Genomic DNA, 57671 nt, shown 5'->3' with positions numbered 1-57671 from the left:
TGGATGGTATCATCACCCTGGCGCCAGACAGCAACACGAACTGTCTGGACATCTATGCCCCCGGCCAGTCTCTGGAGCGGATTTCCATCACGGGACAGGGAATCATTGACGGAAACCGGTCCGGCCAGCAGGGGGGACAGACCGCCGTAAGTGGCGGCATATGCGCCAACACGCTGAGCCATACAGCCAATACGCCTGATATGCCTTCATTTCCAACACGGATCGACAATCTGCTGATTTCCGGAATCACGATCCGCAACACCTTCAACTGGCCGCTTTCTCTGGGGTTCATCAGCAACAGCCTCATTACCAACGTCACGCTGCTGGATGGCGGCAACAGCCCCCAGTTCATCTGGTCGGCTGACAACTGCTGGTTCACGGACAGCCTATCAACCGGTCACACCGATGGCGGTTTCGTCTTCTACATGGGCTGCCGCCGCTGCGGGGCCACAGGTAATACGGTCTCCGGCAACCATGACGGGATCGGCGTCTATGCCGACAGTTCCGACCAGCCCGCCAACGAGAACATCCTGATCGCCAACAATCATGTTCACGACAATGCCGACGGGGGCATTGGCATCACGACGACAGACCAGAAAAGTGCAGACGGGCTGATCCAGCGGAACATCCTCATTACGGGAAACATCCTCTCCAACAACAATACGCACGGACGCAACGGGGGTGGATCCATCGGCATCGTGGCGGCTCATGGCGTACAGGTCCGCAACAACCTTGTATCCCGTGATGGATCAACCGCCAGAACGGGCAACCCGGTCTATGCCGCCTATGTCTCGGACAGCTGCCAGTTTGTCGAAATTGAAGGCAATCATTTTGAGGATATCGGCTCCACTGCCAATCCGGGAACGGCCATCTATCTCAACAGGCCCACTGGCGCCATCATCCGCAACAACATATTTGCCAACACGGCCGGTACCTCCGGCCCGCTCCGTACAGGCCTTGGCGGAACGGTCGGTGCTGCTGGCCTCATCAGCGGCAATGTAGCGGCCGGACCGATGGCCGGCCCCCTGCTGGCTCTGGCATGGCAGACTGATACAGCTTTCATCAGCCAGCCAGATGGCATGGGCGGACTGCTGGATACCCTCCCCCGAAGCAGCAACATCGTGGCATCAGGCCATTATGACTATGATGGCCGTACACTGAGCAGGCAGATCGGTGCCACGACCGATGATACGGGCCTCTTCCTCCAGACAGCACGGAACCAGACCACGGGAGCCGTTTCCGGCGATATTGTCCTGAACAAAGGCAACATCTTCCGGGTCTTTTCCCTCTCGCTGAACGGGGCCATCACCACACCGAACGGCCACGTCCTGCTGAACATACGCAGCCCATCCGGCGCACCGCTCATGATGCAGGTTTTCACCATAAAGGCAGCCCATGGAGACAGGGTCACCTTTCCGCAATCCTTCACCAGCGACACCGTGTCGGTAATGGTTCCGCCATTCCATAACGGAACCAACATGATTGTTGGTGGCCCCTCAACCCTCTCCCCACCGGACCGCACCGGCTTCACGGTTGGAAAATTCTGGGTCGGACTGGGAGGTGCCAATATTGATCCAGCCGATGACATTACTGTCATGGCCATTGGAGAGCTTTCGTCATGACCCAGAACATGGCCTATTTCGCCATAATTGATGAAGGAGCCGCCATGGAGCCTGTCCCCATCCGTGGCTGGACCATCATTCCCCTCACGCAGGACAGGAAACAGGCCGATGGCACCATAACCGCCCACAGCCTGACGGAAGAAGAGCTGCTCCAGCAGGTCACACCGCACATGCCTGCGGGAAGCCGGGCCATCCGCCTGCATGTCACGGATGAAGACTGGAACGCCCGCCCTGTTGTAAATCCAGTTCTCTCCAAGGGGGGCATCACACAGGGAAAAACACCCTCCACCACCCTGCGGGACCAGGCCGCCGCCATGATGCTGCAGGTTCAGCAACAGGCAGCCATGACTGCCGCCATGGGCGAAACCTTCGGCCCCAAAATGCGGGCCTGTGTCAGCACACTGAGAGCCATCCTGGATGGTTCTGACACACCAACGTCCCTCCCCACGTTACCCGCCAGACCAACAGATTGAGAGCCCCCATGAATCCCTATTTTGCAGGCTGTTTTCTCCTCACCATGCTGGCCTTTCTGGGAGGGCTGATTGCCTATGCCAACAGGGCTGGACGCAACAGCGCACGGGTCCGGTCCAGCCAGCAGGACGCGACAACAGCCCAGGCCACAAGCAAGGCCGCCCGCACCATGCTCGAAGCCCGTACCAACGGCCTGCGGACCCGCACCCAGCTGCTGGACACACTGGAAAAGGGACAATTCTGATGGCCCCCGCTCCACCGCCTGCGGGACTACTGGCAGGGCTGGCCTTGTGCCTGCTGGCAGGCTGCAACCAGCCTCCCTTTCGTCCCCTCTGCCCGGCGCTTGTCCATTATTCGCCAGAAGAAGAGCGGGCTGTCGCCAGAGAGCTCCATCTCCATCCTGACCTGAAGGAAACGCCCCTCTTCCTTCTGGATTATGGAAATGAACGCCATGAAATTCAAAAAATCTGTAGCTGACCACCACGCTCTCATCCCACATTGACCGCCCGCCAAGGCGGTTTTTTTTATGGAACTGCTCCCATGATGCCCACACACCTTCCTGACAGGATCACCCCTCTCAACGAGCGGATTGCCGCCCTGGAGGCAGTACAGGCCCGTCATGATGAAGACCTCACAAAACTCAGCAACAAGATCGATAATCTGGCGCTGGAACTTCATGCTGGCATTGCCTCCCTGAGCGAACAGATACGGGAGAGCAATTCATTACGGTCACGCACTGTTACAGCCGCCATCACAGGCGGCGGTGCGGTTGGCGGAGCAGTCGCCGTGGGGCTCTATCAACTCATCCACACGCTCTACCCCCATTTCTTCGGAGGCTGATGACCATGCCCCAGACACCCACCCGGCCACCCCGTGGCATCCGCAACAACAATCCGGGCAACCTCAACTTCGCCCATCAGCCCGGCGCAATGCTGGAGCCTGCGGAGCCAGGCATCACGCCCCGCTTTGCCCACTTCTCCACATCAGAAGCTGGCCTGATGGCCTTGCGGGACCAGCTCTACCGTTACATGGTACGGGACAGGCTGGATACCGTCGCCTGCATCATCAGCCAATGGGCCCCCCCGGCCGAGAACGATACCCGACGCTACATTGATACTGTTGCGCAGGCCCTTGGCGTGACGCCGGATACAGTCCTCGGCCCGCCTACGGCCACCCTGCTTGCCAGCCTGATGGAGGCCATCATCCACTACGAAAATGGCCAGAACCCTTATGGACGGCTGGTGGCCCAGGTCGCAGCAGCCCTCCCTGCCCTCCGGCAGACCCCAGCGACCTGACTGACGCTTCCATCTCATCATACATCAATCCCATGACCGCCTCTCTGCGGCCTTATCATCACGGAGATACCGCCAATGGATATCAGCTCCTTTTTCACCACCCTGCCCGATGGTCTCCAGAACTACGTGGCACTGGTCATCATCCTCTGCAATCTGATGACCGTGTTCATCCGCCCGCCAGCGGCCGGCTCCCGCTGGATACTGCCATACCGATGCATATCCACGCTGGCACTGAATGTCGGTTGGGCCAGAAATCACCTCCAGCCAGGGCACCCAGCGAAAGAAGCCTCACATAATTCCTGAGCCCCAGGCAGAGACCGTCTCTCTCCGCCCTCGCCTGTGAGCTGTCTCACCTGCTACAGAACAGACAGCGTCATCACGTCAGGACCATCGGCCATGTCACATGCTCTCATTGCCTGCCTGCTCTACGGCCTGGCGGCCTTCGCTGAAATTGCAGGCTGTTTCTCTGTCTGGGCCTGGCTGCGGCTGGGGCGGTCCCCGCTCTGGCTCCTGCCCGGCGGGCTGTGCCTCGGCCTGTTCGCTATCCTGCTGACATTCAGCCCGGCTGACCATGCCGGGCGGGCCTATGCCCTGTATGGCGGCCTCTATATCGTCACCAGCCTTTTTTGGGGCTGGGCCGTGGAGGGTCTGGCACCGGATGCATGGGACATGGCAGGGGCTGCCCTCTGCCTGGTGGGAGCCCTGCTCATTCTTCTGGCCCCCCATGGCCGGACCTGACCACCTGCCTCAGGACCGATAACTGAAGCGTGGCAGTGTCCAGTTGTAACGGATGGAGAGCAGACGGAAACTGATGCCGAAAATCATGGAGATCAGCAGCTCGATGTTCCTGTTGTCCACAATATGGGAGCAGCAGAGAAACACGACCCCCGTACTGACAGACACCGTGCCATACAGTTCGGACCGGAACAGCAGCGGAATGTCATTGCAGAGTATATCCCGCAGCACGCCGCCCATACATCCCGTGATCATGCCAGAAATGATGACACAGACCACAGAAAGATGTTCCGTCATCGCTACCTGGCAGCCCATAACGGTAAAGACGACAAGGCCAATTGCATCCAGAAACAGGAACAGTTTGCGCAACCTGTGCATGTGCTGGGCCACCATGATGGTGGCCAGGGCGGCAAACCCGGTAATGAGCGGGTAACTGGGGTGCCGCACCCAGGACAATGGATAATGGTTGAGCAGCACATCCCGGATGGACCCTCCCCCCAGGGCGGTGATCCATCCCAACAGGAACACCCCTACAAGATCCATCTCCAGCTTGCCCGCCAGCAGGGCAGCCGTCATGGCCTCGGCAATGATGGCCACGATATACAGCGTGGTGTAGAGATCAAAGGTCATGCCGGGTTCCCTGCCATGCGCCACTCTGCCAGAAAAAATGCAGCCCTGCCGCCTAGCGGACCACCAGCCGCCCGTAATTGGCGAACAGGACATGCGTGTCATCCTCCCCAAAGGGTGCTCCCTTCTTCAGGCAGAGGATAAAACGGTTCATGAACCGCATGGAGGCCAGCGTATCGTTAGCAGCATCACCGTTGAATTTCACCATCAGATGGTTGAAGTCACCATCAACCGCATAATAGCGCTCAGATGAAAAACACTCACAAAGAGCATGAAACTCCCGCTCCATCGAGCTGACCATCTGCCGGTAAAAGAGATGGGATGCCTCGATCTCACGATAAAAAGCCTCATGCCGGGGCTCGACCCGTGGATGTGCAGTAGGGAAAGCTGTCAGATCCTGTGAAAAAAGCTCATGCTTGGACAAACGCCCGATCTTCTTCCCCAGCTGGCGCACCTCCGCCTCATAACCAAGCAGACTGTAAACTGAATCAACCATAAAGATAGCTCCCTCCCTGAGCCGTCTTCTCTACCCGAGGGCAGAGACATGAGGCATGACGGACCACATGACATCGCAGAATGAGTAACATACCTGTACACACAGCAGAACGGCTTTCTTGCACAGGCATGACGGCATGTTTTACCGGTCAGGATGGTTCAGGGCCCAGCAACGTGATGTCACGACATTCTGATCCCTGGCAGGATTAGGCATCGTCAGGGCACACAGGACCGTACTTCCAGCCCTGTCCGGCATATCCCCCCGGAACAGAACCAGCACCTCCTCCCCTCCGGCCTGATGGGCAGCAACAACACGGTATTGCCTGTCCAGCAGGGTTTCCAGGGAATCTTCAAGGGGCGTCATCCGGGTTGGAATGGCCAACGGGCTGTACGGCGCCTTGATTCCTGAAGCCGGCAGGGCCAGCCCAGCCGCCATGGCACCAGCCGGAACCATGAGACAGGCCAGAAGGGCCATGCTGCCTTTCGTAAACCGCCACACGGTCCAGTCTCCCTTCACGTTCAGAACAGCTTCGCCGCAATGGCACCAACCTGCACCGTCCCCTTGAAATAACGATTGGCCGGCAGAACAGCCGTAGCCTGGCCATCATGCATCTTCAGGACGCCTCTCACCCGCGTGAAAATGGACGTCGCATGATCGCTGTTCTTCCGGCTCAGGTTGGCAGAGATCACATAGCTTACCGTACCATCATCATACCCGCCACCAGCACCATGGCGCAGACGCACCCTCATGCGGTACTGGTCCAGCCTGTAGCTGTCCTGACCGATGGAAACCGTCTTCTCATCCTGTTCCTGCCGGATATTCGGGCCGATCTGGGTCTTCAGCACATCCACTGGCGTGCTGTTGCCCGCCACAAGGGCTGTTGGAGACAGCTGGGCCTGCACCTCATACACACGGTCCAAGCCCTCTGCCTGGGCAGCTCCAGCCATTAAGCTCATGCCCAGTGCCATCATCCCACCATAAAGACCGGCTTTCCCATATCGTACCATCATCAGTCCCAGGACCTCCCTATCATTCCACACTTGTCACAGACCGGCAGGGCACAGATGCCAAAGGAGGCCCAGCCTGTCACCATGACCGTCTCCTTCCCGGCAAGCTGTCATTTTGTTCCCCAACCGGAACATGAATTAACATTCACACATCAGCTTTGCCGTGCAAATCAAGATTCCGACAGAGAAGGACTTTCAGCCCGGGCTGGAGCGATCATCAAGAAGAATCTGCATGAAGGTCAAATCCAGCCAGCGCCCGAACTTGCAGCCGACCTGCCGACACTGCCCAACCACAGCAAAACCCAGCTGTTCATGCAGTCGGATGGAGCCGACATTGCCCGATTCAATCCCGGCAACCATGGCATGATATCCCCGCTGGCGGGCCTCTTCCAGAAGAGCCACCATCAGAGCCCTCCCGATCCCGGCCCTCTGCCTGTCCTTGTGAACATAGACGGAATGTTCCACGGTATGACGGTAGCCATCCCAGGCACGCCATGGCCCGAACGTGGCATAACCAGCCACTCCACCCCCGTCATCAACGGCCACCAGCACGGGAAGGCCTGCCTCATCGTGGGCTTTCAGCCAGGCGGCACGATTGGCACTGTCCACCACCCTGTCATTCCATATGGCTGTCGTCGTACTGACAGCATGGTTGTATATCCCGGTAATGGCGGCAATGTCCCTGTCTTCAGCTGGCCGAATCTTCATCCCTGCTTCCTCTTCTTCCAGGCCCGCTCCCCTACCTGCCAGAGGGCCTGCCCATAGCAGTACGTTCCACAGAACAGGCAGCAAAAACAGCACCCTTTCATATTTTTTGCAGAATCCTCCAAAAAACCATTCCTTTATTACGTAAAATTAATTACTGATGCCTGAAGATGACATCCGTCACCCCCGCCTTGGAGAACAGAATCATGTCGTCCTCCTATCACTTTCTTTTTCAGTTGACCGTCACAGCTTCCCTGCTCGTTGGTTTTGCGGCAGCAGGACCACTCAGCGGCCTGCGCAAACGCCTCCCCTTCCGGCGGCAGTAAGAAGCGGCGGCAGTGCGGCATGGAAGCCTGACATCAGGACTCCTTATATCCTGTATAAATTATACAGGTTTGACGTCTCTTCCCTCTTCCCCATAAAATCCGGCCCATTACAGAGCATGATCCACCTGCCAGCCTTCCTGTAGCAGGCGGAATGCGGGGAAGCCGGAGGGAGCATGAGACTGGAGACTGCGTCTGAGCCCGTTTTCTTCTGGGGCGGCCTTCTGGCCGGGGCCGTGTGGGCCGTGCTCCTGTGGATGCAGCTCCCCGGCAATACGCCCAGACCCGAGAAGCTGGGCCGTACTGCCGGTGTGGTCGGCATTGCCCTGTCCAGCGGGCTGGCATGGCTGCTATGGGCTCATGTCTTCGGTGCCATGGCCGCCTTTTTCTGCCTTGGTGGGCTTGGCATGGTACTGCTGTGCATCATGCCCATCCTCTGGGCCATTCTCATTTCCACCCAGTCCCATACGTCCTGATGGAGGAATCACGAGGCAGGGACAGGCGGCCGGTTCCCCCACAGCCCCATCCTTCTGCCGTATTGTGGCTGCGATTGGGCATCGGTGGCCTGCTGGCAGCTCTTTTCATCATGGCGGCCTGTTGGGCAGACATAACCCTCCCCTGTTTCCGCCCTTATGGCATGACAGGCTTCTGCCTGCTGATGACGGGCGCCTGTCTGGCCGGGATTACGGGGCTGACCCTGTGTATCGGCCTCGGCCCGTGGCAAAAGCTCCAGCATCTGGCCATCCGGTACCGCGCCCTGCATGGCTGGATCGGCATTACAACCGGCACTCTGCTTTCCATGAGCTTTCTGGCCGGAACCATGACCCTGTTTGCCGCCCCTCTCCAACAATGGAGCCAGCCGCCCCTGCCGGACCATGGAGCCCTCCCACTGGCAGACATCCCCGCAACGCTTGACCAGATTCTCACATCCCGGACAGAAGACCTACCCTCCATCTTCCCCGGCCTCCATTACAGGGTCGGCCTCAAAACATCAGATACGGCCACCCTCAGCATCCCGACAGGGCCAGAGTTGCCCCTCGGCCTGCCAGCATCCCATATTCTCATCAGCCTGCCTGCCTCTCATACTCCCTCCCTTCACCAGCTGATCCTGTCCCCTGTTCCCACGTTCATCGGAGGGCTGCACCGCCGTCTGGGCCTGCCACTGCCCGAAAACTGGGCCATGCCTCTTGTCGGTACCGTCTGCCTCCTTTACGGCCTGGCGCTGCTCTCCGGTGTCATTCTTCTTCTGCCCGGCATATGGCGCCACCTCATGAGCGTCCGCCTGCAGGGCCACAGCCGCCGCCTCTGGCTCGACCTCCACAGTCTTCTCGGCCTCTGCTCCCTGCCCTTCCACCTCATCATCGCCCTGACAACGGCGCTTTTTGCCTTCTCGCCGCTACTGTACCCTGTCTCCTCGAGGCATGACGGCATCCAGCAGGCAACTGCCAGAAAGGTACCACCAGCATCATCGCTTCTTCCCCCCGAAAAAGCCCTGTCCTTCCTGCATGAACTGGCACCAGATTTTCATCCCCTCACGCTGGATTATGTCCTGTCCCCTCACGGCACGGACAGTCAGGCCGAGCGCCTTGCCCTCCATGCCCCGCTCTACAATGCCAATGGGGAGCGGAGCCTGCCTCCGGCAGGACAGTCTTATCTGCTGGCAGAAGGAACAGACCTCCAGAACCCGCTCATTGGCCGGGATCGTGGCGCTGTCCTGCTGACCCCCGAAACAGGCCACCTGATCGACAGCCAGAATCTACCCGGCCAGCAAACACCCGCCCGCCGTATCCTGACATGGTGCCTCGCCTTGCATTTCGGGAGTTTTGGCGGCGAATTTGTCCGCTGGCTCTATGTGGCACTGGGTCTGTGCGGCGTCGGTTTTTTCCATGCTGCCAACCAGCTCTGGCTCAACACCCACCGCCGCAGGAAACCGGGACAGACATCCTGCGTGGAAACACCCGCCACCCTCTGGCTGGGCCGTCTGAGCGAAGGGACACTGCTGGGCTGCCTGCTGGGGCTGTGCGGCATCATCGCCATCAGCCCCCTCATGACCCATCTGACACCGATCCCCCATCTGTCCAGCGTCTCAACGCCAGACATGGAACACTCATACCAGCAGACCAGCCTAGCCTACCATGGGCTGATTGCCTTGACACTGGTCAGCTACTGTCTGCTGCCCAGAGCCTTATGCCGCGGGATCATTCTGGCCCTTGCGGCCTTCTGTCTTTCGGGAGCCGTCACAATCGTGCTTATGCGTCATACAGCCGTGCAGACCCCTCTTGCGGCAGAACTGACCATCGCCTTCAGCTTTGCCAGTCTGGCCCTCTGGGCTGGGAGTCTTCTCACTCTCTACCGTTGGAAACAGGTCGCTCCCACTGGCAGGTGATACCCCCCAGCGGAAGCCGGCCTGATACACGCTCAGCTCTCGGAGGCATCAGCTGAAGCATCAGCCTGACCCGCCTTTTCATCGTCAGCAGGCAGGCCCGCCCAGTCCCGAATCATCGTCTCCGTCAGATAAAGCAGGGTTGGACCGATGAAGACACCAGCAAAACCAAGTGTGGACAACCCACCAAAAGCGCCCACCATGATAACGATGACAGAAATCCGCACATACCGGCGAATGATGAGCGGCTGAAGGAAATTGTCTCCTGCAATCACCACAAGCGCAAACAGCAGCATGATGATGGCGTGCATCAACGGTGCCGTAAAATAAAGCCAGACGGTGCTGAGAATCATCACCCATGCCCCACCGAACTGTAGAACACAGGAAATGAACATGACCGCCGCCACGACACTGCCCATCGGCATACCAGCGGCCATCAGGCCAACCCAGCCGAACAGTGATTCAAGAATGGCTGTCAGCGTGACACCCAGAGCAACACCTCGTGTCGTGATCTCGGCCTGCTTCAGCAGGGCACGTCCCTTTCTGCCGCCAAGCTGACCACCAATCCGGTCCAGAAGCATGATGATGCCCTCCGCCCGGCCCAGCAGCAGCACCATGACGATCAATGTCAGAGCGAATTCCAGCAAAAGAGACCCAAAGCTGCCCGCTGATGCCAGAAGGACATGCAGGATCCTCTCTGGCGACGGGATGACCTGTTTCAGCAGCTCCGGCAGGCTGTTTTCCCGCAGATGATCCCAGAACGGAATGATATTGCCCCCAACGTAAGGGATACGCCCCACCCAGGCGGGCGCTGCTGGCAGCTGTATTGTCGGCAGGATCCCAATGAAATGGGACACGGCATCAACATGCCGTGCAAAAATGACGATCACCAGCACGGCAGGCAGGAAGAAGATGATCATGGCGGCCAGGACGGTAAAAAAGACCGCCGCTGACCGGCTGCCAAAGCATATGGTCTGCAACCGCTGAACCAGCGGCCAGAGCGTGACAGAAATCGTCGCCCCCCAGAGAATGGGGGGCAGGAAAGGATGGATGATCCATACCGCGGCCAGAAGCAGAAGCCCCACGGCCAGAGCGGTCAGTACTGGCCGGACCGGGCTGACCGCAGCCCGGGTCGTAGCCTCGGCTGAAGCAAAGAAATTCCTGAAACGCGTTATCATGACCTATCCTGAGCAAAAAGGTGCCTGTGTGGCCCCAATAAAATAGAATCCCGGGAAAGATGGAAGACCGGTACCATGACTATGGTTACAATCTTTTCATCCACACCTCGTGACCTATCTCAATGAAAACTGCTAAAAGATTGCTGGGACGGATACCGGCACGGTACCGTCTACCCGGCGTTGCCAATTCACCACATGAGAGGATTTACCTGCATGTCTCAGAAAGAAAACAATATCGCCCGCAGCATGACCCGCGAAGACCTCATCTTCGCTCTGGTGCAGGATGTAGTCCGCATCGAAGGTCCGAACACCAAGATCGACCGTGCCTACCTTCTCAAGCTCGTGGCTGAAATTGCCCGTTCCGTCGACGGCAAGTAAAACCTCCCCGCACGACAGTGGCATGGAAAGCCAGGGTGACAGTCACCCTGGCTTTTTTTTCATGTCTGGGACCCATCATCAGATGGCAGCGTCATAGAAACCTGCGGCACCATGAGGCTGATACCTTCCTGGCTGAAACGTGCCAGCACCCCGGAGATAACAGCCGTTCTCACGGCATCACTGTTCGTGCCCCGTGCAACATAGATCGCCAGCGTCGCAGAAACCGTATCCCCCACCTTGTCACCCAGCCAGCTCTGCGGGGCCGGGTCCTTCAGAACATCCGGCTGATCCGCCACGACAAGCATGAAAAGCGCCTTCACCTTGTCCACACTCACATTGGTCGGTACAGCGAAAACAAGGCTCATCTTCAGCGGATTATGACCCGCACTGTAATTCTGCACATTCGCCGTGATAAACTGGGAGTTGGGAACAATGAGTGTCGTGCCATCACTCAGCCGGATATCCGTTGCCCGGACATTCACACGCTGAATCACCCCTGTATTGCCACTGATGGTGATCTTGTCCCCAGCCTGGGCCGGGCGTTCCGCCAGCAGGATCAGACCAGAAATGAAGTCTTTGACGATGGACTGGAGACCGAAACCCACACCCACCGACAGCGCACTGACAACCCATGTCAGATTCTGTACGGAAATGCCGATCATGGCCAACAGCTTGAGCCCCGCAGCGATCCACAATGTATAAGTCAGAATGCTGATGATGGATGTCCGTGCCCCATTATCCAGGGACGTGACCGGGAACAGACGTGTCTGCAGCCACTGTTGCAAAAACCGTATGGCGTAATAAACGCCCACCAGCAGCAGGGCCGCTCCCACTATCGTCCTTGGCGAGACGGGCACACCAAACAGGATACCCCCACCAAAGACATGCTCCAGCTGCCGCCATGTCCCGATGAAGGAAACACCATTTCTACCCTGCAACAGGGCAATGAATACCATGACAAGGCTGAGACCAACCAGCGCCGTGGTGATGACCTCCATCTGCGCAAGACGGCGGGCACTCAGCTCCAGCTCGGTCCACAGCCGCCCAAGACGGCTCTGTGCCGAAAAGAGGAACTGTGAAAAGTCCCGCCACGCCTGCATGAGCAGCATGACGGCCCCAAAGGCATAAAGCAGCGTCAGCACCCAGTCATTCAGCAGGAAAGCAAAGGAGATATAACCACTCAGAACGGCAACGGCCGTCACTCCCATGAGCAGGGCAGAAACACCATGCAGGGGAATATGCTGGATCAGTACGGCACCAATATCCTGCCCCGTACTGCCTGCCTCCACATCACCCAGAGCCGCCCCGTTTTTCTGGTCACGTTTGCTGGAGCGGCACGTCAGATACAGCAGGATGGATGTGGAAAGCGCAAATGCTCCTTCCAGCACGGCATCCAGCCCGGGGCCGACATCGCGGCTGACTTCGGCCGTCCGCAACGCTCCGTAGAACAAAATTCCTCCACCGAGAAGCAGACTGCACGGCAGGCACGCCCTGCCCAGAAGCCAGCGCTTGAGGGACACCCCGGCCCCGATGATGAAACCACACACCGGCAGTGCCTGTGTCAGATACGCGCCCTGCATGGCGGGCACGCCATCACTGTCGAAACCCACAAGCTGCCAGCCCTGCCAGAGGATTTCCGCCAGCAGACCACACAAGACACCGGCCAACACGCTCCCCAGGGCACGCTGGCTGCGGATCACGCCCCCCCAGCTCGCCTGCCCCCGGGCTGAAGCAAGAACACGGGTCGCCAGCTGCCTCAGCACGAAGCCAAACAGCATGACCAGGCAGCCAATACCCAGAACACCAACCAGTGCCCTCGGCTCATCCTGCCCCATATCCCGGAATGTCGCATAACCATCCGACAGAGCCCGCCGCCAGAAACCGACCCCCAGAGGAGAATCGACATGCCGTACCAGCGCTCCCTGCTGGACCTTGCGGCGCAGGTCGTCCAGCTGACCTTCCAGCTGGCGGGTCTGAAGATCACAGACACGCATCCGCACCAGAAGAGCCGTAATCCCCATGGAGGTTTTGCGGGCCGTGACACGCTGCCGGGTGATGGAAGCATCCTCCCCATCCTCGGCCTTGTCGCCAAGAACCTTCAGCAGGGAATTGATAGAGCCCTCATAAGCCTGGATCTGCGCCATCCCGTCCGTCACATGCTGGCGGACCTTCGCCACCTGCTGCGTGTAGGAATCCAGCAACCGCCCGGCAGGCAGCCCCTTCAGTCCCCCCAGAGCGGCACCAACCGTCCGCAAGGTCGTCTGGTCCTGGTCCAGCTGGGTCCGCAATGCCCCCGACACACCGGCCCAGCCAAAATCACCTTCCGGCTGCCCCAGAGGCAGGGAAACTGTCCCGACGGGCGCAGCGTGCGCCGGGGCTGACCCGGAATCCACCTTGTCAGAAGCACTGGCGGCCATGCCCTGCGCAGGAGCCGCCAGCATGGCAACCAGCCCAAGGCCTGCCCCCATGCTCACCATGATCTGACGAACAGAATAACGCTTCATAAAACCTGCTTGTTTCCAATGTCTTGATTCATGACCTGCTGGGCAGACGAACACAGAAATATGGTAGAGTTATGTTACCGTTCAAGATGATCCCGACAGGTTCCGTCCCATCTCCATCCCTGTCCGTATCGCAGCGGCGACATTCTCTGCTGTACGACGGACATTCTCACGGGCCTGCGCCAGCACGACCGGCAACGCCTCGGGACGGGGAACCGTATCAAAGAAAGCATCAATGCCCACCTGATGCATCCTGTCCACACCCTCTCCCGTAGAACCGACAATGGCAATGACAGGCCGCCCCTGGGCTCTGGCAACCTGAGCAACCCCCATGGGAGCCTTGCCCTGGGCACTCTGGCCATCCATCCGGCCCTCCCCGGTGATGACAAGGTCCACATCCCTGAAACGTGCAGCCAGCTGAAGCTGGTCTGCAACAATCTCCACACCTGGCCGCAGCCGTGCCTTCGTAAAAGCCAGGAGCCCAGCGCCCAATCCCCCCGCAGCACCGGCCCCGGGCACAGCCGCCACATCCTTCCCACACCGAAGGGCCAGGATACGGGCATAATGCACCAAGGCATCATCCAGAAGAATTACATCCTCTGGTCCAGCCCCTTTTTGGGGACCAAAAACATGCGAGGCCCCCCGCGGCCCTGTCAGAGGGCTGGTCACATCGCAGGCCCCTTCCAGCGTGATGTCAGACAGGCGTCTGTCCAGACCGGAAAGGTCCACATCCACCAGCCTGGCCAGAGCCCCACCACCAGGCGGCAGCTCCTGCCCCTGCTGATCGAGCAGGCGAGCCCCGAGAGCCTGCGCAAACCCGGCCCCTCCATCATTGGTAGCACTGCCCCCCAGGCCGAGAATGACATGTCGGCACCCATGTTCCAGAGCGGCAAGAACGAGCTGCCCAACTCCATAAGTGGTCGTCCGCAAGGGATCACGCTCTTCTGGCTGGAGCAGGGGAAGGCCCGCCGCTGCTGCCATCTCGATGATCGCCGTCTGCCCATCACCGCTGATGCCGAAAAAAGCAGGAACCGGCATCCCCAGCGGCCCCGTGACGGAACAATGCACCAGTTTACCATCCGTACCCTGCACGAGGGCTTCCACTGTTCCCTCTCCACCATCTGCCATGGGCAGGCAGACATACGATGCTTCAGGAAACACGCGGGAGAAACCTGCTTTTATCTCCTCAGCCACCTCAAGTGGGGCCAGACTTTCCTTGAAGGAATCACAGACAATGGCAATTTTCATACGTCCCTCCTGCCTTCAGGGTGCTCCCCGGGCAGGAAAAGGTCTAGTCTTCTTCGCCGTAGAATTCCTCTCCCAGCACGATGGCGGGCCGCCCTTTTGAACGCCGGAAATTGTTCGTATCCCGCAAGGAATAGGCACAGCCACAATATTCCTGTTTGTAGAATCTCTCCCGCTTGCTGATCTCGATCATGCGGGCAGAGCCTCCCCCCTTGCGCCAGTTGAAATCCCAGTAGGACAACCCATCATAGGGCGCCACGGCCCGGGCACCACAATCATTGATCTGGGCCATGTTCTTCCAGCGTGAAATGCCCAGAGAACTCGTCATGACAGGAAACCCGTGCTCATGCGCATACAGGGCCGTGCGCTCAAAACGCATGTCGAAGCACATCGTGCAGCGTATGCCACGCTCCGGCTCCCATTCCATGCCCTTGGCCCGCTCAAACCAGTTGTCCCTGTCATAATCGGCATCAACGAACGGGATGTTGTGTGCCTCGGCAAACCGGACATTCTCTTCCTTGCGCAGAAGATATTCCCGCTCTGGATGGATGTTCGGATTATAGAAGAAGATGGTGTAGTCGATGCCTGATTCCGTCATCGCCTCCATCACCTCACCAGAGCAGGGGGCACAGCAGGAGTGAAGCAGCACCTTTTTCTGCCCACCCGGAGGCTCCAGAACCGGCCTGCCGGACGGTGTCAGCGGAGCAGACACACGGCGCTTTTTCCGGGCTGCATAGCCACGTTCCCTACCGGTCGGGCTGGCCACTCCGGCATGTGTCGTTCCATCACAGGCCGGGTCATGAAGGGCATCCGGCCGGTCTGTCCGCTCATGGCTCATCAGTGAGTTCCTCTATCCGATCATCAGCACACGCCCGCCCCCATACAGAGGCACGGCAGAACTGTCGAGTAGATAGAGCTTCACGTCTCTTTCACCACGCATCTCAACCAGAACCAGCCACTGGCCACGGCCATGAAAGAGCCGAGAAAAATACCGATCTTGCTGGATATGAGCAGGCCCGAAGCAGGAAAGGCCAGCGAAGCCATGAAAAGACTGACGGTAAAACCCAACCCACAGAGCAGGCACAGACCAAAAAGCATCGGCCATGATGTCCGGGCCGGAAGAGAAGCCAGGCGGCACCGTATGGCAAGCCACGTCATGCCGAAAATTCCGGCCGTCTTGCCCAATACCAGCCCCACCACAACAGCCACGATCAGACGCAGATCAAGGCTCGTGAGAGACGTATCAGCCAACGGCACACCCACCATGACAAAACCGAACAGCGGCAACACCCCCCATGTGACCCACGGCGCCAGACCATGCTCCACACGCTCCAGAGGAGACGGGCCATCATGCCGGGCGGTCGGCAGGCAGAGCCCCACCACGACACCCGCCAATGTGGGATGCAGCCCCGCTTCCTTCAGGCAAATCCACAGAAGCCCCCCGCCAATGCCATAAAACCACAGGCAACGGACACCCCGCCAGCCGGCACAGGCCATCATGCCCACAAGGATGACCGTACCGAAAAGCGGCATGGCATGCGGTGTTCCACCATAAAAGAGGGCGATGATGAAAATGCCCAGCACATCATCAAAAATGGCCAGTGCCATCAGCCAGACCCGCCCTCCTTCCGAAACACGCCGCCCCAGCGCCAACAGTACAGGCAGCGTAAAAGCTGCATCCGTTGCAACGGGAATGGCCCAGCCTGACCGCAGGGCAGGGTCAGGTGCAGCGATCAGCGCATACAGCCCTGCTGGAACAACCACACCTCCCAGAGCAGAAAGACAGGGCAGAAGACATTGGCGAAATTCTGCAAGATGCCCGGCTGTCAGTTCCTTTTTCAGCTCAAGCGAAATGGTGAGGAAAAACAGCGTCATCGGCCCAATGGTGACCAGCTCTGCAACGCTGGGCAGGCAGAAGGGTGACAGGCCATCCCCCAACGGGACAGGTCCCAGAGGCTTGGCCAGCAGCGCATAAAAAGACCGCCATGGTGAATTGGCCAGGATGAAACCTGCCAGCGCCATGACCAGCAGAAGGCAGGGGCCGCCCGTTTCCGGCGTCAGAAACCGATGTCTGCATGTTGCCGTCATCATCGTCCTTTTATGGCTGTCGAGACCGCTCCCCTCTTACAGCGCTCCGGGGAAAAAATCTCTACCACCTGCCAGACGGTCAGTAATGTGAGAACAGGGCCCCCTCAAACAGATAAACCAGCTTGAAATAATAAGCGTTGGTCTCCGGTACATAACGTCCGTCCACCGAATGGGCATAGCGGGTCGTGATGTTAAGCCGGGGATTGATGTTCCACATCAATCCCACGCCCAGCGTAACCTCCCGGCTGCTGCTGTCCGCCACGGAGCGCCCCAGCGTGTTGTCATGCCAGCCGGCATTGTTCTGCCAGTCCATGGAGAAAAATGGCTCCCACCTGCGGCTGGCTTTCCAGCTGAAACGCAGATTGCTGTGAAAGGCCGTCCCCGGATGATAGGAATGTTCCCCTCTGACATGCATGGTCGAAGCCACCACAGCCCCGAGGTCTCCACCGAAACTGAAATGTTTCCACTCATAATCAAACATGAAGCTTGAAAGATTGGACCAGTATTGCGGGTTCAGGACTTTCCGGGTGGCGCTGGGTGTCTGCATGAAGGTCTGGATACCGAACGTGCTGTGTTCATTCGGTTTGAACCACACCGCAGGCCCTGTGATGGTCGGCCCCAATCCACCATAATTTGTGCCATCCGCCAGACGGTAACTTTCCGTCTGGATGACTTCATAGGCAAAACCGACATGAGGAATGGAATCAAACGTCCAGAAATGGACGTATTTGCTCAGGCCAGACCATGTATGGCTGCCCCGTTCCGGCTTTCTGGCCCCCTGCCCATCATAATAATTTCCTGCTGCATTCCCGTCACCATACTGGACGAATACATTGAAAGGCTTGAAATCCACTGGCAGGTCATATTCATGCGGACCAATGACGGCAAACGTGATGTCCGATGCTTCTGCCGAAGCAGACGACAGCAGCCAGAACACGACCATGCCACCCAGCACCAGCAGCCCACCCGGTGATCTCACCCTCCTCAGCCACAGCATGCAGAGCCTTCCCCACAGAGCAGACATGACGCAGGGCCCGGCCGTCAACAAAAGAGCTGCATCACGTCCCCTGCCACCCCCACAGGGATGGCCAGTCTAAAACGGCTTCTGCCTGTATAGAAGGATCGGTTCTCTTTTAACAAGTCAGATCAATTACAAATATAATAGTACCCTGTCAGTACAGCTTACATCAGACCCCAATGAAACCCCTCATACGACCAGATAAAGCTCAGGCTCTCACCCCGTCACATCGTCTCACCCAGAGGTAATACACGACGGCCGTCACCAGCAGACTGACAATCCATGAAATATCCACTCCATGCAGGGCTTCCACAAGCGGCCCTGTATACGGGCCGGTCTTCATGAAAGGCAGTTCAACCAGCACACCCAGGAGATAAATCAACACGACCGGCAGATTGAACCGCCCATACGGTCCACCATCCGCCCTGAAAAAGGCCATGACATCATACTCGCCATGGCGCAGCAGGTAATAATCGCACAGATTGATTGCCGTCCACGGCACGAGCACTGCCATCAGTACATCCAGAAACGACGTGTATGCCTTCAGGAAGTCACCAACCATGCCAAGGCTCATGACCAGGGCCGCCCCCAGCAGAAGAACCGTCATGACCAGCCGCCCCCACAGGCCGGCACGCCACGACGGCCAAAAGGTCTGCACCAGAGTAAGGCTGCACAACGCTCCACAATAGACACTCATGGCATTGGCCAGCGGAATGGCCAGTGCCAGCACCAGAAGAACGATATTGCCCATATGGCCGCCCGTCAGGGAGAGCGCTCCAGCCAACGGCAGGGACGGATAGCTCAGTGACAGCAGGCTCCCCAGCACCATGGGCAGAACAGCCCCGATGACAGTTCCCCCATAGGTCGCCCAGAAGGCCTGCCGGCCGGACCCGGCCTCATCCGGCAGATACCGGGAAGAATCAGAAACATAAGGGGCATAGGCGATCTGCCAGAGAGCCGAAACGGAAAAGGCTCCGAAGAATCCGGCTACCGTGCCGTGCATGTCTGCCAGCAATGTGCGGGAAAACCCGCCCAGCCCACAACCGATGGCATAAATGACCGCCACAATGGAAATCCAGCTGGCCAGACGGGAACAGACATGAATGGCCCTGTACCCCATCATGCAGGGTAGAAGTGTCAGCACCGCAATGAGCCAGACCCCCCTGCTGCCCTGGAAGACAGGCAGCACATGCGCCAGGGCTTCTCCCCCCACGACACAGTTGGAAGCAGCAAAACCGATATACATGAGCACGACCAGCAGGATGATCGGCACCGACCCATAAACGCCAAACTGCCCCCGACTCTGCACCATCTGGGGCACACCCAGACGCGGGCCCTGTGCCGCATGGAGCGCCATGAAGACAGCCCCCACCACATTACCCAGCACCAGCGCCAAAACGGACCAGATGAGCGACAGCCCGAATACGGCTGGCCCCAGAGCCCCGGTAACAACCGTCAGCAATGTCATGTTGGCACTGAACCAGACCGAGAACAGGTCCGCTACCCGCCCGTGACGATGCGCCTGAGGAACGGGGTGAATGGTATGGGTTTCCATATGGGTACTCATGGCCCCGCTTTTCCCACACTCCCAGAGGCGTGAAAAGAGGTTACTTCATGGCAGTCCCGTCCAGACAGCAGGTCGGACTGAAAAATATCCAGAGGCGGAAGATAGACTTTGAAGTTTTACCCAAACTTCTTTAACAGATTCCGCAACAATGCGCTCTTTCTTGGGGGCAATTTCGTACCGTCAGGGTTCTTTTTATAGAAATGGGGACTATTATGCCTGCCATATTCTCTTGCCCCATACGGCAGAACGTACCCATTTCTCTAAAAGAACTACGCCGTTATTCATCAGTTTTTCTCAAAAAGCTGGCCAGGCACTGGTCCTGGCTGCTGCCAGTCGCCCTCTTCTGCTTCGCCACCCCCGGTGCGCAGGCACAGGTACTTGATGAAATCGTCGGTAACGAACCCCTGCTCCGGGTTGATACCCCCCTGCCTGCCCATGGCGGCTATACGACCTCGGTTCCTCCCTTTGGCAGGCCGGAGGCCCTCTTTCCCCATGGCTTTGGCATGACGGACTGGCTGCGCAAACGGGGCATTGCCCTCCTCCTCGACAACACGAATGAATTTGCCGGGGCCATCACGCCGCCCAAGAAAAACTATCCCAACTCCCAGCATTTCGCACCCTACAAACAGGGCGCCAGCAATGCCGGGCAATATGCCGCCTCACTCAACATAAACTGGGAACAGCTCATCGGGCTGCGGGGTTTTTCCACACACAGCATTGTTGTCGGCCGCTATGGAACAACAGCCAACCGCATGTTTGGTGACTGGCTGAACCATGCATCGGAAGATTACGGCGGTGGCGGCAATGTGGTTGTCCATCTCGTCATGGCCTATGGTGAAGAAGACCTGTTCAATGGCCGCCTTGCCATCGCTGCCGGCCGCATGGCGGAAATGTCGGACTTCCAGAACAGCCCCCTCTTCTGCAACTTCCAGAATGGCAGCATCTGCGGACGGCCCAAGGCCGCCACGGACAGCAGCTTTGTCAGCGGTTATCCTGCAGCTGTCTGGGCTGGGCGCATCCGGGTCCGTCCCTCCCGCTTCCTTTATATACAGAGCGGCCTCTATGCCGGAGAAAACGGCATCTACAAGAACGAGCAGCACCGTACCGGCTTCAAGTTCAATGGCGGCAACATCAACGGGTTCCGCCTCCCCTTTGAAATGGGATGGGAGCCCCTCTTCGGCAAAAACCATCCCGGGCATTACAAGATCGGCGGCGTGATGATGACCGCCCCCAGCCCCGACAATTATCTTGATGAGCAGGGACGTCCCTACGCCCTGACCCATGGCAGACCCCGCACACGGCATGACGGTTACGGCGCCTGGTTCATGGCCGACCAGCATATCCTGAACCATTACCACAGCAGCAAACGGGGCATCACGCTGCTGGGGGGGTTCCTCTATAATGATAAACGGATCGCCCTGCGGGAATGGGAAGCCTATGGGGCTCTCATAGACCGTGGAATTTTCCGCTCCCGCCCCTTTGACACGTTTGGTCTTTCCTTCACCTACGAAAAAATTGCCCCCGGTGTGCAGGCCACCGAGACGATGATGCTGGACACACAGCAGTTCAGCCGCCTCCCGGACCATGCAACTGGCATACAGCGTCATGCCGCCGTGTTTGAAGTCAACTACGCCATCCATGTCTATCGGGGTGTCATTTTTCAGCCACTGCTGGAATATTTCTTCCGCCCCAATGGCCAGGGCAATCTCCGGGATGCGGCTCTGCTTGGCTTCAAAAGCCATATCGAGATTTTCTGAGAATTTTCAGCCCGATCATAACAGTTGCACATGAGCTGTTTTTAAGCTGTTATCACTGTGATCGGGATGACCTGCATCCTGCGCAGAGGGGCTGCAACCATCTGCATGGGAGGGCATCCTCCATCCTATGAACAAGGATATTTCCATGCGCTTCAATACACTGCACAAGGGCCTGGCCCTTTCCCTTTTCGGCCTGGGCGCCCTGACCACATCCGCTTTCGCCGATGATGCCGCACCGGCCAGCAACAATGCCCCTGCCGCCGTCTCCAGCAAGCATGTGAAAAGCGTGCGCAAAAAAGAGCATCGCGCCTTCCATCATCTCTCCGAACACGGCCAGAAGGCCATGGCGAACATCGTGCAGGCCCAGCAGTTTCTCGCAGCCGGGCAGAGCGAGCAGGCCCTGCCGGCTCTCAACGCCGCCGTGACCCACCTCCAGGCAGCCGCCAAGGCCCGTGAACAGTTCACAGCCGCCGAAGCCGACCTGCACCCCGCTCCCCAGCATCCTGTCTCCAGCAGCCACACACCCCAGAACGGTCCGACGGACTGGGTCCCGGTCGGGGGTGAGGTCATCGCAACAGACATGCTGGAACCCAGCAAAAAGAGTGCCGTGGCAACGGCTAATGCCCAGCTGAAGGCCGGACAGACCGATCAGGCCGCCCAGACCCTTCAACTCGTCGGGCAGGACATCGACTTCATCATTGCTCTGGCTCCGCTGAACCAGCTCCAGGGTTTTGTGAACCGTGCCCTGATCTTTGCACAGGGTCACAATCCCCAGGCTGCCAACGTGGCCCTGAACGATGCCCTGAACACGCTGGTCTTCGTCTCCGAAAATGTCGTGACCGAAGCCACTGCTGCAGCCCAGAAAACCAAATAAGGCTTTCTCCTGTTTCTGCTGGAGACGGGATTGCCCCAAAAGAAAACCGGCATGAATACATGCCGGTTTTCTTGTATTCATTCCCCCTGATCCTGCCCCACAACAAGGTATCCACGTAGTCCACACCCCCGAAAAGAGGTGTGGATAATCACTCACACAATACAATGAAGGTGGCCATTTTCTGCGCCCTCGCACCTGTGGAAAACTCTGTGGGCAAGAGATGGCTCCCCTTGACAGCGAGTCTCATCAGCAAGACCGTGGAGTCGCAGGATCATGAGGAAAAAACCATGCACAGCCACTGCTGGCAGGCCAGCACAACCTCCCCGCCTGCATGGCTGTTTCCCCGCCCTTTTTCAGTGTGTCGTTGGCTGCGCTGCCTGGCTGACCTGCTCCTTATCAGGCAGGGTATCAGACCAGCCCCCACCCAACGCATTGTAGAGACGGGCAAGATCCGTTGCGAACGCACTGTCACTGGCAGCCAGATCAAGCTGGGCTTCCTGCAGTTTCTCCTGTGCTTCCAGAACGGACAGGTAAGTCGCCAGACCAGCCCGATACTGGCTGGTTGCCAGAGACAGAGCCCGCTTCTCGTCATCCACGGTCTTTGCCAATCCTTCATGATGAATCTGCTCATCATGATAGGCCTGCAAGGCATTATCCACCTCATTCCAGGCCTGAAGAACCGTCTGCCGATATTCCACGGCTGCAGCACGCTGTGCTGCCTTTTTCAGACGAAGCTGACCATAAAGCCGCCCGCCCTGGAAAATGGGGAGAGAGATGCTGGGCCCGACATTCCAGGCACGGGCATTCCAGAACCCAAGGTCCCGGAAAGACAGGGTCTGGAACCCGAAATCTGCCGTCACGGTCACCTTGGGATAGAAATCCGCTGTGGCCTCACCAACTTCTGCTACCGTTTCCCGCAGATGCTCTTCCGCCTCCCGGATATCCGGGCGACGATGGGCCAGTTCCGATGGCAGACCAGCCGGAACGAAGGGGGGAACAGTCGGCACACCCGCCGTCTGTCCAAGCTCCTCATTCAGGCTTTGCGGTGGCATGCCCAATAACAGGGCTATGGCATTCTGCTCCCGCGCCACCGTCTCATCCAGATTGGCCTGCTGGGCCTCAATTCCATGAAGACGGGCCTTCATGCTGTCCACATCCAGCTCCGTAACCAGCCCGCTCTTATAGCGGCTCTGCGCCAACGAAAGCAGATTCTGCACGGTGGCATGGCTATCTGCCAGAATGCGCTGACGTTTCTGATCACCCCGCAGCTGGAGATAATCACGGGCCATGTCGGCCTGACGGGCAATGAGAATGCTGCGCCGTTCCTCCTCGCTCATCTTCATCAGATATTTTGCCGCCTGATACTGGTAGGCCACACGCCCCCAGAGATCGATCTCATAGGTTGCATCAATCTTGTCCTGCCACTGGTTCAGCAGCGGGACCTGGGCCTCTTGGGAGCCCTGAAGAAAATTGGCCTCCTGCGCTGGCAGGTCTGGGAACCCCTTGCCTACACGCTTGAAGATTTCCTGAAGCTGCTTGGAGCTGTGCTGCGAGCGCACATAGGTTCCGTACGCTGAAAGACTGGGGAACCGCTCCGCCCCGGCAATGATCATCTGGGCCCGGCTCTGCGCCAGATTCTGTGTAGCCAGAAGGAAAGACAGGTTCTGCGTGGCCACACGGTCTTCCAGAGATGTCAGCTCAGGGTCGTGAAAACTCTTCCACCAGGCATCCGCCATGGGCAGCTCTGTCACGACAGAAGCGGGAGAGGCCTGTTTACTGGTCCTGTCCTCCGGCGCTGCATTGGCCCCATGAGGGCCATTTCCTTTGGCAGATGCCCCCTTGCCGGACGGCTGGTTGCTACCATTATGCAGGTCATAATGCGGCGGGGCCCAATCCTTCGGCTGATGATATTTAGGGCCGACCATAAGGCACCCCCCCAGCCCCAGCAGAGCCACCCCAGACAGAAGCTGCCAGCTGAAACCGCGTGAAGACAGGTTTCCCACTCCCTTACGGACGGAACGGAACAAATGAGCGTCTTTCACTGTGAAGCTCCTGTAGAATTATCAACATAAAACGGGCCAGAAACAGATCGCCCATATGGACCATGCCGCCCCAGCAGCCTATCATGCCCCTCCATACGCAGGAGCAACCCTTCCACAAAACGATGACCCAGACCGAACACCCGGCCCCCTGTCCACCCCGCAACAGCAAAGCGGCTTCCCGCAAATGCGAGCAGATACTCCAGAGTGCTGGACAGCTTTTCCTCCAACAGGGCTATGAGCGAACCTCCATGTCGCAGATCGCTCATCTGGCAGGTGTCTCCAAAGGGTCGCTCTACAACCATTTCGAGAACAAGGCTGATCTGTTCACGGCTTTTTTCGAAGAACGCAGCCGCACACGCCTCAACACGCTGAAATCCGTATCCCGGGCGCCTCAGCCTGACCTGCGCACGGCCCTCAGGCAGGCAGCAGCCACCATCATCACCCTGATGATCGACCCGGAGGCCATAGGCCTCTACCGCATCGTCGTGGCAGAGGCCAACGAGTTCCCCAATCTGGCAGACACGCTCTGGCATTACGGTGTCTCCCGGACACTGACCGGCCTTGCCGACTGGTTTGCAGAAAAACATGCAGGCGGCCAACTGGTCATTTCTGACATCGACCTTGCTGCCGAGCAGTTTCTCACGATGTGCCAGACCCGTATCATCCACCGGTGCCGCCTCTCCCTGCCCGTGGACACCAGCCAGAACAGCATAGACGGCGTGGCTACCATGGTGGCGGAGAGTTTTCTCAGGATGTACGCTCCCTGAAACAATCATCCGGCGGGGCTGCTCCGCTTTCAATGGCCACCTCCCCCCTGGCCACCGCCCTTCATCGGGGACATGAGGAAGCAGAACGGCACGATACAGAGAGCCATGATCCCTAGGACATTGAAGAGCTGATTATAGGCCAGCATGGCCACCTGCCGCAGAAACTCCTGATACATATGGGCAACGGCAAAAGCATGCGCACGCAGCGGGGCCAGACCATGCGCTTCCGCCAGCTGCTGGACATGGAAAAGATAGTTTCGGAACTCTGGCCGTGAGGCAATGGCGTGTGAGGACACATCCGTCTGCTGAACCTGACGCATTTCCGTCAACGCCGCTGTAGAGAGCGAAATAGCCTGTGACCCGAAATAGTTCCTTACCATACTGAACAGGGCCGAAGCATCGCCGTTCAGCTCCCTCGGCAAGGTCGCATAGGCAATGGTGGAAATGGGCACGAACAGAAAAGCCAGTGGGGCTGTCTGTCTCATGCGGCAAAGTACCAGATACCAGAAGTCCACATCGGAATAGAGCGTGGCTGCGAAGAAGCAGGACAGGGCCATGAAGAAGAAACCCAGCCCGATGAGATACCGGACCTGCACATGCTTCATCAGCATTCCCACAAAGGGAATCAGCACCATCACAGCCATGCCACCCGGTGCCATGAGCTGCCCTGCAATGGTGGCCGTGTAACCCTGCACCTGCTGGGCGAACTGCGGCACAATCACGGCGGACGCATAGAGCAGCACACCCACAGCCCCGATCATGAATGTTCCGAGGGCAAAATTGCGATCCTTCAGCACGCTGAGCCGCAGAAGAGGATTCTTGGCCTTGAGCAGCCAGATGATGGCCCCAAGAGTGCACAGCCCCCCGATAATGGCCATGGTCGTGATGAAAGACGAGCCGAACCAGTCGTCATCCTCACCACGGTCCGCCATGATCTCCAGGCAGCCAAGACCCAGCGAGATCAGACTGATGCCGACAACATCCACCCTCTCCTTCACGGCCTTCACCCATGGCGGATCTTCCACCAGTGCAATCACGGCCATGACCGTCATGATGCCGAAGGGCACGTTGACGTAAAAAATCCATCGCCATGAATAGGTGTCCGTGAGCCATCCTCCTACCAGCGGCCCCAGAACCGGCCCCACCACGATGGCCAGGGCCGTCAGACCGAAGGCTGCGCCACGTTTTTCTGGCGGGAAAATGTCCAGAATGATGGCCTGCTGCACCGGCTGCAATCCACCGCCAAAAAAACCCTGCATCAGGCGGAAAATTACCAGCATGGGAAGAGAGGTGGAGAGACCGCAGAGGAAGGAGGACATGGTGAACATCGCCACGCAGATGAGGAAATACCGTTTCCTTCCAAACCGCTTCGCCAGCCAGCTCGAGATCGTCAGCACGATCCCATTGGCCACGAGGTAGGAGGTCAGCGCCCATGTGGCATCATCGTAAGAGCTGCCCAGCGAACCTGCGATATGCGGCAGAGCCACGTTGACAATTGTGGTATCCAGCACTTCCATGAAGGCTGCCAGCGTCACGACAACCGCCACAAGCCAGGGGTTGTGCCTGGGCTTCCAGTTGTGATGCTCCTCTGTCGATGTATCAGCCATCGCCGGCCTCACTCATCCACATGGACGGTTGGCTCGACCGACATGCCCAGGGAAAGAGGCCGTTCATCATCAAGCCCGCTGTCGATCAGGATTTTCACGGGAATGCGCTGCACGGTCTTCACGAAGTTCCCCGTTGCATTCTCAGGCGGAAAAACGCTGAAAGATTCACCGGACCCCTTCTGTATGGTGTCCACATGGCCCTTCAGATGCAGCTGGGGGTAAGCATCCACCTCAATCTCGGCCTTCTGGCCCGGCCGCATGTGGGCAAGCTGGGTCTCCTTGTAATTGGCGACGATCCAGACATCCCTGGCCACGATGGAGAACATCTCCTGCCCTGTCTGCACAAAATTGCCCTGCTCCACCGTACGCTGCGACACCCAGCCATCCCGTGGGGCCCGGATGTCCATCCAGTCCACATTCTGGCGGGCCAGCTCCAGCTCGGCCTGGGCTGATTTCAGCGTGGCCTGTGCCTGTGTGTAATGGGCATAGGCATTGCCAATGTTCGCATCCACCGGCTCAGCCTGTGTCAGCTGCCCCTGTGCCTGAAGGACGGAGGCTGTCGCCTCATCCAGCGCAGCACGGGCATAGTCGATATTCTGCTGGGTCGTAGCAGCACGTTCCACACGATGCTGCCGGACATAATCCGTCTGCGCCCGGAAGAGGCGGGCCTTGGCTTCTTTCAGGGCACCCTGGGCAGCCATCAACTGGCCGGGATAATTCTTCTGCGCCACGGCGTAAGAAAGGTTGTAGGACACCATGTCCGCCTCGGCCTGTGCTACGGCAGCCTCAGCCCGATGCAGTTGTGCCAGATAGTCCCGGCCATCAATCTGCACGAGGAGATCACCCTTGTGCACAAACTGGTTGTCGTCCACCAGCAGGCGGGAAACATACCCGCTGACATGCGCCGCAATGGAAATCTTGCGGCCTGTCACATAGGCATCATCCGTCTCGACCTTGTTCCGGTTGAAAAAGAGATATAGCCCGATCCCCAGCACGACCATGACCAGAATAAGGACCAGAATGAGCTTCCGTGCCCCACGGTCCCTGAACGGCCTGCCCGCCTGCTGCTCCTGTCCACCCTGTGTGGCAGACTGCGTATCAGACTGTGTAGCGGACTGTGCCATGGTCACCTCTGGAATATGAAAATCATCCGTCCCCCGTCCTGCCCGGCCAGAAACCTCGTGGCATGATGGGACCAGCAATGCTGTGGGAGAAAAATGACCAGTCGGTCATTCTGTGCATGAACAGGCGATATCCCATCCATGTGGAACAATCAAGCAATTGTTGGGCAATTGCCACGACAGTGCCATCATCTGCCCAGCCATGGCTGCCTTGCGCAGGGCGAAAAGACCATGCGGCAGCCAGGCCAGCAGAACCTGTTCAGCCCTCTGAAGAAGCCCTGCGACGACTCGCTGCCTGAAAGGTATTGTGCAGCAGGCAGGCAATGGTCATCGGCCCGACCCCACCCGGAACAGGCGTGATATGCCCGGCAATCTGGCTTGCCTCCTCAAACACCACATCCCCGACGAGACGGCTCTTGCCCTCCGGGGTCTGCACACGGGTGATGCCCACATCAATGACCGTGGCACCGGGTTTGATCCAGCTTCCCTTCACCAGCCCCGCCTTGCCGGTAGCCACGACGAGAATATCCGCCTCCCGGGCCAATACCTCGATATTGCGGGTATGGATGTGCGCCACCGTGACCGTACAGTTGGCCCGGAGAAGAAGCTGCGCCATCGGCTTGCCAACCAGATTGGAGGCACCGATGACAACCGCATGCATCCCGGTCATGTCCTCATGGACGGACTGCAACAGCTTGAGACAGCCCAGCGGTGTGCAGGGCACGATGCCATTCTCCATTCCCAGCGCCAGACGGCCCGTATTGACCTCACCCAGACCATCCACGTCCTTGTCAGGATGGATGGCGTTGGTCACGGCAGCAGCATCAATCTGCGGTGGCAGCGGCAGCTGGACGAGAATCCCGTCCACCTTGGGATTGGCATTCAGCTCCTCGATCAGGGCCAGAAGCTCCTCCTGCGAAGTGCTTTCCGGCATCATCTGCATGAAAGACTTCATCCCCGCCCGATGTGTCTGGATCGCCTTGTTCTTGACATACACCTCCGAGGCCGGGTCATTGCCAACCAGAACAACGGCCAGACCGGGCAGCTCATGCCCCTGCTCGACCAGATGTTCAACCTGCTCCCGGATCCCGGCCGTCATGCTGGCGGCCATGGCCTTGCCATCAATCAGTGCCGCCCCGCCATCTGCGTGTACGCTGGATGCTGCCGTCATGCTCAGTAACCCTCTGCCAAACCCGTATTCCCGCCTCTCTATGCCCATTGGACAAGACATGACAAGACCCGATCTTTCCGCTAGAGACTGGAAAACGGAAATGGACAGCCTCTCCAGCCAAAGACGAAGGAACTCACCCCGTGCGTGACGATCTACGCAAGAATTTTGCCAGCGATAATGTGACCCCTGCCTGCCCGGCTGTCATGCAGGCCATCGCTGAAGCCAATACCGGCAATGTTCCTTCCTACGGTCACGACGATCTTTCCCTGGCCCTGAACCAGCGTTTCGGAGATGTCTTCGAGGCAGAAGTTGCCGTTTTCCCCATCACGACAGGGACGGCGGCCAATTCACTGGCCCTCTCGGCCATGGTGCCACCCTATGGCAGTGTCCTCTGCGACCAGAGCGCCCACATCAACACCGAGGAAGGTGGTGCGCCGGAATTCTTCATGCAGGGGGCCAAGCTGGTCGGCCTTCCCTCTCCAGAGGGACGGATGGACCCGGCCAGTCTGCCCCCCACTCTCCAGCTGAACCGCAGCAAGGGTGTTCTGGCCCCCCCTTTTACGGCCCTCTCCCTGACACAGGCCACGGAATGGGGTACGACCTATTCCTGCGAGACCATTGCCGCCCTGTCGGAAAGTGCCCATGACCACGGGCTGACCGTTCACATGGACGGTGCCCGACTGGGCAATGCCATTGCCCATCTGGAATGCAGCCCCGCCGACACCACCTGGAAGGCGGGCATCGATGTCCTGAGCTTTGGCGGCACCAAGGCAGGAGCCATGGCCGCTGAAGCCATTGTCTTCTTCCTCAATGACCGGACCCGCCCAATGGTGGATACCATGACCCGCCGCATCAAACGGGGAGGGCATCTATGGTCCAAACAACGGTTTCTCTCAGCCCAGCTTCTGGCCCTGCTGCATGACGGCCTCTGGCTGGAAAACTGCCGCCACGCCAATGCCATGTGCCAGCGTCTGCGCCACGGGCTGTACAAACACCCTGCCGTAAACCTGCCCTTTGCCACGGAGAGCAACGAAATCTTTGCTGTCCTGCCAGAAGCACAGGTAAAGCAGCTCCACTCCGAGGGCTACGCATTCTACACCTACCCCACTCCCCAAGGAGTCCCGGGGCAGCTGGTCCGGTTTGTCACCAGCTTCTACACACGCCCTGAAGATGTGGATGCCCTGCTGGAAAGTCTCATCAGCTGACAGGCCGCCAGACAGCACGACCATGAACCGGAGCCCGGAAGCAGCAGCGCCCTGACAGGCCATCACGGCACTGGGTCGCTGGATTTACGGGAAGTCCAGCCAGAGGGCCACATGGCCATCCATTCTGGTAAATGGTCCCCGCTGCCGGGACTGGAGCAGACCATACGGAAAATCCTGCCCTTCCCGTTACGGAAGAGCAGGATTTGCACGGCAGTCTCAGAAAGACAGCAGAAACCGGGCCGGTATCTTACTGGCTGTCCTCGCCATCTTCATCACCATCCCCCGAACCATCCGGAGAAACGGCCACAAAGAGCTGCTGGCCATCCCGCAGGATCCGCAGCAGCGGAGGCTGATGCTGCCTGAGCGCCTTCTGCACCAGCGCGACCACGGCATGGGGATTGGCTGTCATCTGGTTGCCTACCGCCACGATGATGTCCCCGGGACGGATGCCCGCATGGTCGGCAGGGCTGCCCTGCCCCACATCGGCCACAACACAGCCCTGCACGCTGTCATCCAGCCCCAGCTCCTGACGGATCTTGGGCGTGAGCACGCCAAGAGCCAGCCCGAGCTTGCCAGACGGCGCTTCTGCCGTGCTGCCATCCGTACCGGCCCCTTCCTGCCCGCTGCGGGCCTGATTGCCGACCGTAACGGTCAGGGACACCGTCTTGCCATCCCGCAGCACGGTAAATGTCCCCTTGGAACCCGGCGCCATGGATACGACCTTCACGGCGAGGTCGTGCGCACTGCGGACATCGTGACCATCCAGCGACAGGACCACATCGCCACTCTTCAGCCCGGCCCTGTCTGCCGGTCCCCCCTTGATGAGATTGGCCACCAGCGCCCCATGGGACGGGGCACCGGGATGGTCGCTGCTGACCAGCCCAAGGGCACGGGCCATGGTCGGGGTGATGTCCTGCGTCTCCACACCGATGAAGCCACGCACCACATGGCCAGTAGCCCGCAGCTGATCCACCACCGAGCGCACCGTGGCGGACGGAATGGCAAAACCAATCCCGATGGACCCGCCACCATTGGGCGACATGATCATGGAATTGACACCAATCACCTTGCCATCCAGCGTGATGAGCGGGCCACCGGAGTTGCCGTGATTGATGGGCGCATCCACCTGTATGAAGTCGTTATAGGCACCGGAATGGAGGTCACGCCCCAGAGCGGAAATGATGCCCGCCGTCACCGTACCGCCCAGACCGTACGGATTGCCGACGGCCACGACCCACTGCCCCGGCTGCACGTCGTCGGAATTGCCCAGCTCGACATAAGGCAGATGGTCGGCCTTCACACGCAGCAGGGCAATGTCCGTCTTGGCGTCATGACCGATGACCTTTGCTGGCATGGTCGTCCCGTCATCCAGCTTCACGCTGACCTTCGTGGCACCATTGATGACATGATTGTTGGTCACGATGTAGCCATCAGCCGAAATGATGAAACCCGACCCCCGAGCCTCCACCATGCGGTTGGACGGCATACCTGGCATCATCTGGAACGGGAAGGGAAAGGACGGGAACGGGAATGAAAACCCCTGCGGCCCGCCATTCCCTCCGGATGGTCCCCCTTCTTCATCATCAGCGCCCTCGCGGATATGGGCCGTGATGGACACGACTGCCGGTTTGACCTGTTTTACGATCTGCACAAAGTCGGGAATCCCCTGCCCGCCCGACATCTGCGGACGGATGGGAGCATTCTGGGCCACGGCAGGCAGCGGAAGGCTGGCCAGACCCAACACGGGCAGCATGGCCATGCATGCCAGAGACAGACGGGAAGGCGATTTCATCGCAGAGATTTCCTGACGCTAGATGTTAAACTCTTATCAACTGGAACTGTCCTACTAGATAGGAACAGGGCAGGCCGCTCTGCAAGCAAGTGCCACATAAAAGAAATGTAAGGCATGGCCAGCCATGTCCCTCTCCGGCCCTTTCCCAAGGCTCTTGCTGACAGGGCGGCATGATTTTACAACAGGCACCATGCAGACCACATCCCCCCCCATCAGGCAGGGCACATTCTGGCCGGAATTTCTCCGGGGCATGAAGACATCCCTGCCGCTGCTCATCGCCTTCGTGCCGTTCGGCCTCCTTCTGGGCAGCAGAGCCGTACAGAAGGGGTTCTCCATTGTGGAAGTTCCCCTGCTGACAGGCCTCAACTTTGCTGGTGGGTCAGAATTCGCCGCTGTCGGCCTCTGGTCCATTCCCCCTGCCATCCTGCTGCTGGCCGGGGTGACCTTCCTCATCAACAGCCGTCACATTCTCATGGGGGCAACGCTGGCCCCGCATCTGCGCCATCTGCCTCGCTGGAAGATCTTTCTGCTGCTCTTCTTCATGTGTGACGAGGTCTGGGCGCTCACGCTGGCTGACCTGCATGACAGGCCGGGATGCCGCTTCAGCACCGGCTTCTATGGCGGCATCACGGTCTGCCTGTATTTCTGCTGGCTCATTTTCACCTTCATGGGCGGCTATACAGGCAACCTGCTGGGTGACATGACCCGCTATGGCGTGGACATGGCCTTTCCCGCCGTCTTCATCATGCTGCTGAAGGGCATGTGGAAAGGGGCCCGCAATGCCCTGCCATGGTGTGTCAGCCTTGGCGTTGCCGTGCTGGTCTATCACCTGCTGCCCGGAGCCTGGTATGTCCCGGCCGGAACGCTGGCCGGAATCATCACGGCCCTGCTGGTGGTGAGGGGCGCATGATCCTCCATCTCCCTGCCCTGCTGGCCATTATCGTCATGGCTCTGGTGACATACCTGACACGCATCAGCGGCTATCTGCTGCTCGCAGGCCGCTGCCTCTCGCCCCGCATGCAGGCCATCATGGACATCGTGCCCGGCTGCGTGCTGGTAGCCGTCATTGCCCCGGACTTTGCCACAGGCCGCCCGGCGGACATTCTGGGACTGCTCGCCACCATTCTGGCCGCCACACGTTTCTCCCTCCTGCCCACCATGCTCTGCGGAATCATCACGACGGGGCTGCTCCGGGCCGTGCTGGGGTAATCAGTCCCTCTGCCGCAGCACCCGGAAGAAACGCCGAAGCTGCGCTCCGGCCTCACGTTCCCGCACACCACTGATGATCTCCCCGGGCCGGTGCAGGCAGCCCGGCCGGGCAAAAAGACGGGGCCCATGGTCCACCCCACCCCCCTTGGGGTCGTAAGCGCCATAGATCACGCGACTGAGCCGGAAATGGGTGATGGCCGCAGCACACATCGGGCAGGGTTCCAGCGTCACGACCAGCGTGCAGCCTTCCAGCCGGGCCGTGCCACAATGGCGTGCTGCCTGCCTCATGGCCAGCAGCTCGGCATGAGCGCTGGCATCGTGATGATCCTCGACATGGTTGCGGGCCATGGCCAGAACATGCCCCTGCCCATCCAGCACTACGGCCCCGACAGGCACCTCCCCCATGCGGGCAGCCTCATCCGCCAGGGCCAGGGCCTGCTGCATGGCCTGCTGTGTTGTCATGACGGCGGGAAAAGACATGCACACGCACCCCTGATACTGGAAAACCAACCACAAAATCCCTCCCTGACTGCTTTATAGAGCCGTAAATGGATTGCCAAGGAAAGGCCGGACACTGTATGTCCGCAGGTTATGAAAGATGTTGCATCCCCTTCCTCCGAAACACAGCGTGGTGAACGCATTGCCAAGGCTCTGGCCCGCCGCGGGGTGGCCAGCCGCCGTGACATCGAACGGATGATAGGGGAAGGCCGCATCACCCTTGGTGGCAGCCCGGTCACCCATCCAGCCACTTTCATCAAGCCGGGTGATGTTGTCTGCGTGGATGGCAAGCCCGTGGACCCACCCCAGCGGACCCGCCTCTGGCGCTATCACAAGCCCGCCGGGCTGGTCACGACCCATCACGACCCGGAAGAACGCCGCACGGTTTTCGACTCCCTGCCCGCCGCCATGCCCCGTGTTGTCAGCGTGGGACGGCTGGACCTGAACTCCGAGGGACTGCTGCTGCTGACCAATGATGGCGGCCTGGCCCGTGAGCTGGAACTGCCCTCCCGCCAGTGGATCCGCCGTTACCGTGTCCGTGTTTTCGGTCTTGTGGATGAACGGCGGCTGAAAGAGCTTGCAAAAGGCTGTGTGCTGGATGGTGTGCAGTATGGTCCCATCGAGGCAACGCTGGATTCCTCCAAAGGGGACAATTCATGGCTGACCGTCAGCCTGCGGGAGGGCAAGAACCGCGAAATCCGCAAGGTCATGATGGGCATGAACCTCCATGTCAGCCGCCTCATCCGCCTCTCCTACGGCCCCTTCAGCCTTGGCACTCTCAAACCCCATGAGCTGGAAGAGGTCTCGCACAAGACCCTGCTGGAGCAGATTCCGGGCCTGAAGTCCGGCAGGACCGGCAGGACACGGTCCTGACACCATGAGGATCATTGCCGGTACAGCCCGCAACCGTCGCCTTCAGGTCCCCGCAGGGATGACCACCCGCCCGACAGCCCAGCGCGCCCGGCAGACCCTCTTTGACATGCTCATGCATGCTCCCTGGTTTGGCCGGGATGAGCTGGAAAAAGCGCTGGTACTGGATGCCTTCGCCGGTACGGGTGCCCTGGGGCTGGAGGCCCTCTCCCGTGGGGCACGGTTTGCCACCTTCATGGAAGGAAGCCGTCCCGGCATTGCCGCCCTCCAGGCCAATCTCCGCAGCTGCGGCATGGCGGACCGTGCCCGCCTGCGCCATTGTGACGTAACCCATCCCCCCAAGGCGCCTCAGCCTCATACGCTCATTTTTCTCGACCCTCCCTATCACAAAGGGCTGGTGCAGAAGGGCCTGCGCACATTGTGGCGTGCAGGCTGGGTGGCTGACGGAGCCCTGATTGTTGCAGAAACGGAAACCACGCCCCTCCAGAATGATGGCCGGGACCCTGGAGAGCCCTTCCAGCCCTTCCATGCCCATCTCCTGCCCAGCCTTGCGGCTCCCCCGCCAGAACTGCTGGCACAGCGCAGTTTCGGCGCTGCCACGCTGCATGTCTGGCGCCATGATGGCAGTGTCAAAGGCAGCCGCCCTGTGCCCTGATCCGGGCGAACGGGTGGTTCCGCTTTCCAGAATCAGTCCGGACAGGCTATATTGCGGGCCGATCATGCCTTCCTGACCCGCCAGAGGATCTGCCCCTGTGCTTTCCCGCTTTCGCCTTCCCGCCAAGCTGCGTGCCATCCTGCCTGCCTCACGGCGCAGCCATGCCAGCACCGTTGACCCATTTCCCGGGCATGACATGGCGGACGACACCCTGGACATTCCCGCATGGCATGACTCCCCCTTTTCCCGCATCCTCTCGGCACGGATGATGGAAATACTGGCTGTCATTCTCCTCATCATGGCACTGGCGATTGCGGCTTCCCTTTTCAGCTTCAATCCGCATGATCCCTCCTTCAACACCGCCACAGGCACTGAACCGACCAATCTGCTCGGACGTTTCGGAGCCACCATTGCCGATGGGCTGATGCAGCTGCTCGGCCTGGCAGGCATTGTCCCTGTCCTCGTCCTGCTGGCATGGACGTGGCAGCTCCTGCGCCATCACCATCTTGGCCTGCCTCTGCTCCGCCTCGTAGCTGCGGCACTGTTCTGTCCGGCCGCCGCAATGACGATCGGCCTGTTACAGCTGACCGTTCCCGGGCTGGGCATTGCCTGGCCCACCAGCAGCGGGCTGGGAGGGGAAACCGGCGTTTTCTTTGCCCAGAAGCTGTTGAATCTTGTCTCGGGTGAAACTGGCAGCATGGGGGGCATTCTCTCCATCCTGATCAGCCTTGCCATACTGGCCGTCTTCTGTCCCCTGTCCATGGGGCTGCAGGGGCGGGAGTGGCGCTCCGTTGGCCGCGGCCTCAGCGCCCTGGTGCGCCTCCCTGTCAGGGCCCTGCTCCGCTCCCGCAGAGCAACCCCCGAGACAGAACGGCATGTCGCTTATCCTTCAGGCTCTGGCGGTCCCATCCGCCATGGACGCCCGGCCATGGGAAATGCCCCTCTTCCATCCGGTTTCATCATGCGCAACCTCAGCCGACAGGCAGAGCGGACAGCACCAGCCCCCACCGGCACCACGCCATGGTCCCCCATGCAGCAGGGGGCGGCCCCCTGGCAGAAGCCCTCTTCCGCCCAGACACAACCCCCTCCCCGGCCTGACCCGGTCCCTGTCCAGGAAGAAGACGCCCTTCAGGCCACACAGCCGGAAGACGAAGCCGACAATCCCTATGCCCGTATGCTGGCCCATATCCGCCACGACCCCGGGCGGACAAGCACGGTCCAGCGCCGCCATGCGGAAGAGACCCATGACGACATCTCCGGCGCCCCCCTGGATATCCAGCCACAGGAACTTTCCGGTCCGGCACAGCAGCCCGGCTTCCTGAAGCGCTTCATGGCCGCCACCAGCCCGGCGACTGGTGCCGGGTCGGGCTCTTCCGGCATGGTGGAAGAAACAGCCTACAATGCTGCTCCCACCATGCAGGCAGCTACGGATCATGCAGTCGGCATGAACGGGGCTCCGGCCCATGAAGGCTCCATGCAACCGGGCGGGGCATCTGTCATGCCACCACGCCCTGTTCCGCCACCACCCGGTATGGCTCCGGGACCACTGCCCGGCATGACAGCCCCTTCCGCCTGGCTGCCACCTTCCATTGGCCTGCTCAACCCGCTGCCAGACCAGAACGAAACTGGTCCTTCCGAAGAGGCTCTCCAGGCCAATGCCCAGATGCTGGAAAAAGTGCTGGATGATTACGGCGTACAGGGAACCATTACCGATTACCGGGCCGGGCCAGTCGTCACACTCTATGAACTGGAGCCAGCCCCTGGCGTGCGCTCCTCCCGGGTGATCGGACTGGCTGATGACATCGCCCGCACCCTTGCCGTGCTGAGCGTCCGCATCGCCACAGTGCCGGGCCGGAATGTCATCGGGATTGAGGTCCCCAACAAGACCCGTGAGACAGTCTATTTCCCTGAGCTTCTGCTCTCACCGGCCTGGAAAGAAAACCGCAGCAAGCTGCCACTGGCCCTTGGCAAGGACATTGCCGGGGAGCCCATCATGGCCGATCTGGCACGGATGCCGCATCTGCTCGTGGCCGGAACGACCGGGTCCGGCAAGTCAGTCGGGATCAACGCCATGATCCTCTCGCTGCTCTACCGGCTCAGCCCGGAAGACTGCCGCCTCATCATGATCGACCCGAAGATTCTGGAGCTGTCCATCTATGACGGCATCCCGCATCTGATGACCCCGGTGGTGACCGAACCACCCAAGGCTGTCAGTGCTCTGAAATGGGCCGTACAGGAAATGGACCGCCGTTATCGCCTGATGGCGGATCATGGTGTGCGGAATATCAGCAGTTACAATGACCGGATACGCCACCTGAAAGCCTCCGGTGAAACACCTACCCGCCGCATCCAGACAGGCTACGACCCGGAAACGGGCCGCCCCGTTTTTGACGAACATCGCCTGCCATTGGAACACCTCCCCTACATCGTCATCGTCATTGATGAGATGGCCGACCTGATGATGGTGGCCGGTAAAGAGATTGAAGCTTCCGTGCTGCGTCTGGCCCAGAAAGCCCGTGCCGCTGGCGTGCATGTCATCATGGCCACGCAGCGTCCTTCTGTTGATGTGATCACCGGAACGATCAAGGCCAACTTCCCAACCCGCATTTCCTTCCAGGTCACCAACAAATACGACAGCCGCACCATTCTGGGTGAGCAGGGGGCCGAACAGCTTCTTGGCCGGGGTGACATGCTCTTCATGCAGGGTGGTGCCCGCATCACCCGTGTGCATGGGCCGTTCATCAGTGATGAAGAGGTCGAAGCCGTGGTGGCCGACCTGCGCTCCAAAGGCTCTCCTGTCTACAACACCGAGGTGCTGGCTGACGAACAGGAAGAGGAAGATGCATCCTCCAGCGGCAAAGGGGGCGGCAAAGGTTCTGATGAAGATCAGGACAGTGCCCTTTATGAACAGGCAACGGAACTTGTCGTCCGGGCCCAGAGGGCATCCACCAGCTTCGTGCAGCGCCATCTCCGCATAGGCTATAACAGGGCTGCCAACATCATCGACCAGATGGAGAGAGAAGGTATCATCAGCGCTGCCAACCATGTGGGAAAACGGGATGTTCTGGCAACAAAGGCCTCTCTGGGGCTGGACCGGCACGATCCTGATGACGAGGACTGACCCGTGGCGCCCCCTCCCCTCTTCCAGCCCGGAAAGGAGCTGCCCCTCCTCTGGGAGGACCGTCATTTTGTCGTCATCAACAAGCCGGCAGGACTTGCCGCCCATCCCGGCCCCAAAGTCCAGGACAGTGTCGAGAGCCGTCTGCTCCCCCAGAAGCGGGGCGGCCCGTGGCTGGTCCACCGGCTGGATGCTGATACGGCAGGGTGCCTTCTCATAGCCCGACGCAAATCAGCCCTTGTTGCTGCACAGAAGGCCTTTGCCACACATGAAACCATCAAACGGTACTGGGCACTGGTTGAAGGACATCCCACCAGACAGCAGGGCACCCTCACAACCCTGCTACGACGTGTTTCCTCAGTCCGGCAGGGATGGAAAATGGTCTCCGACCCCATGCCCGAAACAGTACACCCTTCCCAGACTGACCAGGGCCGTCTGGCCCGGACGTCATGGTGTGTTCTGGCCAGTGACGGAACATCCAGCCTGCTGGAGCTGACCCTCCATACAGGACGGACCCACCAGGCCCGTGTCCATTGCGCCGCACTGGGCACACCCATCATCGGGGATGGTCTTTATGGCAGCCGCCATGATGCAGGCCGGATGCGTCTGCTCGCCCGCTCCCTGGAAGTGCCCGTCAGGCTGGTCTCTCCACCGGAAACGGACAGAACCGTCCCCCAGATCGCCAGCTCATGCCGCATAAAGGCCACAGCAGGAGACGTGGAACTGGAGCGGTTCCTCCAGGCCCACGCCATCCCAGCCAGACCGTAATATCCTCAGGCAGAATGGAACAGATCAGCTTCCAGCTGGTCCGGGTTATCCCTGTAACGCTCGGGGTCCGTCTGTTCCGTAATGGCAAAATAGGCCCCGTTCTTTATGAAATCCATATAGTTGCGGCCTGATTTCAGATAATGGAAAACGCACCAGAGCAGATTGCAGTTCTTTTCCAGAATGGGAAATACCCGCTCTTTCTCATGATAGGGGATATCCATTTCCGGGACGAAGGCATGATATGTATCCGCATTGAGCGGCATGTAATCGTACCCGTCCACCCCATTGTTCTTGAACTCGTCAGACGCCAGGAGCTGGATCAGCTGAAAATAGATACCTCCACCCTCCTCAAGATAAAACAGGACCCTGTCCCGGAATACCGGGTCTTCATCCACAAACATGGACTCCAAGGAGTTATGCACGATGGTGGCCAATATCGGGAAATAGACGGCCATGTCGACGTTATATTTTGAACAGATGTAGTACCAGCGGTCTTTCCGTGAGTAGAAATCCGTGAAGGTGGCGGCAAACCCCCTCATGACATCGCTTATGAACCGGTTGGCCCCCTGGATGCGCTGATGGATCTCCTGGCCAGCACGTTCTGCGAGGATCAGCTCTGTCAGGATCGTATTCTGCATGCCAATCAGGTCAAATCCATTGGAATAGTAGGGGTCCCATATTCCGTAGGCATCCCCCACCAGAGCCCAGCGCTCATCACTCACCCAATAATCGGACTGGGTAGCAAACCGCCTCAAGATCCTGAAGTCCATGATGGGAAACTGTTCCTCATCAAGATAATCCATCAGGACCCGGACATTGTCTCTCAACCAGAGCTTTGTCTTCTCCCATGTGGCGAGATCCTGGAACTCGTACATGTTTTCATCAAAAATGATGCCGACACTTGTCACGTTCTCGGAAAGACGCAGGATCCATACCCAGTATCCTACACCTTCCAGATGAATGGAGCTCCATGACCGATTCTCCGTCGTGAAAGGGTTGTCGCTGGTCAGTGGCAGAAAATCATCCACATTGACACCACCCCCAACCCGGAACCAGACAGACGAATGGTTGAGTGGCAACCTGTGTGTGAGGTCGAATTTACGGGCCAGCAGCTTCTTCAGCCCGGCAGCATCAACAAGCCAGTGCGCTTTCAACGTTCTGGAACTTTTATCATTCCTGTCCAGAACATGAACGTGCTTTTCACCATCAACCGTTTCGAAATCAAGATATTTATGGTTCAGGTAAAAATCCACCTTGTCTTTGACAAGGTCAAAAAGATCATTCTCAAGCTTCCCACGCTCGAAATGAAAGGCATGGTTGGGAGTGAAATTATTGTAACCCATTTCCTGATAGGATGATTCATTGATCTTGAAAAAACGCATTCCCAGCTTCCGCGGGTAACGCTCCTTCATGAATTCCTTCAGCCCGAGCATCTGATCAAAATAAACAGCCCCTATTTCATTGAAGGACTCACCGACCTTGTCTGATATGTCATCGAGGGGAAAGGAAGAATCATGCACAATGGCAATGCGCAGGTCACTGGACTTTTTCCTGAGCTGATAGGCCAGTGTCAGTCCAGCAAATCCCGCACCAATAATAAGGACGTCATACATCACAACTCACCCTGTACTCCACACATGACGCAACTGCCAGCTTCTGGAACCTGACAATCAGATACACTGGGCTGTCCCGATCCGTTCATCCCACATTGTCATATGGGACAGCTTCCTTCACCGGATTACTCCCACGACCAGTATCACCGTGGAAAGCCATATCAGGCAAGCCATTTTGTTAATTAAAAATAAACCATTCCCACAGAGGGAATCTGATCCCCTGAACAGGCATGAACCTCACACGGGGTCCATCAACATCCGCGTCACGGCCTTCTTGAAAGGGGCCAGACGGTTGGCCAGCATAAGTCCGGCCCGGCGGGCCAGAGGGAATGGTCCATCATCCCGGGTGTAGGCCACAGCAATGGCATTGGTCGCCGTAAAGAGCGGGAAAGTTGCCTTGCGATGTCGCCGCTCAAAACGCTGGAGCGACGCCGCATCACCCGGGTCCCCAGGTCCAGCGCTCAACTCCTGCACCAGTGTTTCCTGCCCCCGGATGCCGAAATTGAAACCATGTGCCGTAATGGGGTGCATACCCACGGCAGCATCACCAATCAGGGCCACACGGGGAGCCTGAAAGCGATGGGCATAGACGGCCTTGAGCGGGTAGGTGATACGGTCGCTCATCACCCGCAGGAGGCCGAGCCGTTCATCCGTCCGACGGGTGATCTCGGCATTGAAATCATCCGGAGCCGCTACACGAAGTCGGGCAATATCATCCGGCGGCAGGGTCAGCACCAGAGACGAAATATCGCCCATACCCCCATCCGGGGCGACCGGCAGGAGGGCGATCGTCTGGCGTTCATCAAACCATTGCAGGGCCGTATTGTCATGCGGTGTAAGGTGCCGCATCCGGCAGACAAGGATGCTCATGCCGAAATCATGCACGATGGCCCCGATCCCGGCCAGCTCCCGTATCTGGGAGAAGCGGCCATCCGCCCCGACCAGAAGACGGGCCTGCATGGCCCGCCCATCCGACAGCCGGACCTGCACGGCATCCCGCCCGGTCTGATACCCTGTCACGCCTGTCTGGCAGAGCAGGGTGATGCCCTCTGTCCGGCTCACGACACGATGAAGGGCACGACGGATGAGATGATTGGCCACCAGGAAGCCCAGCGGTTCCCCTTCTGGCCCCGCATCGGACGAGGCAGCCCCTCCCCCATCCGGCGCATGGAAAATGAGAGGAGGGCCGCCCAGACTGCCACTCTCTACCCGGGCGACATCAAGAGGGCAGATGGCCTCTGCCGGAATCTCGTCCCAAACGCCATGCTGTTTCAGCCAATGCACGGTATGGTGGGTCAGGGCAATTTCCCGCCCATCGAAGGACGGAGCCTCCAGCACGCTGCAGGGAGCTTTTTCCACCACGCTCACCTGCCAGCCTTCCCGGGCAAAAGACAGGGCGGCCGCCAGACCGGCAGGACCACCACCAGCGATCACCACATCACAGGCGGCCCCCCCCTTCTGCTCTGGCCCCTCTGCCTGATGATCATTACCATGTCGTGTCATGATGCAGCCCCTGTCCCCCAGTTCTCCCTGGTCACGGCTTTAACCTACCAGGCATGCCCCGGCAAGCAGCCCGTCCCCGTCCTCAGCGTTGCCTGCCATCCGCACCGAATGTGACAGGTGTCTGCCCATCCCAGAAAGCCACATGATCACCCACATCCGGGCGGCCATGGGCCCGTTCCGGCTTTTCTGGCGTACCGACAAGCAGGAACCCCGCAAGCCGGTGCGGGGCCTCCAGCCCCAGCTGGCTGAGCAGGGACCGGTCCTCACAGAACCTCCCGCTGATCCATACCCCTCCGAATCCTTCCATGTGCAGGGCATTGAGGACATTCATAGCCCCGGCGGCCACAGCCATTTCCTGCTCCATGACGGGAACCTTGTGCTCCGGCCGGAGATGCATCCCCAGTGCAATGACCATCGGCGTCTCGGAAAAACGCCTGCGCCGCTTCTCACGCTTCTTCTCCGGGGCATCAGGCTCCTGCCGGGCCACGGCGGCAACAACATGTCCGGCAAAGGCCGGGCGGGCATCGCCAGCAATCACCACATACCGCCACGGGCAGAGATGCCCATGATCCGGAGCCCTCAGCCCGGCGGAGAGGATGCGGGCCAGCACCTCTCCCTGCGGAGCCGGAGCGACCAGATCGCCTGTCGAGGAACGCTCCAGCAACACATCAAGCGGGGAAACGGATGAAGCCTGCGCCATGATGACGGCTCTCCTGAAAATCTTGTCATGGTCTGTTAACTGGACAGTCTCACCCACAGCGTCACAATAAGCAAGTTTGGAAAGCAGCCCATATTGGTATAGCAGAAAGACATGACGACTCAGACATCACGAACCGCCACATTGAATCGCCAGACAGGCGAGACCGACATCGCCCTTTCCCTCGCCATTGACGGACACGGGAAGAACAGCATCCAGACAGGCATCGGCTTCTTCGACCACATGCTGGATGCCCTGGCCCGGCATGGCGGGCTGGACCTCACCGTACAGGTGAAAGGCGACCTCCATATTGATGACCACCACACCATCGAGGATGTGGGCATCACGCTGGGAGAGGCCCTCCACAAGGCCATCGGCGACAAGCGGGGCATCGAACGTTTCGGCTCTGCCCTTGTCCCTCTGGATGAAGCGCTCTGTGAAGCGGTTGTGGACATTTCAGGCCGTCCCTTCCTGGCCTGGAACATCACCTTCCCCCGTGAGATGATCGGCGCCATGGCCACGGAAATGGTGGAAGAGTTTTTCCGTGCTCTCTGCATGTCCGCCCGCATCACCGTACACATGAATGGCCGTGCCGGAACCAATGCCCACCACATTGCCGAAAGTGCCTTCAAATCCTTCGCCCGGGCCCTGCGCATGGCGCTCTCCCGCGACCCCCGCAGCGCCGGGCAGATTCCATCCACCAAAGGGGTGCTGTAAGGCTCCCTCACGGTTTTTCCTTGATTTGTCTCCCCCACCTGCCTGAAACAGGACCGGGCAGCTTGCAGTATGGAGAGTGTTCATGCGTGTTGTTGTAATCGACTACAATGGCGGCAACCTGGCTTCTGCTGCACAGGCAGCACGAAGGGCCGCAGCCCTGCGAGGGCTGGAAGCCGACATCGCCATCTCCCGCAACGAGGCTGACATCCTTGCTGCCGACCGTCTCATCCTGCCTGGCCAGGGTGCCTTTGCCGACTGTGCGAAAGGGCTGGACGAGGGCGCTCTCCGCCCCCTGCTGGAAAAGGCAACAGCAGAAGGCACGCCCTTTCTCGGCATATGCGTGGGGATGCAGCTCATGGCCCAGTACGGGCTGGAACATGGCCGCACGGAAGGGCTGGGCTGGATTGATGGCCACATCGCTCCCATGGATGACAGTACCCGACAGGGATTCCGGCTGCCGCACATGGGGTGGAACACTCTCTCTTTCACACCCGGTGCCCATCCGCTGACAGAAGGGCTTGAGCCGGGAAATCACGGCTATTTTGTCCATTCCTATGCCCTGGTGGACGCCCGGGCAGAAGAAACCATCGCCACGGCGGATTACGGCATGACCATTCCGGCCATCGTGGCCAGGGGCAACCGCTGCGGCACACAGTTCCACGTGGAAAAAAGCCAGGATGTAGGTCTGACCATCCTGGGCAATTTCCTGACATGGCAGCCTGGCTGATGCAGGGACGGCCATGGAACCAGCCTCCAGACAGTTACCGGGCCGAACGGCTGGGCCACACCATCAGCGAGGATGACCTCGAAAGCCTGATGGAAAGCACCGTGGCCGCCATTCTGGCCGAGGGCGTGTTCGACTGGCACACGCCCCCTGAAAGTGCCGTCCTGAGGCGTTTCTTCGAGGGCCTCCTGCTGGTACCGGACCGGGACGTCTTCATCGTCCGGGCACCGGATGGCAGCATCTGCGGGGCGGCTGTTCTCGCTCATGCCACGTCCCGGTCCGAAATATACGGTGCCAGCGCCACCATCACCGCCTTTTTCATCGTTCCTTACGAGCGGGGAAAAGGTCTGGGCGCCCTCCTCATGGAGGCCATCATCAACAGGGCACTGACCCGGGGCGCCAAGGTACTGGACTGCCGTGTGCGTGAAACACTGCACGACGCCATAACACTGCTCACCTCATTCAACTTCACCCACTGGGGCACACACCCCTATTTTGCACGAATCGGAGACCGGACAGTGCGCGGACTATTCTTCTCAAAACTCCTCGTCCCTGAAGAAAGAGCCATGCAGTGGCAACCTGCCGGCACACCGCTCTCCGTGCCACACCATGGCCCCGCACCGGGCGGAACCCTCCGCAAACCGTTGACCCTCTACCCGGCCATCGACCTCAAGGGCGGGGCCTGTGTCCGCCTGCGGCAGGGGGACATGAATGCTGCCACCCATTATTCCGACAATCCTCCTGCCCAGGCCAAGCTGTTCGAACAGGCCGGGTGCCGCCACCTCCACATTGTCGATCTGGACGGCGCCTTTGCGGGCCGGTCGGCCAATGTGAAGGCTGTGGAGGACATCATCGCCACCACATCTCTTCCTGTCCAGCTCGGCGGAGGGCTGCGGGACATGAAAGCCATTGAACGCTGGCTGGAAGCCGGTGTCAGCCGGGTCATCCTTGGTTCTGCCGCCGTGAAAGACCCCGGCCTTGTCCGGCAGGCCGCCCGTGCCTGGCCGGGCCGCGTGATCGCCGGGATCGACGCCCGGCAGGGCCGTGTTGCCACCGAAGGCTGGGCCGAAGTCTCCGAGCTGACCACCACCGACCTCGCCCGCCGGATGGAAGAGGCAGGCGTCGCCGGAATCATCTTCACCGAGATCACCCGGGACGGCATGCTGGAAGGTCTGGACATTGATCAGACGGTCGAGCTGGCCCGCCATGTCTCCATCCCCGTCATCGCCAGCGGCGGCGTGGGCACGCTGGACCATCTCCGGGCCCTGCGACAGGCGGCCGATGAAACGCCCGGCATCACCGGCGTGATCGTGGGGCGCGCCCTGTATGATGGCCGCATCAATCTGCCGGAAGCCCTGTCCGTACTGGAGGGATCATGCTGAAGCTACGTGTCATCCCCTGTCTCGACGTCCATGACGGGCGGGTCGTCAAAGGGGTCAATTTCGTCTCCCTGCGGGACGCCGGAGACCCGGTGGAACAGGCCCGCCTCTATGATGCCGCCGGAGCGGACGAGCTGACCTTTCTGGACATCACGGCCAGCTCGGACAATCGGGACACCATTCTTGACGTTGTCGAACGTACCGCCGCCGAAGTCCGCCTGCCCCTCACCGTTGGTGGTGGCGTGCGACGCTGTGCGGACATCCGCAGACTTCTGCTGAGCGGTGCCGACAAGTGTGCCATCAACTCCGCCGCCATCCGCACGCCAGAGCTCATCAATGAAGCAGCGGAACGGTTTGGCAGCCAGTGCATCGTCGTGGCGATAGATGCCCGCTCCGATGGCCATGGCGGATGGGAGGTCTACGCCAAGGGCGGACGGGAACCAACCGGACTGGATGCCGTCGCCTGGGCCGAGCAGATGGCCACACGGGGAGCCGGAGAAATCCTGCTCACCAGCATGGACCGTGACGGTACACGGTCCGGCTTTGACCTTGATCTGCTGGAAACCATCTGCAAACGTGTTTCCGTTCCCGTCATCGCCTCCGGTGGTGTGGGGGAACTGGCCCATTTCGTGGAAGGAGCCCGGGCGGGTGCCAGCGGTCTGCTGGCCGCCAGCGTGTTCCATTTCGGCCAGTTCAGGATCGGTGAGGTCAAACAGGCCCTGCACGATGCCCGGCTGCCCGTCAGGCTGGGCCGCTAGGGACTGGCATGACAAAGGACAGGAAACATATGGCCCAGAATAATACCCCCTCCCGTGAGACAGGCCGCAAAGAGGTTCTGGAACGACTTTACCATACGGTTCTGGCCCGCAAGGGAGCCTCACCATCCGTCAGCCATTCGGCCCGTCTCATGGCTCGGGGGCGGAGCAAGATTGCCCAGAAATTTGGCGAAGAAGCCGTCGAATGTGTCATTGAGGCCATCAAGGGCGACAGGCAGGGCCTCATCAGCGAAAGTGCGGATGTCCTCTATCATCTGATCGTGATGTGGGTTGATGCGGGCATTGATCCGGCGGATGTCTGGGCCGAGCTGGAACGCCGTGAAGGCACGAGCGGCATCGAGGAAAAAGCCTCCCGGCCGAAACCGGCCTTCTGAAGGCACGGCTCATAGGTGGGTTGCCTCCCCCTCCCTTGACTTCCCCCCACCTCACTCCCCAATCATGGAGGAAGAGGAGGAACCCATCTTATGCCGACCGCTACCCCCGCTTACGATCCCAACAATGTCTTCGCCAAGATACTGCGGGGAGAGATTCCCGCTGAACGTGTCTGCGACAGCAAACATTCTTTCGCTTTCTACGACATCTCTCCCCTCGCCCCGATCCATGTTCTGGTGATCCCCCGTGGCGCCTACACGGACCTGCACGACTTCATCTCCCGTGCCAGCAATGAAGAGATTCTGGATTTCTGGAAACTGGTGGACAAAATTTCCGCCGAGCAGTCCCTCATCCCCAGCGGGTTCCGCCTCATCAGCAATGTGGGTCGTGACAGTGGACAGGAAGTGCCGCACTTCCACGTCCATCTTCTGGGTGGGCGCCCGCTCGGCCCCATCCTGGCGGCTGACCAGTAACGGCACCGCCCCATCCGGGGAAGCCGCCTCTAGGCGGCTTCCCCCCCTTTCGGGACTGGTTGGAAAACCTTTTTTTACAAAAGGTATCTTTCCCTCTTGCACTTCCCCGCCGTTCCCTCTAGAGAGGGCTCACGCCTTTAGTCCCGTTCGTCTAGAGGCCTAGGACACCGCCCTCTCACGGCGGCAACACGGGTTCGAATCCCGTACGGGACGCCAGACATTTCATGAAAACTCTGAACAATCTGGCCTGACAGGCATCTCTTGGACATCATCCTGACGTACCATTCTTCCCCTTGGTGGGCAGACACGGAGTGCGCCTGCCCACCCGGTTTCAGAACGAGACCTTACTGCATCTCGCCCAGAGCCTCGGCCATGACGGGAGCATCATAACGGGGTGCGGCGACCTCCAGATAGGTACCCTGCCCCGGCCTGACAGCATCCAGAGCCTGACGCAGAGCCTTGGGTGTGCTGATGCGCTCGCACTGCCAGTCCTTGCCGCCAAACCCACGGGCCAGAGCCGTGTAATCCCAGCTGGCAATGTCATTGTAATAACGTTCCCCGTCATCACAGAGCAGACGCTCGATCAGATAGCCATCATTGTTCAGGACAAGGATGAGCGGATGACAGTCAAAACGGGCAAACTCACCGAGAGCCTGTACCGTCAGCTGATGTGACCCTTCACCGGTCAGCAGGATGATCCGCTTGTGAGGGGCTGCGATGGCCATGCCGAACGCCGCCGGCGTGGCCCAGCCGATGGACCCCCACAAGCTCTGCTCCTCATAGTCGACCCCTTCAGGCAGACGGATAAAGCCCATGCCCATGGCGACCGTCCCCGTCTCACTCACGACGATATCCCCAGCCCGGAGATGATCCCGTATGGCGGCATAGAAGGTATGGGTTCTGATCACCCCAGCATCCCCTTCGTCAGCCTGCCGAGGGGGCAGTTCCATCCCCAGATAGCCGGGACCGGCGGGGCAGGATACGGTATCGGCCAGATCGGCCAAGGCTTCGATCACATCAGCCAGATCGACAGCATGAACGGCACCATCACCAAAGCGCACCTCATGCGCCATGACACTGATGATGCGTTCCGGGTCCAGCTTCTGGGTGAAAAGCCCGGTGTTGAAATCCGTCATTTCAGCACCCAGCGTCAGGACGAGATCGGCCTGCTCCACAAAGTCGGCGACATCTTCCTGCACGAGATGCCCGCCATACATCCCCACAAACCCTTCAGCCTGTTCATCCACCACGCCCTTGTCCATGAACATGGTGGCATGGGGCAGACCGGACCGGCTGAGGAACCGTCTCATCGCCTCCCGGCAGCCAAACCGGGCCGTCAGGATACCCGGCAGGACACAGGGAGACGTGCTGCGCTCCAGCTCGGCCATGATGCGCCGTGCCACGATGGCGGCCTGTTTCCCGCTCCGCACTTCCGGAAGGGCCATGTCACCATCAGGCATGACCACATCATCATGAGCTGCATCGAACGGGATGCCAATATAGACCGGCCGCCGCTCCCGGCGCAGCGTGGCCAGAACACGTTCCAGCTCCTGCACGCAGTTCTGGCCATCCAGAATGGTACGGGCACAGACGACATGACCGGCAGCATCATAAAAGGCCGTGGTCTGCCCGTTGCCCAGGGTATGATGCACAAGCCGCTTTTCATCCAGCACGGCCCGCTTGGGCAGGCCAACCAGATGGATGACCGGCAGATGCTCCGCATATGCCCCGGCAACGCCGTTCATGGCACTCAGCTCGCCAACGCCATAGGTCGTGTTCAGGGCCGCAATCCCCCGTATGCGGGCGTAGCCATCGGCCGCATAGGCGGCATTCAGTTCATTGGAGCAACCAATCCAGCGCATGTCCGCCCTGGCCGTGATGGCGTCATTGATCGGGAAGGCATAGTCACCCGGGACACCGAAGACATGCTCCACACCCAGCCGGGAGAGCTGGTCCAGAAGATAATCGACAACCTTTGCCATCGTACGTTCCTTTTCATCATTGGCACGTCAGTCCGTACCTCTGAGGAAAGCCTATCCAGCCCATCTTCAATATGATAATATTATATTTCTATACAGACTATAGCCTTTCCCCTATGCCATACCCCCAACTGACCCTCCGGGAACTCCACTACTTCATGGCCGTTGCCACACAGGGCAGCTTCAGCCGTGCGAGTGACCAGCTGCACATCAGCCAGCCTTCCCTGAGCATGGGCATACGCTCTCTGGAAAACAAACTGGACGTCCGCCTTTTCGAGCGGTCCCACAAGACCATCACCCTGACGGAAAAGGGCAAGACCTTCTTTCTTCATGCTGAACGTCTGCTTGAGGCCGAACAGAATCTTCACCGGGCGATGGCGGATGATTCAGGCCCCCTGAAGGGGACGGTCCATCTGGCACTCCCACCCATATTGGGGGCGATCTATTTCCGTCCCATCATCCGGCAGTTCTGCAGCCTCTATCCCGATGTCGTGCTGAACATCGAGGAACATCCCTCCGACAGGCTGGTGGCCCAGCTTCTCGGCCATCACACGAACATCGCCGCCCTCATAGGGCCTGTCCAGAACAGGCAGCTACGCACCATCCCCTTTGCAGAGGCAGAACTCTGCCTGCTGATGGCCGACTCACACCGGCTCGCAGGCCGGGAGAGCTGCTCCTTCACGGACATTCTGGATGAGAAGATCGTCCTCATGAATGAGAACTTCAAGATAAACCGTTTCATCTCGGAAGCCTTTGCCAGTCACGGGGCCGCACCCCATGTCACCGGGCGCACGGGTGACACAACCCTCCTGCTGACCATGGTTCAGGCGGGTGTCGGCGTCACCATCATTCCGGCGGCCTTCCACAATCCGGCCCAGAATGACGGGCTGTACTGCTGCCCGTTGCAGGACCCGACCATCCGCATCACCATTTCACTCGCTGTCCGCCGCAACAGCCCCCTGAACAAAGCCGAAGAAGCCTGGTTGCAGACCAGCTTGCCCTGACCCCCTGCCCGAGACGCCTGCAAGCACCAACATGCCCCGGCCTCCATTCGGCTCTCCCCGACACAAGGCCAATTTTCCAACACATGGCTCAGGAAAGCCATGAAAAAGACAAATATTCCACCTACATCACGACCTGCAGTCGACATGGTCTCTGACTGCCTTCTTGCTGGTATCAGAATCCTATCTCTGTAGAATGATGGAGTCTCCGTGAAAAAAACGCACAAAAGAACCCATGAGGCCGAGTGCCGGGTCGCTCTGCTCGATACGCCTTACAAATAACGAAAAATATCCATTGAAAACCATTCATGCAGACTTTATGAAGGATAAATATCAAATAAAATTTTTAATTAGCGATGTATATATTCTCTTCAATGCTAATTTTACAAAAACTTCTTCACTACAACCACATATTGCAGACACAATAAAATTACTTATCCCAACAAGTTGTTTTGATTTAACAAAAATGTATCTTGAATTTCTTTAAAGTGTTCCTTAAGTAAGAGTAAACCCAGTCTACTTCAGTCATGATCTGTACGTCCCGTCCGTACATCTCATCAGACGGACAGAGCAGCGTGTGCAACATCTACAGGAAGGTGCGATCACAATGACAGACCTCAACTTTTCGTACGGGAAAACGACATCTGTCACACTGGCCCCCTCAGAACAGGTGCCAGCCTATGGGCGGAAGGCATCTTCTTCCATGAAGGTATCGGCCAGGATTGCGCTGCTTCTGGCAAGCGTATCGTCCTTCTCCATCATCAGCACACCTGCACGTTCGGATGATACGGCACAGTCCCAGCAAGGCGGTACTGTCCGCACCTTTTCCCCTGCTGCTGGAGAGACTGATACAGTCACAGACACCATTACGGATGGTAAAGGAAACACCCCCCTCTCCGTAGAGCAGGCTGGTGCGGGGACGACTGTCCTTTCCGCCGCCAACAGCTATACCGGGGCAACAGACATCACGCAGGGGACGCTGGCTCTCTCCGGCAATGGCAGCATCGCCAATTCCAGCGGTGTCACCGTGGGCAAGAACACCACGTTCGACATCAGCGGGAGCAGCTCCAACGTCACGGTGCAGGACCTGTCCGGTGCAGGCAATGTCACTCTCGGCCAGAACGGACTCACCCTCTCATCAGCCAAGGCTGGCAGCCCCTATGACGGCGTCATCTCCGGGACGGGCGGCCTGACCGTTGACGGCGGGTCCAAGACCTTGACAAATGCCCAGACCTACAGCGGTGATACCAGCATCAACAACGGGGCCACCCTTGCCCTGACGGGCAATGGCAACCTCGCCAACACCCGTGTCCAGCTGAACAACCGGGATGTTTCCGGCCCTTCAACCTTTGACATTTCGCAGGCCTCACACCCGGTTGATGTCCAGTCCATCATGTGGGGCAACAATGGCGCTGTCGTCAATCTGGGCAGCAACACGCTCAACATCACCAACAGTGGCTCCAATGATACAAATGGAGCGACCTTCAAGGGGGATGGAGCAACCCTAAATGTTTCGGGTCAGAAACAGGGCTTCAACGGCACCATCACCGGCAATACCAGCCTCGTCACCAATGCCAGTATCGTTGACATGTATGGCAGCAAGCAGTTCGACTACACAGGCAGCACGACCGTCAACAATGGCAGCTCGCTGCATGTGTACGGTGCTGTCATCGGTACGCCGCAGGTCACTGTCAGCAACGGTGGCAAGCTGGATGGCACGGGCACCATCGGTTCCTCAGGCAGCACGACAACAATCGAACAGGGTGGGAGCATCAACCCCGGCACGCCTGCTGCCTACCGGCAGACCCTGTCCATCGGCAATGATCTCACAACCCGGGGCACATCCGATTTCAGCGGTCTCCAGGACAATGGCTCCAGCAGACTTTCCAATGGATCCATCTCTGTCGGTGGCAACCTGGATCTGGGCGGAACAGTCAATGCGGTTGACCTCTCCTCACAGCAGGGCTCCGGTGTCCAGACTCTCTTCCGCTACGCAAAGCAGCTGACAACCAGCAATCCAACCCTGAATGTATATCAGTTCACGGGAGATGAGACTGGCAAGCCCTTCCTGTCACCAGACACCAAGGGTACGAGCTACCTTCAGACAGGCAACCATCAGGTCAATCTGGTCACGGCCAATGCCGGGGACAATCTGGCGTTCTGGAATGGCAGCAAGACAACTGCTGATGGCCAGATACGGGCAGGCGATGGTACTTGGTCCCAGGGGGCAAACAGCGCCACCAACTGGACCACGGCCAACGGCAGCCAGAGTTCCGCCTGGCAGGGCAAGGAATACGCCATTTTTGGCCAGCCTTCCGATGATGCCATCCAACAGAGCAAAAACGCTGCCCAGAACGTGACGGTGGATGGCAATGTCGATGTGGCTGGCATGCAGTTCAGCCAGAATGCCCGCCCGTCCTCCTATTCCGTCATCCCCAAGGATGGAAACAGCTCCATCACACTGTATGGCAACCGCTATACGGACAAGGAGCACCCGGACAAGCTCAACCGGTATTTCTACATCACCGACAGCACAGGCCAGTCTGGCACCCAGACTGATGCTGACATCAAGCAGTACGAGCAGAACAACGGTACCCTGGTCAACAAGTCAGGACTTGTCTCCACAATCCGTGTGGGGGATGGTTCAGGCTATGGTGACACCAACCTTGCCATCATCAAGACACCCATCAAGGATGATCCCAGCAACCCGACGACCCTCGTAAAGACGGATACGGGTACGCTCGTTCTGGACGGCAACAACAGCTACAATGGCGGAACCGTCATCACCAATGGTGTGCTGGAAATCACCTCCGATGCCAGCCTGGGCGCCCAGAACGGCACTCTGGGCATCAGCGGGGGGACGCTGCGGATCGGCCAGGACCTCGCCACCAACGCCAACCGCAATACTGTTCTGGGATATAACGGCGCCACCATTGACCTCAATGGTCATACTTACGACAACAATGGCTCCATCGTTGGTCCCCGGGGGGCCAACATAGCCATCAGGAGCACCACGGACAATTCCGGGCTCAGCACGGCCCTGCAGAATGCTGGCGGCCCCCAGAGCGGCACTGTGCCGGTGCTCAACCTCAATGCCGACAACACCTATCTGGGCAGGACGGACATCCAGGGCAACTGGGGTATTGGTGGGTCCAATGTCGTTGTCAATGCCAATGACAAAACCCCATTTGGCACCTCTGACAGCACAACAAAAGGTGGCGACCTGAACATCACGGCAGGGGCCATCGTCAACATGAATGGCGGGCAGGACAAATCTGCCTCCATGGGCAACCGCAATGTCGTCATCAATGACAACAGCGCCCTGTATTTCAACAACAGGAGCGTTGCCGACACGGCCAACATCACGAACACGAACAACGCCAGCGTCACCTTCAGGAACGACAGCTCGGCCTCTCAATCCACCATCAGCAATGCCGGGCATGTGTTCTTTGCGGACAATGCAACAGCAGACCAGGCCACAGTCCAGAACAACAGCGATGGGGCCACTGTTGATATCACGAAAGCGACCAATGGTGTGTCCATCGGCTCCCTGTCCGGCAATGGCAACGTGTCTCTGGGCGACCAGACACTGACAGTCGGTGCCCTCAACAAGGACGACACTCTTTCCGCCATCATATGGGATGCTGGCAACCACAAGGGATCCGTTGTCAAAACGGGAACGGGCACCCAGACACTGACAGGCAACAACAGCTACACCGGCTCCACGACCGTCAACAACGGTACCCTTGCCCTCGCTGGCCAGGGTACCATTACCAACTCCTCCTTTGTTGATGTCAACAAGGGGGCAAAGCTGGACATCAGCCAGTCCGCCAATGACCAGAATCTGACCGACATCCGGGGTGGCGGTGATGTGGCTCTTGGTGACCACTCCCTGTCCCTGACGCAGGCTGATTCACAGCACAGCTATGATGGTGTCATCTCTGGAACCGGCGGCCTGAAAATCCTTGCCGGGGAAAAAACACTCACCGGGCAGAATACCTACACAGGTGATACGGTCGTCGCCCAGCAGGCAGGCCTGACCCTGGATGGCGGAAAGCTCGACAGCCAGCTGTTCAATAACGGCACGTCCGTTCTCCAGAACGGTGCCGAGATAACGAAGACAGTAACGAACGACCATGGCGGCACGCTGACGGCACATGACGCAAAACTGGCGGACATCACCAACGGCAGTACGGCCGGGCAGATCCTGCTCGACAAGGGGACAACCGCCTCTGGCACGCTGGCTGCTTCTGATGGCCAGTTCACCATTGGTGAAGGTGGGGCCAGTGTCGGCTCTCTCTCTGGCAGCAGTAAAAGCACGGGTACCCTCAATGACACCCTGACCATCACCAATGGTCATGACGGCTATAACGGCACCCTCGCCGGCAATGGTGGCCTGAACATCACCGGGGGAAGTGGCGAATATCTCAACGGCCAGAACACCTATGCCGGGAAAACCCATGTCGGCCCCAATGCCAACCTCACCCTGCAGGGAAGCATCGCCGGGGACCTCAACAACGATGGGCAGACCTACATCAACCCCAACACAGCAACGGCAGGCAAGGCCAGTGTCGGCGGGAAAACAACCAACACGAACCAGCTCACCGCACAGAGTGCCATCCTGGGCAATGTCATCAACAAGAGTGGCACCACAACCCTGCATCAGAGCACCACGCAGGACCTTACCAACGAGGCCGGCACAACAACACTCGACCGCACCACGGTAAACGGGCAGACTACGAATTCCGACACACTCACCACCTCTGCCTCAAAACTGGGTGACATCAGCAACAACGCCGGAACAGCCACGCTGGATGGCAACAGCACTGCCGGGCATGTCATCAATGCTGCTGGAGCCAGCTTCACCCTCCAGAACAGCGGAACGATCAGCTCTGCCGACAACCAGGGCTCCATGACACTGGGGGCCTTCAGTACAGTTTCAAGAGATGTCACCAATACTGGCAACGGGTCCCTGACGCTCGACAACAGCACCATCGACGGTACCCTTACCCATAATGGCCAGAGTCTGACCGTCACGGACAAAAACGCCTCTGTCGGTTCTCTCGCAGGAAACGGCAACGGCACGCTGGATGGTGCCCTGCATCTCACCAATGCCAATGAAACCTACAACGGTATCCTCTCCGGCAAGGGCGGGCTGGCTCTTGACGGGGGGAAAGAAACCCTCACGAACCATCAGGCCTATACCGGCGACACAACCGTCGGGCAGAGTGGTGACCTGACCCTGACAGGCTCCCTTGCCGGGGCACTTGTCAATGGCGGCCACTCCACTCTCCAGAACGGTTCCGCTGTCAACGGAGTGGTCACAAACACCAATCAGGGCTCTCTGGAAGCACATGGTGCTGCCTTGGGGGCTGCCACAAATACCAGTACGGCCGGGACGCTGCTGCTCGACCAGGGAACAACCATTGCCCACACCCTTGCTTCTGATGGTGGCCAGATTACCATCGGTCAAGGCGGCGCCAGTGCTGAATCGCTTGCAGGCACGAACAGTGACGCCAAAATCACGCTCAATGACACCCTGACACTCACCGGTGGGCATGATGGCTATAACGGTACCATCACCGGCACGGGTGGCCTGACCATCCTCGGGGGCGGCAAAAACGACATCCAGAGCACGGGTGAGTATCTCAATGGCCACAACACCTATACAGGTGAAACCCATATCGGCCAGAACAGCTCCTTCACCCTGAAAGGCAGCATCACCGGGAACCTCAGAAACGAGGGTGATACCTACGTCAACCCCAATACCAACACCGCAGGCCAAGTCAGCATCGGCGGGACGACGACCAATACACACCTTTTCACGTCGCAGAATGCCATTCTGGGCAAGGTCATCAACAATGATGGCACCACCACGCTGAATGAAAGCCAGACCAAGGACATTGACAACCATGCCGGGGAGACGGTCCTCACCGGCACGACGGCAGGGGCCATCACCAACGCCAAGGGAGCCACCTTCACAACCCAGCAGAGCCAGCATTCCGACGGCACGACAGTCAACAACAGTCTCGCTTCCGCCGACAATGCGGGCACGATGAAACTCGACCACACCACGGTAAACGGGCAGACCACGAATTCCGGCACACTCACCACCTACAACTCAAGGCTGGGTGATGTCAGTAACAACGCCGGAACAGCCACGCTGGATAGCGGAACTACCGCTGGCCATGTCATCAATGCTGCTGGAGCCAGCTTCACCCTCCAGAACAGCGGAACGATCAGCTCTGCCGACAACCAGGGCTCCATGACACTGGGGGCCTTCAGTACAGTTTCAAGAGATGTCACCAATACTGGCAACGGGTCCCTGACGCTCGACAACAGCACCATCGACGGTACCCTTACCCATAATGGTCAGAGTCTGACCGTCACGGACAAAAACGCCTCTGTCGGTTCTCTCGCAGGAAACGGCAACGGCACGCTGGATGGTGCCCTGCATCTCACCAATGCCAATGACACCTATAACGGTATCCTCTCCGGCAAGGGCGGGCTGGCCCTTGACGGGGGGAAAGAAACCCTCACGAACCATCAGGCCTATACCGGCGACACAACCGTCGGGCAGAGTGGTGACCTGACCCTGACAGGCTCCCTTTCCGGGGCACTTGTCAACAACGGCCACTCCGCCCTCCAGGATGGTTCAGCCGTCACCGGAACGGTCACGAACACCAGCACCGGATCGCTGGAGGCCCACAATGCCCAGCTGAGCAATGTCACGACAGCCGGGACGCTGCTGCTCGACAGGGGAACCAATGTCTCCGGCAAGCTTGCCGCCACTGGGGGCCAGTTCACCATCGGGGATGGCGGGGCCACGGTCGGAACTCTCTCCGGCACAAACAGCACCGGCGCCCTCAATGACACGCTCACCCTCACAAACGCACAAGACGGCTATGCCGGCTCCCTCTCCGGCAAGGGGGGCCTGACCATCGCTGGCGGAACAGAAACCCTCAGCGGCCAGAACCGCTATATCGGCGACACCCATGTGACCAGTGCCGCAGGGGCCGGGCTGGACCTGACAGGGGCCATCGCCGGAAGGCTGGTCAACGACCAGTATGCCCAGGTCTCAGGACCCAATGCGCAGGTCAAGAACACCACCATCAACAACAAGACGCTGAACGTCTCCAATGGCGCCACGCTGGCTGACATCACCAACAATGGTGCAGCAACTCTCAGCAGCAGCCGGGCGGGCAATGTCACAAACGCTGCCAATGCCACCTTCAGCGCCACGGGCGGGTCTCAGGCCTCCGCAACAAACAGCGGCGTCATGACCCTCGCCGGGGGCAACAAAACGGATGGTGCTGTCACCAATACGGGCAACGGGTCCCTGAC

At 59.1% G+C, this 57671-nt stretch carries 51 protein-coding genes and 1 tRNA gene (1 of these 52 running past the window's edge); 30 read left to right on the top strand and 22 right to left on the bottom strand.

From position 1 onward, the window contains the following. The 8 genes from CPA54_RS00260 to CPA54_RS00225 form a co-directional block, all read left to right on the top strand. Positions 1-1622 carry the 3' portion of a right-handed parallel beta-helix repeat-containing protein gene (locus CPA54_RS00260; RefSeq protein WP_249085337.1) on the top strand. The gene continues 388 nt to the left of window position 1, outside the view, so the window shows 1622 of its 2010 coding nt (coding positions 389-2010); its start codon lies beyond the left edge, outside the window; the stop codon is at positions 1620-1622. After that, positions 1619-2095, top strand: a complete 477-nt coding sequence (locus tag CPA54_RS00255) for a hypothetical protein (protein ID WP_086431776.1) — start codon at positions 1619-1621, stop codon at positions 2093-2095. Before CPA54_RS00260 ends, CPA54_RS00255 begins: the two co-directional genes overlap by 4 nt. 8 nt (positions 2096-2103) lie before the next feature. Continuing rightward, a complete protein-coding gene (locus CPA54_RS00250) occupies positions 2104-2337 on the top strand; it encodes a hypothetical protein (protein ID WP_249085336.1) in 234 nt (77 codons plus the stop codon). Continuing rightward, the gene (locus tag CPA54_RS00245) at positions 2337-2570 is read left to right on the top strand and encodes a hypothetical protein (protein ID WP_043562086.1); all 234 of its coding nucleotides are present in this window, start codon (positions 2337-2339) and stop codon (positions 2568-2570) included. The genes CPA54_RS00250 and CPA54_RS00245 overlap by 1 nt, the downstream gene beginning before the upstream one ends. Before the next feature lie 63 nt (positions 2571-2633). Beyond that, a complete protein-coding gene (locus CPA54_RS00240) occupies positions 2634-2933 on the top strand; it encodes a hypothetical protein (RefSeq protein ID WP_043562083.1) in 300 nt (99 codons plus the stop codon). 5 nt (positions 2934-2938) lie between these two features. Beyond that, positions 2939-3388 (top strand): structural protein P5, encoded by a 450-nt coding sequence (locus CPA54_RS00235; RefSeq protein WP_086431821.1) that lies wholly within the window; start codon positions 2939-2941, stop codon positions 3386-3388. Positions 3389-3463: 75 nt separating this feature from the next. Next, a complete protein-coding gene (locus CPA54_RS00230; protein WP_052349246.1) occupies positions 3464-3691 on the top strand; it encodes a hypothetical protein in 228 nt (75 codons plus the stop codon). A gap of 93 nt (positions 3692-3784) precedes the next feature. Beyond that, entirely contained in the window at positions 3785-4126 is a 342-nt protein-coding gene (locus tag CPA54_RS00225; protein ID WP_086431773.1) for a YnfA family protein, read from the top strand. Between the two features lie 9 nt (positions 4127-4135). Here the strand turns inward: CPA54_RS00225 and CPA54_RS00220 are convergent, their stop codons facing one another. From CPA54_RS00220 to CPA54_RS00200, 5 genes are all read right to left on the bottom strand, one after another. Next, positions 4136-4753, bottom strand: coding sequence for a trimeric intracellular cation channel family protein (locus CPA54_RS00220; protein ID WP_043562075.1), 618 nt, complete (start codon positions 4751-4753; stop codon positions 4136-4138). A 52-nt stretch (positions 4754-4805) separates the two neighbouring features. After that, positions 4806-5246, bottom strand: a complete 441-nt coding sequence (locus tag CPA54_RS00215) for a hypothetical protein (protein ID WP_043562073.1) — start codon at positions 5244-5246, stop codon at positions 4806-4808. 141 nt (positions 5247-5387) lie between these two features. After that, entirely contained in the window at positions 5388-5744 is a 357-nt protein-coding gene (locus tag CPA54_RS00210; RefSeq protein ID WP_143539973.1) for a hypothetical protein, read from the bottom strand. A gap of 20 nt (positions 5745-5764) precedes the next feature. Beyond that, on the bottom strand, positions 5765-6256 hold the full coding sequence (locus tag CPA54_RS00205) for a hypothetical protein (protein ID WP_081562649.1): 492 nt from the start codon (positions 6254-6256) through the stop codon (positions 5765-5767). Positions 6257-6448: 192 nt separating this feature from the next. Then, entirely contained in the window at positions 6449-6961 is a 513-nt protein-coding gene (locus CPA54_RS00200) for a GNAT family N-acetyltransferase (RefSeq protein ID WP_081562651.1), read from the bottom strand. A 496-nt stretch (positions 6962-7457) separates the two neighbouring features. On the opposite strand from CPA54_RS00200, the gene CPA54_RS00195 reads away from it, so the two are divergent. Continuing rightward, on the top strand, positions 7458-7757 hold the full coding sequence (locus tag CPA54_RS00195; RefSeq protein ID WP_181005247.1) for a hypothetical protein: 300 nt from the start codon (positions 7458-7460) through the stop codon (positions 7755-7757). Further along, entirely contained in the window at positions 7757-9667 is a 1911-nt protein-coding gene (locus tag CPA54_RS00190) for a PepSY domain-containing protein (protein ID WP_249085335.1), read from the top strand. The genes CPA54_RS00195 and CPA54_RS00190 overlap by 1 nt, the downstream gene beginning before the upstream one ends. Positions 9668-9699: 32 nt before the next feature. Here CPA54_RS00190 and CPA54_RS00185 read toward each other — a convergent pair whose 3' ends face one another. Beyond that, positions 9700-10842, bottom strand: coding sequence for an AI-2E family transporter (locus CPA54_RS00185; RefSeq protein WP_249085334.1), 1143 nt, complete (start codon positions 10840-10842; stop codon positions 9700-9702). 213 nt (positions 10843-11055) lie between these two features. Here CPA54_RS00185 and CPA54_RS00180 point away from each other — a divergent pair, with 213 nt between their 5' ends. After that, entirely contained in the window at positions 11056-11220 is a 165-nt protein-coding gene (locus CPA54_RS00180; RefSeq protein WP_156878809.1) for a hypothetical protein, read from the top strand. 59 nt (positions 11221-11279) lie between these two features. On the opposite strand, the gene CPA54_RS00175 is transcribed toward CPA54_RS00180, so the two are convergent. The 6 genes from CPA54_RS00175 to CPA54_RS00150 form a co-directional block, all read right to left on the bottom strand. Continuing rightward, positions 11280-13724 (bottom strand): DUF3772 domain-containing protein, encoded by a 2445-nt coding sequence (locus tag CPA54_RS00175; RefSeq protein WP_103765793.1) that lies wholly within the window; start codon positions 13722-13724, stop codon positions 11280-11282. 81 nt (positions 13725-13805) lie between these two features. Then, positions 13806-14969, bottom strand: coding sequence for a glycerate kinase (locus CPA54_RS00170; protein WP_249085333.1), 1164 nt, complete (start codon positions 14967-14969; stop codon positions 13806-13808). 43 nt (positions 14970-15012) lie between these two features. Next, positions 15013-15804, bottom strand: a complete 792-nt coding sequence (locus CPA54_RS00165; RefSeq protein ID WP_086431766.1) for an epoxyqueuosine reductase QueH — start codon at positions 15802-15804, stop codon at positions 15013-15015. An 80-nt stretch (positions 15805-15884) separates the two neighbouring features. Next, positions 15885-17057 carry a Na+/H+ antiporter NhaA gene (gene nhaA / locus CPA54_RS00160; protein ID WP_081847779.1) on the bottom strand — a complete coding sequence of 391 codons (1173 nt, stop codon included), beginning with the start codon at positions 17055-17057 and terminating at the stop codon, positions 15885-15887. 76 nt (positions 17058-17133) lie between these two features. Further along, positions 17134-17997: a transporter gene (locus CPA54_RS00155; protein WP_081563390.1), complete on the bottom strand. Its 864-nt coding sequence runs from the start codon at positions 17995-17997 to the stop codon at positions 17134-17136. A 283-nt stretch (positions 17998-18280) separates the two neighbouring features. Beyond that, positions 18281-19639 carry a cytosine permease gene (locus CPA54_RS00150; protein ID WP_043562053.1) on the bottom strand — a complete coding sequence of 453 codons (1359 nt, stop codon included), beginning with the start codon at positions 19637-19639 and terminating at the stop codon, positions 18281-18283. A gap of 212 nt (positions 19640-19851) precedes the next feature. On the opposite strand from CPA54_RS00150, the gene CPA54_RS00145 reads away from it, so the two are divergent. Both CPA54_RS00145 and CPA54_RS00140 read left to right on the top strand, forming a co-directional pair. Next, on the top strand, positions 19852-21396 hold the full coding sequence (locus tag CPA54_RS00145) for a carbohydrate porin (RefSeq protein ID WP_249085332.1): 1545 nt from the start codon (positions 19852-19854) through the stop codon (positions 21394-21396). A gap of 145 nt (positions 21397-21541) precedes the next feature. Next, a complete protein-coding gene (locus CPA54_RS00140; RefSeq protein WP_081563391.1) occupies positions 21542-22270 on the top strand; it encodes a YfdX family protein in 729 nt (242 codons plus the stop codon). A 353-nt stretch (positions 22271-22623) separates the two neighbouring features. On the opposite strand, the gene CPA54_RS00135 is transcribed toward CPA54_RS00140, so the two are convergent. After that, a complete protein-coding gene (locus tag CPA54_RS00135) occupies positions 22624-24297 on the bottom strand; it encodes an efflux transporter outer membrane subunit (protein ID WP_227656462.1) in 1674 nt (557 codons plus the stop codon). Positions 24298-24395: 98 nt separating this feature from the next. Here CPA54_RS00135 and CPA54_RS00130 point away from each other — a divergent pair, with 98 nt between their 5' ends. After that, positions 24396-25079, top strand: a complete 684-nt coding sequence (locus CPA54_RS00130) for a TetR/AcrR family transcriptional regulator (RefSeq protein ID WP_227449770.1) — start codon at positions 24396-24398, stop codon at positions 25077-25079. 29 nt (positions 25080-25108) lie between these two features. Here CPA54_RS00130 and CPA54_RS00125 read toward each other — a convergent pair whose 3' ends face one another. The 3 genes from CPA54_RS00125 to folD all read right to left on the bottom strand — a co-directional run bounded on the left by CPA54_RS00125 (position 25109) and on the right by folD (position 28978). After that, positions 25109-26686 carry a DHA2 family efflux MFS transporter permease subunit gene (locus tag CPA54_RS00125; protein ID WP_043562050.1) on the bottom strand — a complete coding sequence of 526 codons (1578 nt, stop codon included), beginning with the start codon at positions 26684-26686 and terminating at the stop codon, positions 25109-25111. 8 nt (positions 26687-26694) lie between these two features. After that, on the bottom strand, positions 26695-27810 hold the full coding sequence (locus CPA54_RS00120) for an HlyD family secretion protein (protein ID WP_249085331.1): 1116 nt from the start codon (positions 27808-27810) through the stop codon (positions 26695-26697). 256 nt (positions 27811-28066) lie between these two features. Beyond that, on the bottom strand, positions 28067-28978 hold the full coding sequence (gene folD / locus CPA54_RS00115; RefSeq protein ID WP_248630301.1) for a bifunctional methylenetetrahydrofolate dehydrogenase/methenyltetrahydrofolate cyclohydrolase FolD: 912 nt from the start codon (positions 28976-28978) through the stop codon (positions 28067-28069). 140 nt (positions 28979-29118) lie between these two features. Between folD and CPA54_RS00110 the strand changes: the two genes are divergently transcribed. Further along, on the top strand, positions 29119-30183 hold the full coding sequence (locus tag CPA54_RS00110) for a beta-eliminating lyase-related protein (protein ID WP_249085330.1): 1065 nt from the start codon (positions 29119-29121) through the stop codon (positions 30181-30183). A 247-nt stretch (positions 30184-30430) separates the two neighbouring features. On the opposite strand, the gene CPA54_RS00105 is transcribed toward CPA54_RS00110, so the two are convergent. Continuing rightward, entirely contained in the window at positions 30431-31975 is a 1545-nt protein-coding gene (locus CPA54_RS00105; RefSeq protein ID WP_043562042.1) for a Do family serine endopeptidase, read from the bottom strand. A 250-nt stretch (positions 31976-32225) separates the two neighbouring features. Between CPA54_RS00105 and CPA54_RS00100 the strand changes: the two genes are divergently transcribed. Both CPA54_RS00100 and CPA54_RS00095 read left to right on the top strand, forming a co-directional pair. After that, positions 32226-32885: an AzlC family ABC transporter permease gene (locus tag CPA54_RS00100; RefSeq protein WP_249085329.1), complete on the top strand. Its 660-nt coding sequence runs from the start codon at positions 32226-32228 to the stop codon at positions 32883-32885. Further along, positions 32882-33184, top strand: a complete 303-nt coding sequence (locus CPA54_RS00095) for an AzlD family protein (protein WP_043562038.1) — start codon at positions 32882-32884, stop codon at positions 33182-33184. Before CPA54_RS00100 ends, CPA54_RS00095 begins: the two co-directional genes overlap by 4 nt. Here CPA54_RS00095 and CPA54_RS00090 read toward each other — a convergent pair whose 3' ends face one another. Next, entirely contained in the window at positions 33185-33664 is a 480-nt protein-coding gene (locus CPA54_RS00090; RefSeq protein ID WP_227431393.1) for a nucleoside deaminase, read from the bottom strand. A gap of 111 nt (positions 33665-33775) precedes the next feature. Here CPA54_RS00090 and CPA54_RS00085 point away from each other — a divergent pair, with 111 nt between their 5' ends. The 4 genes from CPA54_RS00085 to CPA54_RS00070 all read left to right on the top strand — a co-directional run bounded on the left by CPA54_RS00085 (position 33776) and on the right by CPA54_RS00070 (position 39093). Next, entirely contained in the window at positions 33776-34555 is a 780-nt protein-coding gene (locus CPA54_RS00085; protein ID WP_249085328.1) for a pseudouridine synthase, read from the top strand. 4 nt (positions 34556-34559) lie between these two features. Next, entirely contained in the window at positions 34560-35207 is a 648-nt protein-coding gene (locus CPA54_RS00080; protein ID WP_043562032.1) for an RsmD family RNA methyltransferase, read from the top strand. A 97-nt stretch (positions 35208-35304) separates the two neighbouring features. After that, on the top strand, positions 35305-38328 hold the full coding sequence (locus tag CPA54_RS00075; protein ID WP_249085327.1) for a DNA translocase FtsK: 3024 nt from the start codon (positions 35305-35307) through the stop codon (positions 38326-38328). A gap of 3 nt (positions 38329-38331) precedes the next feature. Further along, positions 38332-39093 carry an RluA family pseudouridine synthase gene (locus CPA54_RS00070; protein WP_081562668.1) on the top strand — a complete coding sequence of 254 codons (762 nt, stop codon included), beginning with the start codon at positions 38332-38334 and terminating at the stop codon, positions 39091-39093. A gap of 5 nt (positions 39094-39098) precedes the next feature. Here CPA54_RS00070 and CPA54_RS00065 read toward each other — a convergent pair whose 3' ends face one another. The 3 genes from CPA54_RS00065 to CPA54_RS00055 form a co-directional block, all read right to left on the bottom strand. Next, on the bottom strand, positions 39099-40706 hold the full coding sequence (locus CPA54_RS00065; protein ID WP_081562670.1) for an NAD(P)/FAD-dependent oxidoreductase: 1608 nt from the start codon (positions 40704-40706) through the stop codon (positions 39099-39101). Between the two features lie 237 nt (positions 40707-40943). Continuing rightward, positions 40944-42209 carry a 5-demethoxyubiquinol-8 5-hydroxylase UbiM gene (gene ubiM, locus CPA54_RS00060; RefSeq protein ID WP_103765786.1) on the bottom strand — a complete coding sequence of 422 codons (1266 nt, stop codon included), beginning with the start codon at positions 42207-42209 and terminating at the stop codon, positions 40944-40946. An 82-nt stretch (positions 42210-42291) separates the two neighbouring features. Further along, complete coding sequence (locus CPA54_RS00055) at positions 42292-42909, bottom strand: nitroreductase (protein ID WP_249080015.1); 618 nt, start codon at positions 42907-42909, stop codon at positions 42292-42294. Between the two features lie 111 nt (positions 42910-43020). Here CPA54_RS00055 and hisB point away from each other — a divergent pair, with 111 nt between their 5' ends. The 7 genes from hisB to CPA54_RS00020 all read left to right on the top strand — a co-directional run bounded on the left by hisB (position 43021) and on the right by CPA54_RS00020 (position 47563). Beyond that, complete coding sequence (gene hisB / locus CPA54_RS00050) at positions 43021-43623, top strand: imidazoleglycerol-phosphate dehydratase HisB (protein WP_043562024.1); 603 nt, start codon at positions 43021-43023, stop codon at positions 43621-43623. Positions 43624-43705: 82 nt separating this feature from the next. Next, positions 43706-44350 carry an imidazole glycerol phosphate synthase subunit HisH gene (gene hisH, locus CPA54_RS00045; protein ID WP_043562021.1) on the top strand — a complete coding sequence of 215 codons (645 nt, stop codon included), beginning with the start codon at positions 43706-43708 and terminating at the stop codon, positions 44348-44350. Then, entirely contained in the window at positions 44335-45729 is a 1395-nt protein-coding gene (gene hisA / locus CPA54_RS00040; RefSeq protein WP_227449767.1) for a 1-(5-phosphoribosyl)-5-[(5-phosphoribosylamino)methylideneamino]imidazole-4-carboxamide isomerase, read from the top strand. The genes hisH and hisA overlap by 16 nt, the downstream gene beginning before the upstream one ends. After that, on the top strand, positions 45723-46484 hold the full coding sequence (gene hisF / locus CPA54_RS00035) for an imidazole glycerol phosphate synthase subunit HisF (protein WP_043562017.1): 762 nt from the start codon (positions 45723-45725) through the stop codon (positions 46482-46484). Before hisA ends, hisF begins: the two co-directional genes overlap by 7 nt. Before the next feature lie 29 nt (positions 46485-46513). Beyond that, the gene (locus tag CPA54_RS00030) at positions 46514-46876 is read left to right on the top strand and encodes a phosphoribosyl-ATP diphosphatase (RefSeq protein WP_052349243.1); all 363 of its coding nucleotides are present in this window, start codon (positions 46514-46516) and stop codon (positions 46874-46876) included. Between the two features lie 90 nt (positions 46877-46966). Continuing rightward, entirely contained in the window at positions 46967-47347 is a 381-nt protein-coding gene (locus tag CPA54_RS00025; RefSeq protein WP_249085326.1) for an HIT domain-containing protein, read from the top strand. A 140-nt stretch (positions 47348-47487) separates the two neighbouring features. Beyond that, a tRNA-Glu gene (locus CPA54_RS00020) sits at positions 47488-47563 on the top strand. Between the two features lie 128 nt (positions 47564-47691). Here CPA54_RS00020 and CPA54_RS00015 read toward each other — a convergent pair. Then, positions 47692-49329, bottom strand: a complete 1638-nt coding sequence (locus tag CPA54_RS00015; RefSeq protein ID WP_249085325.1) for an alpha-keto acid decarboxylase family protein — start codon at positions 49327-49329, stop codon at positions 47692-47694. A 71-nt stretch (positions 49330-49400) separates the two neighbouring features. Between CPA54_RS00015 and CPA54_RS00010 the strand changes: the two genes are divergently transcribed. Beyond that, positions 49401-50330 carry a LysR family transcriptional regulator gene (locus CPA54_RS00010; RefSeq protein ID WP_349292448.1) on the top strand — a complete coding sequence of 310 codons (930 nt, stop codon included), beginning with the start codon at positions 49401-49403 and terminating at the stop codon, positions 50328-50330. A gap of 700 nt (positions 50331-51030) precedes the next feature. Continuing rightward, on the top strand, positions 51031-57671 hold a 6641-nt coding region (locus CPA54_RS00005), incomplete at its 3' end, for an autotransporter-associated beta strand repeat-containing protein (protein ID WP_249085324.1).

Source organism: Parasaccharibacter sp. TMW2.1890 (genome assembly GCF_023337645.1).
Lineage (GTDB): Bacteria > Pseudomonadota > Alphaproteobacteria > Acetobacterales > Acetobacteraceae > Bombella > Bombella apis.
This window is presented reverse-complemented; position numbering and strand designations above follow the sequence as displayed.

Excerpts from the sequence above, each read along its gene's own strand:
- CPA54_RS00255 (WP_086431776.1), top strand. The coding sequence starts at position 1,619 with ATGACCCAGAACATGGCCTATTTCGCCATAATTGATGAAGGAGCCGCC.
- CPA54_RS00250 (WP_249085336.1), top strand. The coding sequence starts at position 2,104 with ATGAATCCCTATTTTGCAGGCTGTTTTCTCCTCACCATGCTGGCCTTT.
- CPA54_RS00245 (WP_043562086.1), top strand. The coding sequence starts at position 2,337 with ATGGCCCCCGCTCCACCGCCTGCGGGACTACTGGCAGGGCTGGCCTTG.
- CPA54_RS00240 (WP_043562083.1), top strand. The coding sequence starts at position 2,634 with ATGATGCCCACACACCTTCCTGACAGGATCACCCCTCTCAACGAGCGG.
- CPA54_RS00235 (WP_086431821.1), top strand. The coding sequence starts at position 2,939 with ATGCCCCAGACACCCACCCGGCCACCCCGTGGCATCCGCAACAACAAT.
- CPA54_RS00230 (WP_052349246.1), top strand. The coding sequence starts at position 3,464 with ATGGATATCAGCTCCTTTTTCACCACCCTGCCCGATGGTCTCCAGAAC.
- CPA54_RS00225 (WP_086431773.1), top strand. The coding sequence starts at position 3,785 with ATGTCACATGCTCTCATTGCCTGCCTGCTCTACGGCCTGGCGGCCTTC.
- CPA54_RS00220 (WP_043562075.1), bottom strand. The coding sequence starts at position 4,753 with ATGACCTTTGATCTCTACACCACGCTGTATATCGTGGCCATCATTGCC.
- CPA54_RS00215 (WP_043562073.1), bottom strand. The coding sequence starts at position 5,246 with ATGGTTGATTCAGTTTACAGTCTGCTTGGTTATGAGGCGGAGGTGCGC.
- CPA54_RS00205 (WP_081562649.1), bottom strand. The coding sequence starts at position 6,256 with ATGATGGTACGATATGGGAAAGCCGGTCTTTATGGTGGGATGATGGCA.
- CPA54_RS00200 (WP_081562651.1), bottom strand. The coding sequence starts at position 6,961 with ATGAAGATTCGGCCAGCTGAAGACAGGGACATTGCCGCCATTACCGGG.
- CPA54_RS00195 (WP_181005247.1), top strand. The coding sequence starts at position 7,458 with ATGAGACTGGAGACTGCGTCTGAGCCCGTTTTCTTCTGGGGCGGCCTT.
- CPA54_RS00190 (WP_249085335.1), top strand. The coding sequence starts at position 7,757 with ATGGAGGAATCACGAGGCAGGGACAGGCGGCCGGTTCCCCCACAGCCC.
- CPA54_RS00185 (WP_249085334.1), bottom strand. The coding sequence starts at position 10,842 with ATGATAACGCGTTTCAGGAATTTCTTTGCTTCAGCCGAGGCTACGACC.
- CPA54_RS00180 (WP_156878809.1), top strand. The coding sequence starts at position 11,056 with ATGTCTCAGAAAGAAAACAATATCGCCCGCAGCATGACCCGCGAAGAC.
- CPA54_RS00175 (WP_103765793.1), bottom strand. The coding sequence starts at position 13,724 with ATGAAGCGTTATTCTGTTCGTCAGATCATGGTGAGCATGGGGGCAGGC.
- CPA54_RS00170 (WP_249085333.1), bottom strand. The coding sequence starts at position 14,969 with ATGAAAATTGCCATTGTCTGTGATTCCTTCAAGGAAAGTCTGGCCCCA.
- CPA54_RS00165 (WP_086431766.1), bottom strand. The coding sequence starts at position 15,804 with ATGAGCCATGAGCGGACAGACCGGCCGGATGCCCTTCATGACCCGGCC.
- nhaA (WP_081847779.1), bottom strand. The coding sequence starts at position 17,057 with ATGATGACGGCAACATGCAGACATCGGTTTCTGACGCCGGAAACGGGC.
- CPA54_RS00155 (WP_081563390.1), bottom strand. The coding sequence starts at position 17,997 with ATGGTCGTGTTCTGGCTGCTGTCGTCTGCTTCGGCAGAAGCATCGGAC.
- CPA54_RS00150 (WP_043562053.1), bottom strand. The coding sequence starts at position 19,639 with ATGAGTACCCATATGGAAACCCATACCATTCACCCCGTTCCTCAGGCG.
- CPA54_RS00145 (WP_249085332.1), top strand. The coding sequence starts at position 19,852 with ATGCCTGCCATATTCTCTTGCCCCATACGGCAGAACGTACCCATTTCT.
- CPA54_RS00140 (WP_081563391.1), top strand. The coding sequence starts at position 21,542 with ATGCGCTTCAATACACTGCACAAGGGCCTGGCCCTTTCCCTTTTCGGC.
- CPA54_RS00130 (WP_227449770.1), top strand. The coding sequence starts at position 24,396 with ATGCCCCTCCATACGCAGGAGCAACCCTTCCACAAAACGATGACCCAG.
- CPA54_RS00125 (WP_043562050.1), bottom strand. The coding sequence starts at position 26,686 with ATGGCTGATACATCGACAGAGGAGCATCACAACTGGAAGCCCAGGCAC.
- CPA54_RS00120 (WP_249085331.1), bottom strand. The coding sequence starts at position 27,810 with ATGGCACAGTCCGCTACACAGTCTGATACGCAGTCTGCCACACAGGGT.
- folD (WP_248630301.1), bottom strand. The coding sequence starts at position 28,978 with ATGACGGCAGCATCCAGCGTACACGCAGATGGCGGGGCGGCACTGATT.
- CPA54_RS00105 (WP_043562042.1), bottom strand. The coding sequence starts at position 31,975 with ATGAAATCGCCTTCCCGTCTGTCTCTGGCATGCATGGCCATGCTGCCC.
- CPA54_RS00100 (WP_249085329.1), top strand. The coding sequence starts at position 32,226 with ATGAAGACATCCCTGCCGCTGCTCATCGCCTTCGTGCCGTTCGGCCTC.
- CPA54_RS00095 (WP_043562038.1), top strand. The coding sequence starts at position 32,882 with ATGATCCTCCATCTCCCTGCCCTGCTGGCCATTATCGTCATGGCTCTG.
- CPA54_RS00090 (WP_227431393.1), bottom strand. The coding sequence starts at position 33,664 with ATGTCTTTTCCCGCCGTCATGACAACACAGCAGGCCATGCAGCAGGCC.
- CPA54_RS00085 (WP_249085328.1), top strand. The coding sequence starts at position 33,776 with ATGAAAGATGTTGCATCCCCTTCCTCCGAAACACAGCGTGGTGAACGC.
- CPA54_RS00080 (WP_043562032.1), top strand. The coding sequence starts at position 34,560 with ATGAGGATCATTGCCGGTACAGCCCGCAACCGTCGCCTTCAGGTCCCC.
- CPA54_RS00065 (WP_081562670.1), bottom strand. The coding sequence starts at position 40,706 with ATGTATGACGTCCTTATTATTGGTGCGGGATTTGCTGGACTGACACTG.
- ubiM (WP_103765786.1), bottom strand. The coding sequence starts at position 42,209 with ATGACACGACATGGTAATGATCATCAGGCAGAGGGGCCAGAGCAGAAG.
- CPA54_RS00055 (WP_249080015.1), bottom strand. The coding sequence starts at position 42,909 with ATGGCGCAGGCTTCATCCGTTTCCCCGCTTGATGTGTTGCTGGAGCGT.
- hisB (WP_043562024.1), top strand. The coding sequence starts at position 43,021 with ATGACGACTCAGACATCACGAACCGCCACATTGAATCGCCAGACAGGC.
- hisH (WP_043562021.1), top strand. The coding sequence starts at position 43,706 with ATGCGTGTTGTTGTAATCGACTACAATGGCGGCAACCTGGCTTCTGCT.
- hisA (WP_227449767.1), top strand. The coding sequence starts at position 44,335 with ATGGCAGCCTGGCTGATGCAGGGACGGCCATGGAACCAGCCTCCAGAC.
- hisF (WP_043562017.1), top strand. The coding sequence starts at position 45,723 with ATGCTGAAGCTACGTGTCATCCCCTGTCTCGACGTCCATGACGGGCGG.
- CPA54_RS00030 (WP_052349243.1), top strand. The coding sequence starts at position 46,514 with ATGGCCCAGAATAATACCCCCTCCCGTGAGACAGGCCGCAAAGAGGTT.
- CPA54_RS00025 (WP_249085326.1), top strand. The coding sequence starts at position 46,967 with ATGCCGACCGCTACCCCCGCTTACGATCCCAACAATGTCTTCGCCAAG.
- CPA54_RS00015 (WP_249085325.1), bottom strand. The coding sequence starts at position 49,329 with ATGGCAAAGGTTGTCGATTATCTTCTGGACCAGCTCTCCCGGCTGGGT.
- CPA54_RS00010 (WP_349292448.1), top strand. The coding sequence starts at position 49,401 with ATGATAATATTATATTTCTATACAGACTATAGCCTTTCCCCTATGCCA.